Genomic DNA, 57,671 nt, shown 5'->3' with positions numbered 1-57,671 from the left:
GAGGGTAAATAAACGCAATTTCATCAGGTGGGATCGCTATGGAAAGGTGTATCTGTTTTTTTTAGCTAATATAAGAAGAAATCAGTAGCCCGCTAATCTGCATTATTAATTGAATTATTGTAACTTATATACTACTAAATCAACCATTTTTGCATTTTACGGCACTATTTATTGTTATTTTTTAAGAATGCATATTCACAAATAAAGAATGTTTTTATTTGTGAAATAATTAATATCTTTTTGTACTATCAAATGAGTAAATCCTAATAATGGGGACTTATTGATCAAGTTTGTAAAAAGTACGGATCGAATTGTGTACAAATAACACAGGCAGATCGGCTCAGACGTTCCAGCTCACCTAACAGAATCTCTATGTAAAAACTTTCCGAAAAAGACCTTCTTTAAACTGTTGAACCGGCTTCATGGGAATGCCGACGATTGACTTTTCGTATCCGTGCTTAAACGGTTAACCAAGTTCCCGTTACATTTTTTAACCTTAAATTTTAATCTATGAGATTTTCTACTGAATGGATATCTCGTGTCATCTCACGAGGTGTGTTTTCACTTGGTCTGATCCTCGCTACGGTCATTGTCGCCAATGCCCAGAATGCGATCAAGGGTAAGATCAAGGACGAACAAGGACAGCCACTGCCCGGTGTAAGTGTTGTCGTCAAAGGAACGACAGCCGGTACAGTAACCGACAATGAGGGTGTTTACAATGTAAGTGCTGAAAGGAATTCAACCCTTGTTTTTTCATTCATAGGCTACCTGACGCAGGAAATAGCGGTTGGTAGCAAAAACAGCGTTGACGTAACGCTTGCAGTTGACACCAAAGCACTGGAAGAAGTGGTGGTAGTGGGCTATGGTACCGCTAAAAAAGCCACGCTGACTGGCTCGGTGACAGCCGTAAAAGGTACCGAGCTTCAGAAAGCTCCTGCGGCTAACCTTTCCAATACACTTGGTGGACGACTTCCTGGTATTTCTGCTGTACAAAGCAGTGGCGAGCCGGGGTATGATGGTTCAGCCATTCGTATCCGGGGAACTAACTCTCTGGGAAACAGTAATGCGCTGATCGTTGTGGATGGTGTACCAAACCGTAGTGGTGGCTTGGACCGGATCAACCCAGCCGACATTGAAAGTATTTCCGTCTTGAAAGATGCGGCGGCCGCGATTTACGGTTCACGTGCAGGTAACGGAGTAATTCTTATTACTACAAAACGCGGAAAAACAGGCAAACCGCAATTATCGTATGACATGAATTTTGGGGTATCACAGCCGACCCGTACGCCCGAAATGTCGAATGCATCTGAATATGCGACCATCCGTAACGAATTGCAAATCTATGATAACCTTCCGGTTGGCGAGTGGCAAGGTGCTTTGACAGGATTTAACACAACCGGATCTTACAAAAGAGTTGATAACGGAAACGTGATCAATGCTGTTTTCAATCCGGACGATATGAAAAAATTCGCTGACGGTACCGATCCATTTTTACACCCAAACACAGACTGGTATGGTTCTGTTTTAAGAAAATGGGCACCTCAGCAACGTCATAATGTACAGCTTACCGGTGGTAGCGACAACATTAAATACCTTGCTTCACTAGGTCACATCAATCAGGATGGATATTATGTGAACTCGGCTACTGGTTACAAACAGTATGATATGCGTATCAACCTTGATACCAAAATCAACAAATATGTAACTGCAAACCTGGGTCTGACACTTCGTGAAGAGTATCGTCACTTCCCAAGTGGTGGTAACAGTGCCGGCGCAATTTTCCGGATGTTAATGCGCGGTAAACCAACTGAAATGGCAATCTGGCCAGACGGACGTCCGGGACCAGATATTGAAAACGGTCAGAATCCAGCGGTGATCACGACCAACACGACAGGTTATAACGACGACAAAAGAGATTATATCCAAACAAATGGAGGTCTTGAAATTCAGATTCCGGGCGTACCAGGTTTGAAAGTGAATGCAATGGCCGCGCTGGATAAGCAACATCGCCGTCAGAAAAACTTCGAAACACCTTGGACGCTTTTTTTCTGGGATAAAAAGACCTACGAGGCAGATGGAAAAACGCCATTCCTGACTGGAACTGTTCGCTCGACTTTCAAAGACCCGCGTGTGAGAGAAAGTGCTTCACAAGAACTTTCGATCCAGCTGACTGGTCAGGTTTCCTACGAGAAATCGGTAGGCGGACATAATTTCAACGTCATGGCCGGTATTCAGCGTGAGAATGTTGAGGCGGATGGATTCTTCGCATTCCGTCGCTACTTCATTTCCCCGGTAGTCGACCAACTCTTCGCCGGTGGTACTGCCGAGCAGGATATCAACAACTTCGATCTTTACAAAAGAGCACGTTTGAGCTATTTTGGACGTGCCGGCTACAACTTCAAAGAGAAATATCTCGCTGAATTCCTGTGGCGTGTGGATGGTTCGTATATTTTTCCTAAAGACGGACGCTTCGGTTTCTTCCCGGGGGTATCGGCTGGATGGAGGGTTTCAGAGGAAGATTTCTGGAAAAACAATGTTCGTTTCATGAACAATGTGAAAGTTCGCGGATCATGGGGTCAAATGGGTGCTGAACCTTATTTCCTTGGTACTGAAACACTTGCTGAATACCAGTATCTGTCGACAATGGGCTTTGGTAGCTACATCATCAATGATCAGGTTGCCAAAACTTTGCTCGAATCACGCGTTGTAAACAAAGCATTTACCTGGGAGGTTGCAAACAACAGCAACTTCGGTATCGAAGGTACTTTGCTGAATGACAAGATCTCATTTGAATTTGACTACTTCGTAAACAACCGTTCGAACATCCTGATCCCAAAAACAGGTACAACTCCTTCATCTGCTGGTATTGATGGAAAACTTCCACCTCAAAACTTAGGTAAACTGCAGAACAAAGGATGGGAATTCAAAGTGAGCTATGATGGCAACGCGGGCGATTTTATCTATTCTGTAAGTGTAAATGGGGGTTATGCCAAAAACAAGATCAAATATTGGGATGAAGTACCGGGAGCACCTTCTTATCAGCAGTCAACCGGTATGCCGTACCAATCATTCCTTGTTTACTCATTTGACGGAGCATTCAGAGATCAGGCGGAAATCGATGCCAACAAACTTGATTACTCACCGATTACAGGTAACCTGAGACCCGGTGATATGAAGTTCAAGGATATCAATGGTGATGGAAAGATCAGCGCGGATGACCGTATCCGTACGGAAAAAGTACAGCGCCCATGGTTTACGGGTGGTGCAACTGTCAATCTCGGATACAAATCGTTTGACCTGACTGTTTTAATGCAGGGAACATTGGGCGGCTTGCAGGTTGTGGGTCTAACAGAATCGGGTGACATTGGTAACTACCTGAAATATGACTATGACCATCGCTGGACCATTGATAACCCAACCGACAAATATCCACGTTTGACAAACCGTAACAACCGTTACTACACAAACACAGGCCAGGCTGGTATCAACGATTACTTCTTGAAAAGCAACAATTACCTGCGGATCAAAAACATCGAATTGGGATATAATCTGCCTACGGAGATCGGTTCAAAAATCGGTTTGAGCAACCTGCGTATTTACGTAAATGGATTGAACTTGGTGACCTTCGATAAAATCAAGGTTTGGGATCCGGAATCTACCAACACCAGCGGCCAGTATTACCCACAGGCAAGAGTTGTGAGCGCAGGTTTACGTTTAGCATTTTAATGAAAACAAATATGAAATTTAGCTATAAAAGTTTATTTGTAGTTGCGGCGATGATTGCGGGTGGCTTGTCATCATGCGACACGGATTTTTTGGATGTGACGCCACCAACTGAAATCCCTACAGAAGAAGTTTGGAAGGAGGGAGCGCTGGCGGAAGGTTTTGTAACAGGTATTTACGCCGGACTTCAGCAAGGTGGTTTGGGTGAGCAAATGCTTGCTTCATTGTCAGATGAAGCAGTATTCACCCACACTGGCCGGAACATCAATACCATCAATGAAGGTAGTTTAAGTCCTTCCAACCTCGGCTGGGTAGATGATACCTACGGCTGGGGCCCTATGTATACACGGATTCGCGCCGCCAATATCGCGATCGCGAATCTGGGAATAGCTACATTTACCGACGCCGTTTTGAAAGACCGTTTAAAGGGTGAGGCGTATTACATGAGAGCTTATTACTACCAGCAATTGCTACGTTATTACGGCTCTGTTCCATTGATCAAAAAGGTTTATCTGTTGAACGAAGATTATACCGTTCCCCGTAATACATACGATGAATGCGTGAAGTCTATCGTGAGCGATTTGGACAGTGCTGCTTTGCTATTAGATGGAAAGACGCTGGTAAAAGGCAGAGCAACTAAAATAGCTGCCTTGGCACTCAAATCCCGGGTATTGCTTTACGCGGCCAGCGATCTTCATGATATACCTACTGCAAAAGCCAAGTCTTCCGTGATTTCGGGATATGCAAATCCGGAATTTCTCGGATACGTTTCAGGCGATCGCGCTGCCCGGTGGACGGCGGCACAAGCTGCTGCAAAAGCCGCTTTGGACGCCAGCAACAAAGGTTATAAGTTGGATTTAACGGCTCCGGTATCAAAAGAGCAGGGAACGTTGAACTATATCTCTATGGCGATGGCGGGGGCAAGTGCGGATAAGACACTTGACGCGGGCGGTGCAAACGAGATAATTTTTGGAAGGTATTTTACACCGAGTCTCGGTGAAGGTGCGCGTCAGACAGGTTTGAATAACGGACCCAATGGTTACCACAACTGGGCTGGTAACACACCTATCGGAGCGCTGGTGGATGATTACCAGATGATGGACGGAACGCCGTTCGCCTGGACCAATCCAACGCATAAAGCGGCACCTTACGTGAATCGTGACCCGCGTTTCTATGCGACTGTTATGTATGATGGGGCACCCTGGAAACCACGTCCGTCGGATGCAAAAGATCCTGCAAATCAGGTTCAGACCGGAACCTATGACCTGTTGGACGATAAAGGAGCATTAATTAACCGTAAAGGATTGGATATGCGCAGCAGCTCGATCGAAGACTGGAATGGCAGCCGCTCCGGTTACTATATGCGCAAATTTATTGATCCAAACCCTGCATTGTACGACAACACGGATCGTCAGAACATTCCTTGGCCTTTCCTTCGCGTTACCGAATTAGTGTTTAACTACATCGAGGCGAGCATTGAGCTTGGACAAGAAGCAATTGCACTTGATTGGCTGAATAAAATCCGCTTCCGTGCGGGAATGCCTGCGATCAAAGCTACCGGCGCTGCTTTGAAAGAAGCCTATCGCCAGGAAAAGCGCATTGAAATGGCTTACGAAGAACAACGCTACCACGATGCACGTCGCTGGATGATCGCTCCGACTACCCTGGGCCGTCCTTTGCAGTATATCAGCGTAATTGGGGTGTTCAAGCCGGGCAAATCCATGAAAGAACCTTACCATTACGATCCGACGGTTTACGATTACACATACACTCCGGTGGAAGAGAAGTCGCACGAGAACCGTAAATGGGTGGACAAAATGTACTTCCGTCCGTTCAGCCGGGATGAAATCAACAGAAATGCCAAACTGTTACAAAACCCCGGGTACGATAAATAGTTACTCCGTATTTGGCTAATTTTACTGAAACTATGCCTTTCCATAAAGGCATAGTTTCTTTTTTCTATTCCACTAATCTTCGTAGCGTATTATGAAGCGAATGAAAACCTGGAAAACAGGTGGTGTCGTTCTGATGATTTGCCTGATATCTTTTGGCTGCAACAAAACTTCTAAAAATGAGGAGACGAATGTGCCGGATAAAGGACCGCCCCTTTTTACTTTATTGAATCCTGAAAAGACCAAAGTCGATTTTGCCAATACACTCACGGAGGGTTTGAATACCAATGTGCTGATGTATGAATACTTTTATAATGGCGGCGGTGTTGCGGTAGGTGACCTCAATGGCGATGGTCTTGATGACATTTACTTCACAGGTAACATGGTGCCGAACAAACTTTACCTGAATAAGGGGAAAATGGTGTTTGAAGACATTACCAATGTTGCAGCAGTAGGAGGTAGGGAACATCCGTGGAAAACGGGGGTGACCATGGCAGACGTGAATGGAGACGGAAAACTGGATATATATGTATGTTACTCCGGAAATGTATCGCCGGAAAGCCTAAAAGACCAGCTCTTTATAAACAAAGGAAACAATGCAACGGACATTCCTCAGTTTGAAGAATCGGCTGAAAAGTATGGGTTAGGCAGTCCAACCAACAGTACGCAAGCTGCGTTTTTCGATTTTGATAATGACGGTGACCTGGATATGTTTTTATTAAATCATAATCCAAAATCGCTTCCCATTCTGGATGAAGCCAGCACAGCTGACATATTGAGAAAAGACGATCCGGTTATTGGCGTACGCCTTTTCAGGAATGATCAGAAAAATGGCAGCGACCCAAAATTTATTGATATTACTGTAAAAGCGGGCATTCACAGCTCGCCGCTCACTTACGGATTAGGGATCGGGATTGCGGACATTAACCAGGATGGCTGGCAGGATATGTATATTTCAAACGATTATTCCGTCCCGGACTTTTTGTATATCAATAACAAAAACGGCACATTCACCGACGTAACCGACGCAGGCATAGGCCATACTTCCCATTCCTCCATGGGTAACGACATTGCAGATTTCAACAACGACGGCTTACCGGACATTTTCACGCTGGATATGCTGCCCGAAGACAATCGCCGCCAGAAGTTGCTGGCCGGGCTCGATAATTACGAGTTATTTGATTTCAATGTAAAAGTTGGGTTCCGGCATCAGTACATGCGAAATATGCTGCAGCTGAACGAAGGAATCAGAAATGGATCACAAACGCCCGTATTTTCGGAGATCGGGCAACTTTCGGGCGTTTCGAATACAGACTGGAGTTGGGCATCGCTTTTTGCGGATTTCGATAATGATGGCTGGAAAGACCTGTTTATTACAAATGGTAACCTGCGCGATTTTACCAATATGGATTTTGTCAAATTCATGGGCGATCATTTGAAGCGCATAGAAGGTCAGGTTAAACGAGAGGACGTGCTGAACCTGGTATATCAGATGCCTTCTTCAAACATGAAAAATTATCTTTTCCATAATCGCAAAAATCTGACATTCAGTAATGTAGCAGATGCCTGGGGCGTGGGTGAAATTTCAAACAGCGGTGGCGCAGCTTATGCTGATCTTGATAATGACGGAGACCTGGACCTGGTCGTAAACAACATCAACAAACCTGCTTTTATCTATCAAAATGAGGGAGATAAGGTTTTTAAAAACAATTTCCTGAAAGTAAGACTTCATGGTGAGGGAAATAACACGCTGGGAGTAGGGGCGAAGGTGACGATCTACCGGAATGACCAAAAACAATATCTCGAGCAAATGCCGACACGGGGATATCAGTCCAGCGTTTCGCCCGTATTGCATTTTGGATTAGGTAAAGAAACCGCCATTGATTCCCTCGCTATTTCCTGGCTTGACGGGAAAAAGCAGGTGATCGTTTCGCCAAAATCCAATGAACTTTTAGTAATAAATGAAAAGGATGCAAAGTCCGGGAATTCTGTTACAACTACTTTGCAACCTGCATTTACGGCTGTAAAATCGCCTGTAACCTTCAAAAGTCCGGCCATCAGGACAAACGATTTTAAACGGCAACCTTTGTTGATCAACCCGATTTCTTTCTCGGGACCCTGTCTCAAAAAAGGCGATGTTAATGGGGATGGTCTGGAAGATGTCTTTGTTGGCGGAGGCCCGGGCGAAGCTGCGAAATTATACATTCAACAGAAAAACGGCGCATTTACAGAAAAACCGGTTCCCGCATTCGACGCAGATAAGCAATGCGAGGATACGGATGCATTGGTTTTCGATGCGAATGGCGATGGGTTTCCGGATTTGTTTGTAGCAAGCGGCGGTTATTCCAGTTTTATGCCGGAAGATCCGATGCTGCAAAGTCGGCTGTACGTGAATGACGGAAAAGGCAACTTCTCAAAAAGTGCCTCTGGCCTGCCAAGAATGCTAACCAGCGTCAGTTGCGTGCGTGTTGCCGATATCAATGGAGATACGAAACCCGACTTGTTCGTAGGTGGACGCGTCATTCCGGGAAGGTATCCAGAAACGCCACGAAGCTACATTCTGATCAATGATGGTAAGGGAGTTTTTACCGATCAAACGAAGGATTTTAGTCCGGAAATCGAACGGATCGGACTGGTGACCGATGCAGCCTGGACAGACTTGAATGGAGATAAAAAGCCTGATTTGGTAATCGTGGGAGAATGGATGCCGGTCACTATTTTCATCAATGAGAATGGGAAATTAACCAATAAAACAACGGATTATTTTGACAAACCATATCATGGATGGTGGAACAAATTACTGCTGGAAGATTTGAATGGAGACGGAAAAACAGATCTGCTGATCGGTAATATGGGATTGAATACGCAATGTAAAGCTACTGATCAACAGCCTGTTGAAATGATCTATAAAGATTTTGACGATAACGGTTCGATCGATCCGATCATGAGTTTTTACATTCAGGGGAAAAGTTATCCATATGTCACCCGCGACGAAATGCTCGATCAAATGAGTATCATGCGCACTCGCTTTCAGGATTACAAAAGCTACGCGGATGCCACAGTAAAAGAGATTTTTACACCGGAAGAGCTGGAAGGCGCGAAGGAATTGAAAACCACTTTCCTGGAAACTGCTTATTTCGAGCGTACCGATGCCAAATTCAAGTTGAAGGCGTTACCATTGCAGGCTCAGATCTCACCGGTTTACACGATTACATCCCTGGATTACGATCATGACGGCAAGAGGGATCTGCTTCTTTGCGGAAATATCAGTAAAGCCAGACTGCGATTCGGGAAATACGATGCCAATTATGGTGTTTTACTTAAAGGAAATGGGAAAGGAAATTTCACATATGTTCCCCAGGAGAAGTCCGGATTTGCGCTGAAAGGCGATGTGCGGAGCGTTCTTCCGATCGGAAATAAATTGTTATTTGGTATTAATCAGCAAGAAATCAAAGCTTATCAACTTGGCAAAGTTCAGTAACATTCTCCTTTTTGCGATTTTCACCTGCATCGTTTTTGGCTGCAGGAAGAAATCAGAAACTACAAATCTGGCCCCCGAAACCATCGGGCAGGTTACCCTGCAAATGACCGACGTGATGGTTCATGATGTCACCAATCCACCTTTGAGTGCCCGTTTCTTTTCGTATGCATGCCTGGCCGGGTACGAGGTACTGGCCCAAAATGATCCGGCTTATAAAAGCATGCACGGCGTGTTAAATGGTTTTCCGGTCATTACAAAACCGGCAGTGGAAGACTATTCATACCAGCTTGCTTGTGCGCTGGCGATGCTGGAGACCGCAAAAAAAATGCAGCCGTCGGGCGCGCTTTTGCAAAAGTACCAGAACAAGCTGATCGACTCGTGCCGGACGCTTGGCTTTGATGATGCAACGATTGCGGGTTCACAGCAATATGCGTTGGAGATCAGCAAACAGATCCTGAAATACGCGAAAGCAGACCGGTACAACCGGATCAGTAACTTTCCTCGATATGAACCTACCGGCCTCGCAGGTCACTGGTATCCTACACCTCCGGGCTATTTTCCTCCGGTCGAGCCTTTTTTTAAGACAATACGCCCATTTACATTGGATACCGTTTCCCAGTTTCAGTCAAAGCCGCCGATTGCATTTTCTGAAAGTAAGAGTTCGGAGTTTTACAAATTAATGAAACTGAACTACGATGATAAGGAAAATCAGGAGCACAAGGTCATTGCTGCTTTCTGGGATTGTAACCCGTTTGCTTTGGAAAATAAAGGGCATTTGCTGGTAGGGATGAAAAAAATCTCTCCGGGAGCGCATTGGCTTGGGATCACGGACATAGCCTGCCGCCAGTCGAAAGCAGATTTCGGAAAGACCTTATTGGTAACCATGTCCGTATCAATTGGTTTAATGGACAGTTTCATGACCTGCTGGGACGAAAAATACCGAAGCAACCGCATTCGTCCCGAAACAGCGATCCGTAAATTCATTGATCCGACCTGGAAACCCTTTTTACAAACGCCGCCGTTTCCCGAATATCTCAGTGGACATTCGGTGATTTCTGCATCGTCGGCAGTGATCCTGACCCATTATTTCGGCGAAAATTTCGCCTATACCGATACGGTGGAAGAACGCTTCAACCTGAAAGCCCGCAAGTTCAAGTCATTTGAACATGCAAGCCAGGAAGCCGCCATTTCCCGTTTTTACGGCGGCATCCACTTCATGGATGCCATTGATAATGGCGTAGTTCAGGGAAAAGAAGTCGGGAAATGGGTAATTAAGACTTTGGAAGGAGGTTTTAAATAGCATCCAATTCTGTCGCAAGAAACAGGTTCAAACTAATGACCTTCACCCCGTGCGACGCATTGTATGAATCGCACGATGGTGTGATGATAAATTTGTGCAGTGGAGCCAAATCATCTGTGCAGCTTAAGAATCCCTTTGAAACAGTTGGTGAGTTACTCAATTTAATTTCAATGCAGGCGATTGGCGTAATGCCTCTCACCAAGACAAGATCACATTTCGCGCCCGCCTGGGTTCTGTAAAAAAACATGTCCAGCTCGTTGGAAAGGCATTGAGCGATTTGCTCGATCACATATCCTTCCCAGGATTCCCCGACTCCGGGGTGGCCGGGCAGCTCCGCCGGATTCGAAATGTTAAGAAAACGATGTAAAATACCGGTGTCACGAATATATATTTTCGGAGATTTTACTAATCGTTTTTTTCCATTCACGAACCATGGATGGAGCCGTCTGACAAGATAACCTCCTTCCAGAAAATCGGTCTTTCGATCATTCTCAAAAGCACAATTTAACCTAGTAAATCCAAAGTTGAACTTTTGATTTACTAGGTTAAGTATTTAAAAGGCGTCGAAACACCTTCAAGTAATTGGTTAGTAAAACGATAACCCACGTCAAATAGCTGCTTTGCTTTTCTGAAATCAAAAAGGCTGAATTTACTTAGTTCGGGCGGCTCGATTTGCAGGTTACATCTGAGAAGACGTTCGCGGGTTTTGCTATGCATAGCCAGGATCAGGCTTCGGTATATGATTTCGGTCGTGCCTTTTAATGGTTTATCAAGATTAAATGGGTTGCAGTGACTTCCGATCAGGTAATCGACTTCATTTTGAATGGATTCTACCGGAAGGTTATTTAATACGCCGCCATCGACCAGTTCATGTCCCGCAAACTTAATCGGGCTGAAAAGACCCGGGATGCAGCAGGAAGCGAGCAAAGGCAATGCGAGTTCACCGGTTTCGAATAATACTTCTTCGCCCGATACGACGTCTGTGGCATTAATTACCAAAGGAATTTTCAGGGATTCAAATGCATTTTCCGGAATGTATTGGCAGATGATAGTTTCAATTCGGCGGATATGCAGCAAGCCGGTGGAGCCAAAGCCGGGCCGCAGGTACGGAAAGAATTTTGTTTCAATCAGCTTTTCCAGAATTTCATCTGGCGTATAGCCATAAGCGATCATCGCGCCGACAAACGCCCCTGAGCTTGTGGCACTAATCTTGTCAAAGACAATACCATGCCCCTGCAAAGCTTTAATCACGCCAATGTGAGCGATCCCACGCGCACCGCCTCCCGACAAAACCAATCCTGTTTTCATCCGTTAATTTTGAATAAAATCGGATAGCGCGCCGCGCTCCTTAATCCGTATCCCTTTCTCCGTTTGCTCCACCATGGCAGCCTGGTAGATCGGGTCGTGCTCGAAAAACAGGATGTGATTTTCTTTCACCGCATTTTGCAGAACCAGTGTTTTTTCATCCATTGTTTGCAACGGCCGCATATCGTAGCTCATGATCCAGGGAATGGGGACGTGAAAAGACGATGGGATCAGATCGGCGACGTAAATGATCTTTTGACCATTGAAATCCAAAACCGGCAACATCATTTGCTCGGTATGGCCATCCACATACAGAAAATCGACCAATGGAAACGGAGAAGTTCCTTTTGATATAAATTGAAGCTGACCCGATTCCTGTAATGGAAGAATATTTTCTTTCAGAAACGAAGCTTTCTCTCTGGGATTCGGATTCGTGGCCCATTCCCAGTGCGACTCGTTCGACCAATAAGTTGCGTTTGGGAAGGTCGGAAGCAATCTGGAACCATCGGAACTGAACTTCACCGCGCCACCCACATGGTCGAAATGCAAATGGGTTAAAAACACATCCGTCACATCCTGAGGCCGATAACCTTTTTTTTCAATCGACGAAAGCAATGTATCGTCTCCATGCAAATCATAATGCCCAAAAAATTTCGCATCCTGTTTGTCACCCATTCCCGTGTCAATCAGTATCAGTTTGCCGGCATGTTCAATGAGTAAACAGCGCATAGCCCAGCTGCACAGGTTCTTTTCGTCAGCCGGGTTGTGTTTGTTCCAAAGCGATTTAGGTACTACGCCGAACATCGCGCCGCCGTCAAGTTTGAAAAAACCGGTATCAATGACATTTATTTTCATACAAAAACAGACTTTTAACCGCTAAAAAAATGGTAATTCTAACGCAATTCAACATACCATTATTTTCCCGAACTTTAAGGAAACACAATTCATTAATTCTCCTTTCAATCCGTGGGTTATTTAGTATAATGCAATGCAAAAATTGGATATATATCAAAACCTAAAAATGATATATTGAATTTCATTCATTAAGCAATATAAAATTTGCATTGGTTGATCTTCCTGATTAATTTCCGATTGTTCCATTCTTTTCTCACCAACTTCACATGAACCGTAGAAATTTTTTTGAAAAGGCCATTCCTGCAACTTTTGCGTTGGGTGCCGTGGCGACTTCCTGCGTCCCTAAAACTCAGCTGTACTATCCGGATAAGCATTTTCATATCAGTCGGGGATACCATCAGATTCCCAAATTAAGGCTTTCGATGGACCGGATCGTGAAGGAAACTGTGGGGTTGCGTCCATTCCGGGCATCCGGGCCACGACTTGATGTGGAGCAACTCGGCAACAAAACCCTTATACATAATTATGGTCACGGGGGAAGTGGCTGGTCGCTTTCGTGGGGAACGGGTAACATCGCGAGAAACAATGTGCTGAAAACCGGCGAGAAGAAAATTGCATTACTGGGCTGTGGTACCGTGGGCATTGCAACAGCCCGTTTGTTGCAGGAAAGTGGTTGTGAAGTAACCATTTACACAAAAGACGTCCCGCCAAACATTACCAGCAATCTGGCCACAGGCACCTGGTCGCCGGCATCACGGGTTTGTGACAAAAAAGTGGCCAGTCCCGATTTTGAAAAAGTCTGGGAAGAAGCGACGCGGTTTTCATTTCGCCGGTTCCAGTTTTTGCTGGGTATGAGTGACATTGCCTGCTGGGCCGAAGAATATGGTGTTTTTAACGAATCGCCCGTTTACATTCCGGGAGCAGGTGGGGAAGATTTCGAAATCGAGGGATTAATTCCTGAACGCATTAAACTGGAAGCAAAGGAACATCCATTCAAAGCTGGCCACGTAACCAGGAGATCCAACATCATGTTTAATATACCTACTTATCTGAGACATCATTTGCAGGATTTTACGATGTTTGGAGGAAAAGTCAAGATCCAGGAAATTAAAAAACTGGAAGATATTGATGCACTTCCCGAAAAAGTGGTGGTGAACTGCATGGGGCTCGGTGCAAAACCCGTCTTTAATGATCAGGAACTTACGCCGGTTTCGGGCCAGCTTTCCTGTCTTATCCCGCAAAGTGATGTCAATTATAAACTTTACACGCAAGGAGCCAATTTCATCTCACGAAAAGACGGCATTTACATTGGCAGTAATGGCATTGTGGGTAATTGGGATACTACTCCGAGCAGGGAGCAAACGGAGAAAACAGTGGGTATACTGATGAAGCTGATGGAAGATATGAAGGGTTAATCCTGCAAATGGTACCGCCTCCGGATCTCGTTGATCAGGAATTTTTTGTGGCCTGTAAAACTCTCGGGATGCATGGTCAGAAACAAGTCCTGCCATTCCTGAAAACGGGCCAGATCTGCCTTTTTGAATGCATCCGAGTCGATTTTCTTAGCCTTTAAATATTCTTCAAATTCCATTGCAACGATTTTGTGTGCAATATATCGCTTTAAAATTATATGCTGCTTATCGATTGTTTCCGTTATTAGATGGAAAAATAAGAATCAGGCATAAATGAAAATTGATTTACGCAGCGACACGGTTACCCGCCCGACGCTTGAAATGCAACGGGCAATGTGGGCCGCGGAAGTCGGGGACGATGTTTTGGGCGACGATCCCACCGTGAATGCATTGCAGGAAAAGGCAGCCAAACTTTTCGGAATGGAAGATGCGCTGTTTTGCCCGTCGGGGACAATGACCAACCAGCTCGCGATTCGCGTGCATACGCAGCCAGGCAGCGATGTGATTTGCGACAAGTATTCACATATTTATCTGTATGAGGGCGGGGGCATAATGCTCAATGCACTTTCGTCGGTAAAATTACTGGAAGGTGATCGGGGCCGGATTTCTGCAAAACAGGTAGCCGAAGCAATAAGCCCGGAAAACGACATTCATTCGACATTAACACGGTTGGTTTCGCTGGAAAATACCATGAATAAAGGTGGTGGTTGCTACTACGATTTTGCGGAGATCAGGGCGATTCGGAAAGTTTGCGATGAGAAAAACATTCCATTACACCTGGATGGGGCGCGCCTTTTCAATGCGTTGGTTGAAACCCGTGAGAGTACTTTGCAGTATGGTCAAACGTTCGACAGTATTAGTATCTGCCTTTCAAAAGGTTTAGGTTGTCCCGTTGGTTCTCTTTTACTCGGGACAAAGGAGGTGATCAATAAAGCGCGGCGATTCCGTAAGGTAATGGGTGGAGGCTGGCGTCAGGCTGGTTTTCTGGCAGCTGCCGGCATTTATGCGCTCGATCATCATGTGGACCGTTTGAAAGAAGATCACCAGCGCGCGCGGGAGATCGGGGCGATGTTTTTTAGTAAACCCGAAATTGAGGAAGTTTTTCCGGTGGATACCAATATCGTGATCGTTAGGCTTGCCCCCGGATTGTCGGAGGCGGATTATGTGAAAAAACTGGCTGATGCCGGAGTATATGCCGTGGCTTTTGGAAAAGGTCTTGTGCGGTTTGTCACTCACCTCGATTTTACGGATTCACACCTCGAAGAAATGCGGAAAGTAATAGCCAGGTTTTAACCGGGCTATATTTCCGGAATTGTTTCTTCGTACTCATATTCAGAATTAGGTCCCTGATAAATGACCATCATACCAGCCAGATCTGCCACATAGGTATGGATCCCGGCAGCACCTATTTCACGTAGGAAAGTCGGATAATCCGTTACACCTTCCTGGTTCCGCTTGATTGCCGCCTTCACCGCTTCGAGTTCGAATGTTTCGGCACATTCGAATTCCGGCATGTCTCCGCTGATAATCAATTTGTCACCGGTAACGGATGTATAGGTACGTTTGTGGTTCGTTACCTTCACTTCATAATTGTCAACGCCGATTGCTTTGAGGTTTTTTATGAAGTATGGAAACGGTTGCCCCTCTGCACGCTGCTCCGCAGATTGGATAAGTTCATCGGTTAATTCGATCAGTTCCATAGCTCTATTTTTTTGCTTAATAATTAAAATGCCATGCCAGAAGTTACTTAAATGGCATTTCTAAGAAATTCGGATGTTTTTTAAAGCCGGTACCCATTCGTCCCGGTTGCATACCGGGCAGATTGCGCTACCCGTTTTTTTGTCTTCTGTAAAACCACAAAACGAACAAGAATGGTGGCCATCTTTGAAAATAGTCTTGTTCTTTTTGGAGTATAATTCAGGCAAAACCGGCAACCCGTACTTTACCTCATCTTCTTTATAAAAGAAAATACTTACTTCCCCGGAAGGTTCAAGATATGCATTCCGGATCTGCCCCAGGTGCTCAATGCTTTTGACCCTGAGTTCTGAGAAAAACTCATCCTGTGCCAGCGTTTCTTTGGCAAACTCGGTCACCGAGAAACGTCCTTCGTGGATCAGACATACAGTTTTTCCCTCAATCAACTTCTCAAACCATTCACTTTTGCCGGTAAGCCAGGTAACAACCCTGTAAAGAGAAATGATCGTCGCAAAAACGACCAGTGCAGGAACAATGCCCACATCTTCATAAAACATCGGATCGCCCGCTGCCGATCCCAGCGCAATAATGATCACAATCTCAAAGATCGATAATTGCCTGACACCACGTTTGCCTGTTATTCGGAGCGCAATCAACAGAAATGTGAACATGACGGTCGATCGCAGTATAACTTCTACTACAAAAATGGGCGGAAGGTCGTTAAACAACATACGCTCCCATTCCAGGATTTCCTTCATTGAATGTCAGGTAGAATATGAGTGGTGATCCAAATAAAAAGATGTTACTGAACCAGTTGGTTGGTAAGTAACATCTTTAAAGTAGTCATTTTCAGATAACGATGCAGACTAATGTGCGATATCGTCATCTTCCGGATGGTGTACGATCAGCGAGCTCCGGGTGTCCAGCTTACTGATCATTTCGTTGGACATCGCATCGGCATATACGCCATAGCTACTCACCAACGTACCTTTCAGTCCGTCTTTTGATTCAATGGCATATAAAATCGACATATCGGACGGATCCGTCATTCCTTCAAAGCGATAAACCTGTACGATGTCAAAATCCTCCGGCGATAACGTAAGACAAATACCGTCATCTTTATGGATTTCCAGTGAATGGGCCGTTATGTTGAAATCATAGGTAAAACCCTGTTCTTTCAAATCTTCAAGCGTCTCTACCAGCGTATCTGGTTCCGACATATGTTTTTCGCTGGGATTCGGTTTTTTTATCTTATCCTGATCTGTTCCTTGCAAGTCCATAATCAATTGTGTTAAAGGTTATTGATAGATTTTTTTCACACCTCAGAAGGTATGATATATGTTAAATTACCGGAAAGCGATTGCTATTTCAAGCATAGTCTGTCAGAAATCGACAGCATGGTTTATACGTCCCCACGTGAAAAAAGTATGCCTTGATGAATGCACCTTGGAATAGCAGAAAGCGCTAAATCAGGTGCGTGGATTGTGAGGTGCTTTGACCTCAGTTTGTCTTAATATGTAGAACCAAAACTTGTGTCATTTACTGCGGCCGGTAGACGAGCTGACCGGAATTGTAGGCTGCAAAACACCCCAAACCGCCTTTTATGTTGGTAAAAATGAGAGAGGGCTCGATGAATGGATTATCGGAACTCCCGCGCATTTCGAGTGAACGATGGTAACGAAAATAATTTCCGTCCGTGTTATACACTTCCATGGTCACCGATATAATTTTGCTTCTTGGCTGGACCGTAAACTTGTTCCCATTCCCATAATCGAAGGTTACAGGCTGCGGCAATCGCGATCGTCCGATTGGAGATGAGAAAGACGCACCGTCCAGATTACTGTCACTTTGGAAATCGTTTCTCCCGATTGTTTCATCCCAGTTAAAATTAAACCGGTTTCGTACCCTTTTCTCCTTAAAAGTTTCCGCGCTCGTTCCTTCGGGAATGCTGTATTCCAGATCAACCGCGGCATGTACCCGGTAAAAGTTGGTATCTATCTTAATATCGTCCCACGTCATTTTAACTGTCAGAGCGGCATCACCATCCAGTTCTCTTTCGATTGTGGAAGTATCGATTACGTATGATTTGGCAATAACCTGTCTCGCAGGAACTTTGCAGCTTGAACTTACAGATCTCCGACCATCGGTTACGGTCAGGTAATAGGTTTTGGCAGCAACAATTGGAAACAGGGCCTTATCCAGGCTATATAACTGACTGGCGGTGTCATAAGGAACGATCGCTTCTTTTGCGCCGTCAGAAATTTTCACAACCGCATTACGGATCACGCCACCTGTTGCCGAAGTTGATCCGAAAACCGGAACCGATTCAGTTACAACGACATTAATGCGGGCGGATTGGGGGGAAATAAATGACTGGACAACCAGCTTGGATTCAGTAGGTGGTAATTTGGACGGATCGACATCTGTGATCAGCGACTCGCAGGCGGCAAATGTAATCGCAGAAAACAGCAGGAATATGTAGGCAAATTTCGTCATCAGCAGTTTTAAAACTTGAAATTATAACTGAAATAGGGTAGTACCGGGAAAAGAGAATACCTTTTCAAAGTCCGTTTGCTCGTTGAAGTCCCGTTTCCTATTGTTTCGTCAGACAGATCATAGAAAAACGGATTTCGCCGGTTGTACACATTGTAAACGCCGAATTCCCAGGTACGTTCGTGCCTCTTTTTGTTTTTGTGAAATTGAATGGAAAAGTCCATTCGGTGAAAAGGCTCGGCGCGAAAACTGTTTTTCTGACCAAATTCACTTACCGTCGGCCCGTTCCAGCCAATGACCGGTTTGCCGTTCGGATTAATGCGCGTCATCAGGTTGTCACTCACCCCTTTATATGTCGAAACCGGCAGGGTTAGTGCATTTCCGGTACCATAAACCCAGGTCGATGAAACTGTAATCCGTTTGCTGATCTCATAAATACCGACGATGGACAGATCGTGGCGGCGGTCGTAACGAGGAAAAAATGTCTCTCCGAAATTCAGCTCAGGAAACTGCCAGCGCGTCCAGGATAGCGTATACCCGACCCAGCCTGAAAGCCTGCCAGTTTTTTTCTGTACTAAAAACTCTGCACCGTACGACCAGCCTTTGCCCGAAGTCACATTGTCTTCCCAGCTCAGCTCGCTCGCATTTTCTCCATTAATACTTAAAAAAGAAGATCCTTCCTTGTAATTGAGAATGTGGTTCATTTTCTTGTAATAACCCTCCAAAGTCAATGTCAGGGCCGGCCGTTCCAGATCTTTTGCAAAACCTGCGGCTACTTGTTGCGATTGCTGGGGCGCTACGCGGTCGGTTGTCGGCACCCAGAGATCCGTCGGTAATCCAAGTCCGGTATTCGAAAGCAAATGCACATATTGGTTCATTCGCGCATAAGACGCTTTGAAAGAGAAATCCCGGGCTAACCTTAAAGCTGCCGATATCCGGGGTTCTGGCCGCATGTAGGTTTTACTTTCGGTCTGAAATGTACTCAGCCGCATACCTCCATTGATTTTTAATGCGTCCAGAGCCTGCCAGGTATCTTCGATGTAAATGCCGGTTTCCAGCGTATTCACCGGCGTCACCGAGCGCTCGATCGGATTGTCGATGAACGATCCTTCGATCGCCAATGCGGAAGGAACAAATTTGTGTAAGGTAGCCTGTGCACCAAACCGGACTGCATGTTTAGGGGAAGGATAAAAATCGAAATCAGTCTTTAAACCAAAATCGCGGATTTTTGAACTGTATTCGAGACTAAATTCATCGTCAGTCGCTCCATCCCCAAACTCTTTGGAATAACTGGAAACCCCGAAATTGAACTTGCTGAAAATGAATGAGGTATTGACAAAAAGTTTTTGGTTCAACAGGTGGTTCCAGCGCATGGTGGCGGTTGCATTTCCCCAATCCAATCCCGCCCTCGTTTCCGAATCGGAGCTTTTTTCTCTCGCGTGAAATTTGTCCCGGCCAAAATAACCGCTGACATACAGTTTGTCTTTTGGCCCGAGGTCGTAATTCATTTTTGCATTCAGATCATAAAAATAATAACCCGGCTTCACCTGACTATCATCGCCTTTCTGAGATTGCGCGATCAATGGAGAGGCGAGTACATCAATGTAAGTCCTGCGCCCGGATATCAGAAAGGATGATTTGCCTTTTGAAATTGGCCCCTCCAACGTTAGCCGGGAAGATATTAACCCAATTCCACCTTCTCCATGCAGCTTATCTTTACTGCCTTCCTTCATATTCATTTCCAGAACAGAGGAAAGCCGACCACCATAACGTGCCGGAAAACCGCCTTTTGTCAGCTCCACACTTTTTAACGCGTCACTATTAAAAATAGAAAAGAAACCAAAAAGGTGGTTTGCATTATAAACAACGGCATCATCCAGAATGATCAGGTTCTGATCAGGTCCGCCACCCCGAACGTAAAGCCCGGTTTGTCCCTCGGTACCTTTCTGGACACCCGGCATTAATTGCAGAATACGCAATACATCTTTTTCACCGAAGAATGCGGGCACCTTTTTCAATTGAGCAATCGGAATTTCTATCTGGCTCATTTGCACGTTTCTGCTCACGTAATCTTCTTGTCTCCGTGCGGATACGACAACTTCTTCCAGTTGATTGATGGTTTTTAAAAAAATGCTCAGACTGGCATTCTTCTGCAAACTGAGCTTGTGATCGGTTTTTTCATAACCTACAAAAGAAAAGGAGATCGTCGCCGAATCTGAAACCGGTACTGTAAGCGAGTAAAATCCATAAGTATTGGTCACCGCGCCATATGGAGTTCCCGCCAAATACACATTTACGCCTGGTAATTGCTCCTGGCTGCCTTCCTCTTTTACAAATCCGCTAATGGTTATACGTTCCTGAGCTGAGGCGATGATTGAAACGAGAACCAATGCAGCAGTAAAAATGATATGCATAGTCGAAGAGCTGGTTTGCTTTTGTAACGACTTCGTCAGGTATATAGTATGGATCATTACAAAGGGTAAAAGTCAGATAATATCTCAATCCTCACTTCACTCCCTTCACCCGCATCTTCAAACTATAAACCGCTGATTCCGCTGTGATGAAAAGCAGGTCGTTATTTTTTCCTCCGAAACATACATTGCCTGTCCAGCCTTTACTTATGGCGAAATGTGCGATCTGTTCGCCAGTTTTATCAAACACGGTCACGCCTTTTCCCGTAATGTACAAATTGCCTTCCGAGTCGAGAATCATTCCGTCGGAACCTTTCGGAACAAAAAGTTTTCTGTTTGTTAACGTTCCGTCTTTTTGGATGTCGTAAACGTAGGTTTTATTATCTCCAATATCAGCAATGAAGAGTTTCTTGCCATCTTTGGTGCCGATAATGCCATTGGGTTGTTTCAAGTTTGCATCCACCCGGATCAACTTTTTGCCGTTGGGAAGAAGATAGTAAACATGCTGACCGTCCTGCTGCATTTTCGGGTCACGCTTCCAGTAATCACGTTTATACATTGGATCTGTAAGGTAAATGCCACCTTTTGGGTCAATCCAAAGGTCGTTCGGGCCATTGAGCAACTTGCCTTCATAATCTGTTACTAAAACCGTTGGCTTACCATTTTTATCAAAAGACCAAACCTGGTTGTCTTCGTCCGAGCATGCGACGAGGTTTCCTTTTTTGTCAAAATACATGCCATTTGCGCGGCCGGCATTGTCCGAAAAAACACTGAATTCGCCGGTTTCTGCGTCCCAGCGGTGGATTTTATTATTTGGCTGGTCTGTAAAAAACACATTGCCATCCTTATCGGCAACTGGTCCTTCGGTGAATTTGTAACCGTCGCCAAGTTTCTCTACCTGCGCACCGGGAGCTACTATTGATTTTGAATCCATGATTTGTGCTGAAAGTAAGGCTGGGAAGAAGAGTGTTGTCAATCCCGCCAAAAATGAATAAAAGCCTGCTGATTTTTTCATAAATAAAAATAATGCCGTGATTAGGTTGTTCCAGCGTTATCTTAAAAAGTCGGCCAGCATTATTTCCTTACTTATCAAACTCTGGATGGGGCAATGCCGTAAGCCTTTTTGAAGGCGAAAGAAAAGTGTGATAAATCCTCAAAACCGGTTTCCAGATAAACTTCCGAAGGCGCTTTCCCTTTTTCTTTGATCAGATAATGGGCAGCTTCCAGTCTTTTCTGCACCAGCCAGCGACTTGGGGAAATGTGGAAAGTTTTTTCAAAATCGCGTTTGAATGTGGTGAGACTTCTTCCCGTCAGATAAGCAAAACGTTTCAGTTGCACATTGAAATGAAAATTCTGGTTCATAAAACGTTCCAGGTCGATCTTGCCAGGATCGCTGAAATCAAACAGAATATCTTTCATTTCAGGATTTGTTTGTAGCAAAACGAGAATAGCTTCCTTCAATTTCAGCGACATTAGATGCTGATTAGTCGGCGGCTGGAATTCCTGATAAGGCATCAAAGAGTCAATGTAGCTTGTCAGTAGTTTATCGGATTTTAGTTCGATAATGGCCTTTCCGTTTTGATGCGGCCTGGCTTCAATGCTAAATTCAAGACTGAAATTGCGCAGCGTTTGCTGATCCAGATAAATGGATATGGCTTTAAATTCACCGTTTTCAGGCGGCTGCTTGTTGAATTTGACTAAACTATTCCTTTTTGTAAATCTGAAATTGCCCTGCTGAAAAGCATAGTCGCGAGCGCCGTCATTCACCGTAAGTGTGCCTGCAATCTGATAGCTTAAAACATGCTCCGGGGCAAATTGCTCTCCCTCCCGACTTCTTGTAAAGTAGCAGGAATATACGATTTGCGACAATTTGGGTTCTTCGGTCTGACTCATTGTTTTTAGGTTCAATAGATCAAACAGCATTGCAGGTTCATTTTGTTCTGCAATGCCGCTTTGAATTCAATGGGCAAGTCCTGTAAAAGCGACCATCAAATTCCCTTCATCTTCATATATGATTTGCCCGCTTCCGATTCAAAGAAATTTTCGGCCTCATCATGATCGGTTGAAATACTAACCGGCATCCATTTTTCGAATTCAGCCTGCCTGATCGCGTCCGCACGCTGTACTATGCCAACGGCCTCGCTTCCAAGGATCAAATGCAAAGGAGGTTCGGGATGTTCGACAAGTTCAACCATTACTGTCGCAGCTTTATCAGGATCACCAATCGGAACGAAAGCGCCGCTGGAAAAAAATTGGGTAACCCCACCTATGGTAGATTCATAACCTTCAACCTCAGGTGCAAAGCTCATGGAAGAACCCGCCCAATCCGTACGAAATCCTCCGGGTTCAATGCAAGTAACCCTTATTCCAAGCGGTGCAACTTCTTTGGAAAGCGCCTCGCTGAAACCACCCAATCCAAATTTTGCAGCCTGATACATCGTCAAACCTGCCCCGCCAACGCGACCGCCTACGGAACTGATTTGCAGAATGTGTCCGGAACGTTGCTTGCGCATGTGTGGTAACACGGCGCGGGTGACCTCAATGGGTGCATATAGATTGGTGTCCAGTTGGCTGCGCACCTGCTCGTCCGTGAAGGCTTCCGCTGCGCCGGTAATGCCAAAACCCGCATTGTTGACCAGGACATCGATTTTACCAAAATGTTGAATGGCACTTTCGACGGCAACGTAGATCTGTTCCTTGTTAGTTACATCCAGCTGGATCGGGTAAATCTGATCGGGGAATTGCTGAACGAATTCGTCCAATTGTTGTGTATTGCGTGCTGTGGCAGCGACTTTGTCACCATTTTTGAGCACTGATTCTGTAAGGCTTTTTCCCAATCCGCGGGAGCTACCTGTAATAAACCAAACTTTTGTCATCGTGTTTTTATTTTGAATTAACGATAACAAAGGTCGGCGGAAATGAGAGTGTCAACTTTGTTGGAAGGCTCAAAGTTGGTTTGCTGAAAAGCTCATAGATTGCTAAGCCATTCGTCGAGCTTCTCATAATAATCCATCACGTCACGCTCCATGCGACATGCCCTTTTCCCGGTAACCCTCAAACTCCATCGTCTGAATAATTCGTGTATTCTTCGTGAATTCGTGGCAAACCCCATTAAACTCAAACTCAATCCAGCCGGAATCTCAGCAACATAGCGATAAGGTCCTCCGCGCAAGGCTCAAACTTGACACCTGGGATTGTTATGGGATTAAGCGCTGCTGGCTTTTTTCAAGCCCTTCAAGAAATTTTCGGGCACGGGCAGTTTTCTCCGGGAAAAGATCGCGGTCACCGATTTCCTCGGCTATTCGTCGCAGGAACGCCGCCTTTTCTTCTGGGTTCGTCGGTATACTAGTAGGTCGTTTTTCTTTTGCTTCCATATAAATAAAATTACGGTTATTTTCTGAACAATAAAATCGCATCGTATTTGTTACCAAGGAGATAACGTTCGATAGTTATATTGCCATCGGCAGAAGTAATGCCGCCTAAAAACCAGTAAGCGAGGCTGAGGCTGTCAAAATTTTTTTCTACATAATTTCGATATATCGTAATTCGTTGATTGAATTTTTTACATGCCTCTGTGCATCGTTTTAAACATGCTTCCTTACATTTCTCCACGAAATCTGATCTACCATCACTTCCCTGGACAAGCAACATAGCTTCTGGATTATGCTTGAAAAAGTGCGGTACCGTGGAAAGAACTGTTTGAAAGACTTTATAGGCATCGCCATTATTGGATGTCGCTTGATCGACGATTCTATCTTTTTCGAGGTCATAATCGCCAAATCCAAGGTTGTAAACTTTTCGATCTTCGAATACTTGTACATAAGAATATCTAACAGCTTTAAGAATGCTCCTTGGACCTTCACTCTCAAACAGAAATCTATATCCCGTTGCCATATCGATCTCTTGCAGGTCATATGTGTTTGTTAAATTTGCCATTTGGAAGGTTTATCTTAAATGGCAAAATCTATAAAGAGTTTCGAAAGTTTTTCAGGTTGACTTATCTGCTGGCTATTATGTAATGATCCATCGGCTTAAGTCATTTCAACTGTTTCCGTTCATTCCCTAAAAGTCACAATCAAGGGAACGTGGTCACTATACTTAGTCCAGAAATCAAAGTCACCAACTTCCACAGATTCCAACTTTTCAGCCATATCTGCGGATACAAAGCAATAATCAAGATGATAGGGCCGGTTGCGATGTCGATCGGCTTTCCTACGAAAAGCCATGTTGCAGTTCCAGGTGATGAGCCGCATGGGTTAAGCAGCGTGCTGAGTGTTTGCTGTAATTATGTAACCACGCTCAATTTGCTGGCCAAGAAACTCTTCATCTTTTATCATTGCAACGCCGTGCTGAACATTCATATTTTGAATAAAATCCGGCAGCTCCAAATCTGCTTGTTCCAGAACTACAACCCGCGAGATCTGAATAATTTCATCTGCCGATAAGGAATTTTGTATTTTTTTTGCCAAATAACTTTGCGAGTTAGGATAGTCGCGGTATGCCCATTCAGAATATACCACTATATCCCAGCGACCAATGGATTCTTCTCTCAGGAATAAGGCAAATAGTTCATAATCACCTTTTTCTGCGGCACTGTCCCGTTCAATCTCGATAAGTTTTTTAATGATGTTTTTCATAAACTTTGAAGAATAATGCTGGTGAAGGAAAACATGTTTTTCGCCTTGGCTTCACTAACTAATCCGGCAACATGGTAGCGAGATTCTGGCGTCCAGTTGCTAATAAGCGACCATTCATCAAAATAACGGATTTTAAACTCTGATTCAAAACCAGTTAGCGACAATAGTAATTCTAAATCGTGCGTTCTCAGGCTCTTTAATTTTTCAAATTCTTTGGTTGAAGAAGGAAATCCCGCCCAATTCAAGGTTTTACAAATTTTGTATTTAAGGGCGATTTCCACCGAATAGCCGCATAAATAGAAGGAGCTATCGAAGCGCTTCGCAAGCAATAAAGTCTCCGCGTCGGCCAGCCGCTCAAATGCAATGTTTTTCAAATCATCGGCAGGTATCATGAATAGCGTGTTGGGTTAAGGAGGTAACAAAGTTTCCAAAAATAGCTTTTAATCGGAAGCTTGTCGCGAATCGATTGGCTCAATTATCCTTCGGCGATTCGAGTTAGCCTGTGGCTGCTAACCCGAGATTTCAGGATCTGCGTCTCGCCATCTGTTGATCGATTTGTGCGTTTCTTCGATTTCTTTAATCTGATCTTCGGTAAAAACCGGACCATTGAGCAGGAGTTCTGTCAGTGCGAATGCTCTCGCTTTTTTCTCAAACGCTATCCTTGTCTCGCTGCCTGGTTTACCATGATTTTCGGTAAAGTGCTCTTCAGAGGTTTTTATCAATTCTGGCGGAAGCTTTTTGGTTTTCAACACTTTATTCGCCTTCGCCAATTTTTCAGGAAATAGTATCATATTCTCATATCTATCCAAAGACGGATCAATGACGACTTCGCACACTTGACCATGCAATTTGTTGTTTTTCTTTTTGTTCATGATTTTTTCGATCTAATCCTCCCAAATCTCCAACTGCGGACTCTTCCTCAACTCTCCCACGGGTTCAATAATTAACCTGTCATCCTCAAACCGAACCGTAATATGCTCCCCATAATCGAATCCCAAATCTTTCAGCCACTCGCCACACAACTTGATTTCTGGGACGAACTTGGTACGCCATTGGGAAGTTCTTTGGTACTTTGGATAAATTTTTAGTTGACGAGGTTTAGGTTTGTGCAACGGCATGTTGTAAAAATTAAAGTTTGATTTTCGGTAGATATATTTCGAATTTCTAGACAAAGCTACTGATATTCTATCGAAATCACAAAGTTGTATATCGGAATTCTACATACTTCTTCCTGTATTCTAAATTTATATCCTAAAAAACAGGATTATAATGACAGAATTGGGGCTTTATCTAGGAAGAAAATCTATTAACAAGGCAGACATCTCCCGCAAAACTGGGATTAGCGCTTCAAGACTCAGCGAATTAACATTAAAAGAAGGCGCGCATTTAAGGGCGAAAGAGCTTTATCTTATAGCTCTCGCAATGGATGTAGATCCTTGTGATTTACTGAAGGCTGTTTTCAAAAATGTTGAACTTGCATCTTACAAATAAAAGACGAATTTTAGAACTTCATTGTAATAAGCTCAATTCTACAGAAATGTCGTGACGCAGGCTTTAGAATATGTGCATTAAGTCGATACTAGTCAGCATTAATAATCTTGTCAAAAATGTCATCTAGGCCATAGATTTTGCTTGCTACTAGTTGATATAGCTCGCTAAATGATTCAGTTGCTTCCTTAGTTTTAAGTTCTTCCGTCCTATAAGTAACAAAATCCGAGTAACCCACCCAATCTGTATTTCGAGACAACTCATCTACCGACATATCGTCTAGCGGATAGAAATGTAGATAATATTCGTCGGTTTCGTCCTTGGTAATTGACCATTTGTAGTTATTGTCGTATAGAAAAAAGTATTCATTGCCGCTCTTTCTTACGTTAGTAATCTTTGAACCATTGGATATCATTGCATTTATGACTTGTACTATTTTCATGATTAATTTACAGGTTTTGAGTTTACCAGATTATTGAATGAAGAGACATCGATGTTCCGAATACTTTCTTTAAGCTCACTAACCAAACTTCGCTTTTTGGGTTCGGTAAAAATTTTACTATTGGTAATGAAACTGTTGATCTTGTCCAATTGAGCCTTTAATTTTTCTCGTAGTGAAGGATTTCCATTAATCTGTCCCTCAATTTCGTGTAAAATATTGATGATCTCTGCTTTTTGAGCTTGCTCGTTAGCATTAAAATCATTGAGCCTCTCAATTTTAAATTTTAAGTCAGTAAGCGTAAGTTGATTCGAATAATCGAGAATCAAATTTATAGCATGCTTTATTTTATCTCTATTAAAGTAAAAAACGTATATCGCTATACTTGAAGCTATAATTGTTAGCGAGTTTGCGATAATGTTAATCCAAAGGTCAACTTTTTCCATACCGAAGATAAATGTGATCAACTGAGGATCAGACTAGCGTAAATATTTTTCACGTTATAGCATTATATAAAAAGTAAGCTAAGAAGATTATCTCCCCTTCACCACCCCATCAATCTCCCCCAGCAGCGACTTCACCCCAACACTATCCTGCAACAACTGCCAAATCATCACCCCGTTAACCTTCTCCATCGCCAGCTCCGTCTTCTTCCGAATCGTCGACAGACCGTTATAATAAACCATCCCGCCATTCAAATGCATCTGATCCTGATTCACAGAATCCGGATATTGTCGCAGAATGTTTTTGTAAGACATACTTTCCGGTGCGGTGCCGCCGAAGCCGTAACCGTAGAATGGGACGCCGAGTGTAAGTTTTTCTCTGGGGATTTTGCGGGTTTCTAGCCAGTATTGGAGGTCTTCTTCGGACATGGAGTAGGGTGCATGCGGGCCCGGACGGTCGGGACGCCACGGACCGGTGCGGTCGTAGGACATGATGTTGACGAAATCGAACTGCGCCAATGCTTTGTCGGTAAACTGGGTTTTGTAAACTGTGGCGATGGCGGCTGTGATCAGTTTGTTTTTCTGCCGCAATGCGGCTCCGAAATCGATTACAAAACTTTCGTAGTTGGCATCAATCAATGCGCCTTCCAGGTCTACATCAATGCCGTCGAGATTGTTATTAACTGCCAGATTTACAAGATCATTGATCAGTTTGGTTTTCTTTTCTCCAATCAAAAAGGAAGGATAGTATTTAGGAGCGCCGCCACCACCGATGGAAGCCATGATCTTCACATTTTTGGAATGCGCCAGTGCTGCTACTTCTTTTAGAGACTCGGTTCTGGTGAGGTTACCCAGCGAATCAGGATTGATAAAGGCAATGTACAAATGAGTGATCTTGGCAAAATCAATTTGTTTTGCAGAAACTAGTAAATCCGTCCGATTTGGTAAATAGCCGATTACTTTAAAGCGATTGTCAGCATCGACGCTTTTGGAAACGGTCACGCTTTTCTTGGTGCAACTGGTATTGAATGCAAGGATCACCAGAAAAACGGAGATGCATTGCTTTAACAACTTCGGGAATTTCATGGTGATTCTTTGCGGTGTAAATTGCTATTTGCCTGCCAACATAATCTTCGCGCCGCCTTTGCGGATGGATTCGTAAACGGCGTCGACGACGATCATATCCTTCAATCCTTCGGCTCCGGTTACATTTGGTTCGGGCTTGTTGTTAAGGATAATGTCGGCAATTCCGTCCATTTGCAGGGTTTGGTGCGTGATCACCGGTTGGTTCATCGGGCCAAGGTGCGTCCGGCCTTTGATCGGGCCGTAGCTGAATGCGGGGCTGAGTTCCACGAAACCTTTTTCTCCGATCACATACAATCTTTCGTAGTTATTAAAATTATAAGTCGTGCCGCAGCTCGCCACCACGCCGCTTGGAAAGCCAAGCTGGAACATGATCGTTTCGTCCACTTCCTTGAATTTCACCGGATCGGTTTTGGTTTCCTGCGCTGTCACCCAAATCGGCTCTTCCCCTGTCGCATACCGCGCACCGTTCAATGCATAAATGCCCACGTCCATCATCGCGCCGCCGCCGGCCAATGCCTTTTTCAGTCTCCACTGGTTGGGATCGCCGGATTTGAAACCCATATAATTGTTCACGTGCATGATCTTACCCAGCTCGCCAGCCTCGCGCATACGGATCAGCTCGCGGGTATGCGGCTCAAAATGCATGCGGTAACCAATGTAAAACTTCACCCCGGCTTTTTCACAAGCTGCAATCATTTCACGCGTTTGCTTCGCATTGTCGGCAACTGGTTTTTCACAAAGTACATGTTTGCCAGCCGCCGCAATTTGCAGCACATGCTTGTGATGCAGTGAGTTAGGCGTGGTAATGTAAACCAAATCAATATCCTGGTTATCCTTGATCTTGCTGACCGTCTCGTAGTTGTAAGTGTTCTTTTCAGGAATGTTGTATTTCTTTTTCCAACCTTCCAGCTTGGCGGGTGTCCCGGAAACCGCTCCGACGAGTGTAGCCATTTTGCAATCTTTCATTGCTTCGGCAACGCGGGTACCGTAGCTGCCAAGTCCCATAATCGCAACGCGCAGTTGCTTGTCCGCTTTTGGTCCGGAATAGAGATTTCGGGCAGTTGCTGGCAAATCGGAAAGGGCAGTTGCACCAATTCCCAGGGTTAGTTTTTGAAGAAAATCACGACGAGAATCCATAGTAATTGAGTGATTATTTGTTGATAAATATTTTTGCTCCATTATTCTTGATCGATTCATAAACAGCATCTACCACGATCATATCTTTCAATCCTTCTGCGCCAGTCACATTCGGATCAGGCTTGCCATTTAAAATAGCGTCGGCGATCCCGTCCATTTGGTAGGCCTGGTGATTTACGTCCGGCTGTTCAATCGGGCCTTTATGTGTTGTACCACGGATTGGTCCGTAGCCAAATGCAGGATTCAACTCCGTCCAGCCTTTATCGCCCATCACATGCAGCCTTTCAGAATGATTGAAATTGTATGTACAGCCGCAGTTAGCAATGATACCGCTAGGAAAACCCAATTGAAATGTAATCGTTTCGTCCACATCTTTGAATTTCACAGGGTCGGTTTTGGATTCCTGCGCCGTCACCCAAATCGGCTCTTCGCCCGTGCAATAACGCGCTCCGTTCAATGCATACACACCCACATCCATCATCGCGCCTCCGCCAGCCAATGCTTTTTTTAGCCTCCATTGATTCGGATCGCCGGATTTGAAACCCATATAATTATTGACGTGCATAATCTTGCCAAATTCCCCGGCTTCCCGCATCCGGATCAATTCACGTGTATGCGGCTCAAAATGCAGACGATAACCAATGTAAAATTTAACGCCCGCCTTTTCACAAGCTGCAATCATTTCTCTGGCTTGTTTTGCATTATCGGCTACCGGTTTTTCAGAAATCACATGTTTTCCAGCGGCTGCAACTTGCAGTACATGCTTGTGATGCAGCGAGTTAGGAGTAATCACGTACACCAGATCAATGTCTGGATTATCCTTGATCTCGTGAAGATTTTCGTAGTTGTAAATATTCTTATCCTCAATTCCGTACTTCTCCTTCCATTCCGGGATCTTTGAGGGAGTACCCGTTACAATTCCCACTAGTTTCGCTGTTTTGCATTCTTTCATTCCCCGCGCAACAATATTTGCATAACCGCCGAGGCCCATTAATGCGACACGCAGTTGCTTGTCGGCGGGTGTATTTGAATGTACAGGACCAGCTATGGCAGGGGTCAGGTCAGTGAGCGTGGCGGCTCCTATTCCTAGTGAGAGCGTTTGTAGAAAGTCACGGCGGGAATTCATCGTCAGTTGTTAAAGTGTTGGGAACAACTGAAAAAGGGTATTGAAAGGGTTATCTCCTTATTGTAACCAAACTCTGCGCCACAGCCACTTTGCCGCTCCTTACTTTTGAAGAATTCTTTGTTTTCCGCCTCGCGGACTCTTTCTTCGCTTCATTGAATTTCTTCTTAATTTCCACAGGTATTTCCGTGAGAATCAAATTTTCAAGACTTATGTCGAATAACTTATGAATAATTATTAGGTCGCTCAAGGAAAAAGTTCGCACCCCATTCAAAAGCTCGGATGTATACGACTTACTATGTGATAAAATCGCTGAGAGATCGTTCTGATTAAGTGCGTGTTGCTTTAACTTTTGGGTAATTAGCTCTTTCCTTTTTCTAAAAAATGAACCTTCTTTGTCAACCTGCTTTTCTGCCAAAACGCTTTCGCTCATTTGATCGTCTGTAATCAAATTTACGTTAGACCAATGCTTGGATTCGTAGTCGACAATTAAATCGCTCAGTGCCATGATTAACGGTTCGAGCCCAGGTTGGTCATTATTCATTAAGCGTAACAATCTTTTGGCGCGTACTGCCCTTTCCATTTCGAGCTCCGAGGTTAGCTCGCCCGTTTTTATTATTTCCCTGGCATCGTATGCTGTTAAAGCAAATGCTTGTTTCTTAGCCATTTCTCAACACTGTTTTTGTTGTTTTTGAAGGTTTTTTCATACTCTTGGTGACTTCCGGCCCAGACAATTTCAATCTGACCATTCTCGACGGTAACTAGTATCAGCGTCCTATGAACAAGAATGTCTAGAAAATAGAAACCGGCATTGTGCACTTTTTCAGCATCTTTCCGTATAAGTTTAATGTCTGCTGACGAACTGATGTCCGCGTTTTCAAGATCAGCTATCAGTCGATCGATTGCTCTACATAGTTTGACGTTGCCAAGATTTTTCTTTTTCAATTGATAGAGCCACTTTTTTCCTTCTAGTCGCATCGTCGGGTTAAATTTAAATAAAAAGTTCTACTTTAAACAGAACTTTAAGATTTTCACCTCAATCTTTTGACGTAGACTATTGCAGTTGGTAACGGTATCAAGTCAACAAAAAACAAAAAACTCCCGAGGCGTACCCCGGGAGCTTTGCTTGAACCTTAAAAGTGACTATTTCACAGTCAAAACTCTTTCTGTTTTTTGTTCCGAAACCTGGAACGATTTGGTTTGGATCTCGCTTCCGCTGATCACATCCAATTTATATTGACCGGCCTCCATTTGGTCCATGTTCAAAGAGCGACCGAATTTTTGGTTGTCTTTGCTGATTGTTTCGCGGTATACAACGTCTCCGTTTGCGTTTTTCAATAATAGAACGGTGTTGTTATCAGCGTCGGCCTTGTTAACCAGAACATTGATTTTACCACTTTTTGTTGGGTAGATGCCAGTTCCAAATTTGGAAGCTTTAGCTTCTTTGTCTTCTGCGTTGGCAGCGAAAGTAGAGGCGATAAATGCTAATGCGAATGCGAAAGTTTTAATTGAAGTTTTCATGGCTATTTTATTTTTATGGCTGTTGTTTATTTTCTTTTTGTCTCTGAGGACATGACAAAGGTGACAGAAATGCCGGTACTATGTATTACAAAGTACAGGAATGGGAGATTTAAGTAAATGAATGGTTGATATCTTTCATGAGCAATTAAACGGTTTGTGAATTTTGACTCAATGATGAGGTAAACCGGAAGGATGTTGCTTACATAAATGTTAACAAGTGTTAAAAAAAACGGCTCACTGTTTTGCAGGAGCCGTTTTTACAATTAGTATATCTTTAAAAGGAACTATTCTTTCTCCACATAATTCATGTCCTTGGTGAAAGTTTCTTCCAGAAAATAAAGTGCAAGAAGCGCAACCGCACTTGTAGCAACTCCAATTACGAGCCCGCTTTGGATCACGCCCAGGTCTGGTTTAAAATTCACAAACAATGCGGCCAGTGGAATGGTCGCTCCACGTACAAAATTCGGAACAGTGGTGGCGACAGTAGCACGCAGGTTGGTTCCGAAAAGCTCCGCGGCAATTGTGATGAATAATGTCCAGTAACCGTTGCAGAAACCAAGTAATGCACACATTAAGTAGAAGGTAAATAAATCGAGCGTCGGGATCATCAGATAACCGATCATCATGGCCAATGAAAGGATGATAAACAACCCGATCACGCGCTTTCTGCTTTTAAGATACTGACTCAACAATCCACTGAAAATATCACCAAACACTTGTCCGGAGAATGCGAGCATCACCGCCTTACCTGCATTAATTCCCTCAATTCCTTTTGCTGCGCCAAATTCAGGTGAGAACGTGATCAGGATACCGACTACAAACCAGATAGGCAACCCAACCAGAATCGCCATCATGTATTTTCCAAAACGTTTTCCATTCGTCAGGATCATCATGACATTCCCACGGTCGACCGTTCTTTCTTTCACCTGCTTGAACATACCGGATTCGAAAACGTTGAATCTCAAAACCAGCAGTAGCAAGCCCATTCCACCACCAACAAAATAGGAGATTCTCCATGCAAACAGATCGGCTACAAAATAGGCGAGAATTGCACCGAGCACGCCCAATGTCGCCACCAACGTGGTACCGTAGCCACGTATTTCTTTGGGAAGAACCTCGGTTACCAATGTAATTCCGGCACCAAGTTCACCAGCCAGACCAACTCCTGCCACAAACCGAAGCAACGCATATTGATCCAGCGACTGCACGAATCCGTTTCCGATATTGGCAAGGGAATACATAATGATGGAGCCAAAAAGAACAGAGAGCCGTCCTTTTTTATCCGCAATAACCCCCCACAAAACACCACCAATCAGCATTCCTGCCATTTGATAGTTCAGCAGTCGGATTCCTTCAGTCAGTAATTGGTCCTCCGGAACATTCAGCGCTTTTAAACTTGGAACGCGAACAACACTAAACAAAAAGAGGTCGTACATGTCGACCAGATAACCCAATGCAGCTACGATAACGGGTACCTGCATTAATTGTGGGAGTAAGGAAGGGCGGGTAGTAGGGTTTAGGGACATTTCTGTTTGATGCTTTTAGCTATTAGCGGTTAGCCTTTAGCTTCGTTTGACAAAATTTCTAAATCTCGATTAAGCATTTTAAAAAGCTAACAGCTAATCGCTAACGGCCAACAGCTCAATTACAATCTATCAATCAACATCCCGCCATCCACGCCGATCACCTGGCCGGTGGAGTAGGGGAAGTCACCTCTTGTGAGTGATGCTACTGCTTTTCCAACGTCTTCGGGTGTACCCCAGCGAGGTTGTAATGCGATTCCGCTTTGGAAAAGGTTATCGTATTTCTCCTGTACTTTGGAAGTCATATCCGTTGCAATAATACCGGGACGAATCTCGAAAACTGGGATATTGAATTCCGCCATACGTACAGCAAAAAGCAGGTTGGTCATAGCCAGACCTGATTTTGAAATGCAATATTCACCCCGGTTTATGGATGCGACCGTTGCCGAAATGGAGGTGACAAAAATGATGGTGGCCTCGAATGCATGGTTATTTTGCTTTGCATGAGCCATTCTTTTTGCAATGGCCTGCGTCAGGAAAAATGGTCCTTCCAGGTTAGTTTGCATTACTTCCTGAAAATTTTCCGGGGTTGTTTCCAAAATATCCAGCCTTTCCCGGGGAGCAATTCCTGCATTATTGACCAAAATATTGATTTGTCCAAAAACTGAATATGCCTTTTCGACAATTGCTTCTCGATCAGCCGCATTAGCAATGCTGCCCTGACAATAAACGACTTCTGTGCCCAGTTCCCGAAGTTCGTTCAGGGCTTCCGTAGCGCCTTCTTCGTCACGCACTCCGTTGATCGCGAGATTATACCCTTCGTTTGCTAATGCTTTTGCTATTCCAAAACCGATACCGCGGCTTCCGCCTGTAATTAACGCTGTTTTTTTCATAATTCGGATGGACAAAGACTTCCTAAGTCTTTAAGACGGGGGCGCCTAGACCTGGGAAGTCTTTCTGCTATTTACAACTCCTCAATATTAACCCATTGTCTTTTTTCCCAGCTTTCAATTCCTTTTTCAGCCAATTGAACACCTCTTGCACCTGCCTTCAAATCCCATGGAAATGGCTCGTCTTTTACAATGTGTTTCAGGAATAATTCCCACTGCGCTTTGAATGCATTGTCGAAAATCTCCTGCTCAGGTACCTTTGCCCAACCTTCAAAAAATGGAATTGGTTGTGGAATATCCGGGTTCCAGACTGGCTTCGGTGTATTTCCGTAATGCTGCGTGTAGCAATCGCGAAGTCCGGCAACTGCAGAACCATGGGTACCATCCACTTGCAATGTAAGCAAATCATCGCGGCGGACACGAACCGTCCAGGAAGAGTTGAACTGTGCGATCACATCACCTTCCAGCTCAAATGTCGCGTAACAAGCGTCGTCGGCAGTTGCTACATAAGGTTTGCCATTTTCATCGATCCGCTCCGGAATGTGCGTGGCACCCAGGCAGGAAACCGCTTTTACTTTTCCAAACAAATTGTCGAGCACATATCTCCAGTGGCAAAGCATATCCACGATAATACCACCGTCGTCTTCTTTTCTGTAATTCCATGACGGACGCTGCGCTGGAATGCTATGACCTTCAAACACCCAGTAACCAAATTCTCCACGAACAGAAAGGATTTTTCCGAAAAAGCCATTTTCCATTAAACGCTTTAATTTCAGCATTCCCGGCAGCCAGAGTTTGTCTTGAACCACACCGTTCTTCAGTCCGGCAGCAGTGGCCAGTTCATAAAGTTCCAATGCTTCCTCGGTAGTAGTACCCGTTGGTTTTTCACAATAAATGTGTTTTCCGGCGAGGATCGCTTTTTTCACAGCGGCGGCACGGCGACCCGTCACCTGTGCATCAAAATAGATCTGGTAATGCGGGTCCGACATCACAGAGTCCAGGTCGGTTGTATATTTTTCAACACCAGACTGTTTACAAAGCTGTTGCAACTTGCTTTCATTGCGACCTACCAGAATGGGATCAGGCATTATGATTTCGTCGGCCGAAATTTTTACACCGCCTTGCGTGATGATGGCCGCGATGGATCTCAATAAATGCTGGTTCGTTCCCATACGGCCGGTTACGCCGTTCATAATAATACCGATGGTATGTGTTGTCATTGTTTTAGCTGTTAGCTTTTAGCGGTTAGCGGTTAGTTTAATTTTTAAGTAGTTGTCATGAAGCTGCGCTTCTTGACGATTATTCTCAGGCCTCCGGCCGGTTGGTACATTATACGGTCCTCAAAAAAGCCTCTGTAATCTCCCCCAGAAACAAATTCTGATCTTTTGCCCAATGGATATTTGAAAAAATCTCGACTTCACAAAAGCCATTAAAACCCGTCGCTTCGACCCAGCCTCTGATTTTCTTCAAATCAATGCATCCTTCTCCCATTAATCCGCGGTCATTCAGCAGGTCGATGGTATTTACTTTCCAGTCGCAAACATGGTAGGCCAGCAGATTGCTATTCGCCCCGCACCTTGCGATTTCTTTTTCCAGATCACCATCCCACCACAAATGATAAACATCTACCGCCACGCCCACGAATGGAGATTTGAAATGCTCAGCCATATCATTTGCCTGTGCCAGTGTATTAATTGCTGACCTGTCGGCAGCATACATTGGGTGCAAAGGTTCGATCGCGAGCTTTACATTTAATTTTTCGGCCAAAGGAAGAATGGCTGTAATGCCTTCTTTAATCTGTTCCCGGGATTTTTCCATGGATTGATCCGGTGAAGCCCCGCAAACCAGGACGATCATGGGAGCACCCAAAGCTGCGGCTTCTTCGAGTAGCTTCTTGTTATGATCGATCGCCTGCGCCCGGCCGGCACTGCTGGTATGCGGGAAAAAGCCGCCTCGTACGTATGAGACAATTTCAAGCCCGGCAGACCGGATCAGTTCTCCGGCGCGATGAGGGCCGATCTTTTCAGTAGCATTCTGCCAGACACTTATTCCCTTTACACCTGCCGCCGCATAATTCTCCACCGCCTCGGAAAGCTCCCAGGGCTTCGTGGTAATGGTATGAATGCAGCAACGGTCTAATGTTATATTTTCCAATGTCAATTAGATTTTGAGAATGGTCATTTGTGGTCAGTGGTAGTCATTTGTGGTCACTTGTGGTCATTTATAGTCATTAAGTCATTTATAGTATGATCATTATAAACTTCCAGATTCATCTTAAACAACAAATGACTTAATGACTAATAATGACTAATAATGACTTAATGACTTAATGACTAATAATGACTAAAAACACTCATTTCTTCACCGCACCTAAATAGCTATAATAAGGCAATCCCTTATTGATCCGGTGGAGATACAAGGCAACTTCTCTCGCGTGGTAATCACCCCACATACTGGATTCGCCGCACGGAATTTGCTGACCACCAGGCACGTTATCCCAGCCGTTTGGACGGTGATAGATCGAATGCAATATCAATCCCTGGTGCGTTGGGTCAGTTGAGAGATAAGGTTCAGCAAAAAGTGAATCCACTGCGGTTAAGCCGGCCTGCCAGTATTTGTTACCTTCTTCACTCTTGCCATTGTCATTCAAATACTTACCAAGACGTAATAAACCCTGCGCGCCGATTGCAGCTGCGGAGCTGTCGATTGGTTCAAATGCGTTAAAGGGATCCGAAGTTCTGGATTGGTAATCGCCGAGTTTATGGATTTCGGGCGCGCCTGTATCCCAGTAGGGAATTCCGTCGGAGGCAGTATTGTCAATGTAAAAATCGCAGGTAGCTTTTGCGGCTTTCAGGTAAATTTCTTCAATGGCGTTGCGGCCACCGAACGGAGCTAATTCTTCGTCTGAAAAATGGGGTAATGTTTCCAATTGTTCCGCAAAACCCACCATTGCCCAGGCGAGTCCGCGCGTCCAGGTTGTGAAACCTGAGAAACCCTGCTGTGAATTCGGGCAACGGTAATTTCCGTCATTGGTATTAAAAACGCTTTCATGCGCCGTGCGTCCCCATACATCGTAGCTATCGCGACCTTCGCCATAATAGACTGAGTATTTAGCAGTTGCAACCGAATGCAATGTTCCGCGTTCGAGCAGGCTTGTTTTTACATCGTTTTCGCCCATTAAACCATGTCCCATCAAATGCGAAACCATTAATGCACGAACCGAGCGGATCGTATCCACAAAAAGAGAATGCGGGCCATTAAATGAATGGATAAAACCCTGACCATCTTTGGCGTTCGTCCAGCGTTTCGCCTGAACTGCTCCGGATATTTTTAATGCGATTTCATAAAAGTTGCGTTCCCATTCGTTTTCAGCAATGCGACCTTCATTCATCAATCGGAGCAAATTCCCGTAGGTACTCACGTTATTGAAACCATGGTCATGCACACCAAAATGGCCCACATGTGAAGCCATGTAATTGACGGTATTTTTTCTCGCACTTTCCAGAAATGCTTCTTCACCGGTGGCGTCGAATTGTAAAACTTCGGCACCATATTGGAAACCTTGCGTCCATTCAGTCCAGCCACGAAGCGTGTATTTTCCATTTACGGTAAAAACCGGCGTACCTTTTGAATTGTCGTATTCTCTGGAAATCAGGTCAATTTTTTCGGCTGAAACTTGCCAGAGCCGGTCAATTTTAGACTGTAATGATTCGGCGGTTAAGTCGTTGCGAATTTGCATAACGAATAAGATAGTATTATTTAGCCATTTAAATTTTGGATAATACAAAGATATTCCCGCACACCAACCTGATCAAGGTACATTTTGGTCATTAAATGGCACTTTTCCGAACTTGATCGCGGTATTCATTGGGGGTAAGTCCGGTTTTCTTTTTAAAAATCCGGGAGAAGTACGAGGGATCGTCCATGTGAATATGATATGCCACTTCCTTGCTGGTGAGATTTGTGAAAACCAAAAGTCTTTTGGCTTCCAGTAACAACTTGTCGAGAATATATTCCTGCGCGGAAGTTCCCAGATGTTTTTTTATGATCTTGCTCAAATAGTCCGGAGAGACAGAAAGGGCCTGCGCATATTGCTGCACGCCATGCATAACCAGAAAGTTCTTTTCTACAAGCTCCTGAAAACGACCAATCAGTTCCGGTACTCCTGTTGAGGCAAACTCATTGGATTCGATATTTTTTTGAGATAATAATGCGCATTTCTGTAACAATAATCCCAGGTAAGCTCCAATCAAATTCTGATCCGTTCCCGTGTTGAGATGGTCCTCGACCATGTTTTCGAGGATGTTATGAAAATAATGTTTTTCGTTGCCGGAAAGTGTAATAATGGGTTGTCTCCGGGCTGGCTGGAAAAAAGGTAACTGCGAGAGTGGCTGATTGACAGGGTTATAGAACGTGTAAAAATCCTCCGAAAAGGCAACAATATACCCTTGAAAAGATGTCGAAAATGTAAGTAAATGGACCTGCCCGGGTGTCAGAAAATGTAGCCCCGGTCCTTGAACTGCATATGAATGAAAGTCGATTTCGTGAAAACCCTGGCCTTCTTCAACAAACAGGATCTCATAATATGTGTGCCGGTGCGGGGTGTCTGTCGGTAACGGTGTAATCGGAAGAGAAACAGGGTCTTCGATATTAATTCCAATGCTGTTTTTGAAGCGGAATATCTTTAAAGCCGGAACCTTGCTCGGTGTTTTGGGCAGGGAATGTATGGGAATTGCATCAGGTACGGAAATCATGAACTACTCTTTTTCCTTTTCACTACTCTTTTTAAAAAGCCAGAAAACCGCGAAACCTACCAGTTTTTTTAATCCGGCTGTGACATTTATTAAATTTACATTGTTGGTGATGAAAGCAGTCCCAAAAATAATTCAGTTAAATCTCAGCAAGTGAATCAAGAGACCAAGAGCGGCCAGATTTTCGATCTCCCCACACTCAGACGTTTATATGCATTCGTTAAACCGTATCAGAGTCAGTTTTTTCTGCTGATCGCGATCATCATGCTAAATGCGTTACTAGCCCCGCTGACGCCACTTTTGATCAAATATACCATTGATACACCCATTGCGAACGGTGACTTCGGGCAATTGACGATTATGCTGGTAGTGATGATTGTGGTCACTATTTTTCAGGGAGTTGCGCAGTTCTGGAATACCTATATGTCTGGCTGGCTTGGACAGTATATCATTCGCGATATACGGGTTGCACTTTATGAAAAAATCATTGGGTTGAGGCTGAAATTCTTTGACAATACACCAATCGGACGCTTGGTAACCCGTACTATTTCAGATGTGGAAACGCTATCCAACGTGTTCAGTGACGGTATGGCGGCAATTGCGGGGGACATTCTGCAACTGATCCTGATCATCGCGGTGATGTTTTATACCGATTGGAAACTCTCGCTCATTAGCTTGTCGATGATCCCGTTCATGCTTTTTTGTACTTATATTTTTAAGGAAAAAATCAAAGATTCATTTAACGAGGTACGGGCTGCTGTTTCAAACCTGAATTCCTTTGTTCAGGAGCATTTGACCGGGATGGGTATTGTTCAGATTTTTAGTAGTGAAGATATTGAATATGAGAAATTTAAAGAAATCAATAAAGTCCACCGGAATGCAAATATTCGTTCCATTCTTTACTATTCGATCTACTACCCCGTGGCGGATGTAATTGCGGCAGCAGGAACAGGATTAGTGGTCTGGTATGGTTCGAAACAAATATTGAATGCGGATGTGACATTTGGTACCGTTACTGCATTTGTGATGTTTATCAACTTATTTTTCAGGCCGATCCGTCAGCTCGCCGACCGTTTCAATACGCTGCAGATGGGTATCGTAAGTACCGACCGGATTTTGAAATTGCTGGACAGCGACGAGTATACATCCAATGAAGGCACATTTGCCCCCGAAACGATTAAAGGTAATGTCGAATTCAAGCATGTTTGGTTCGCATACAATGAGGAAGAGTACGTGTTGCGCGACATTAATTTCAGTGTGAAAGAGGGTGAGACGATTGCATTCGTAGGTGCCACCGGAGCTGGTAAATCGTCCATTATCAATTTGTTGACACGGTTTTACGACATCAATAAAGGTAATATCTATGTAGATGGCGTAGAGGTACATGATTACGAACTGAATGCATTGCGGAAACACATTGGTGTTGTTTTACAGGATGTTTTTCTGTTTTCCGATACCATTGAAAATAACATCCGGCTCGGTGATTTTTCTATCACACATGAAAAAATAGTGGAAGCGGCGAAACTTGTGGGTGTACATGATTTTATCGAAAGGCTGCCAGGTGGATACAGTTACAATGTAATGGAGCGCGGCGCCACGCTTTCGGTTGGGCAAAGACAACTAATATCGTTTGTGCGGGCTATGGTTCACGAACCAAAGATTATCGTGCTGGATGAGGCAACCTCGTCGGTTGACAGTGAAACGGAAGAACTGATCCAACACGCCATCGAAACCTTAATGAAGGGGCGGACAGCTATAGTCATTGCGCACCGCCTTTCAACAATTCAGGAGGCCGACAAGATTATTGTCGTTGATAAAGGACAGATCGTGGAGGAAGGAAACCACGAGAAATTGCTGGAAAAAGAAGGAGTTTATGCGAACCTGTATCGCATGCAGTATAAGGAAGTTTTGAAGATTGGTTTGTAAAGGCTTACCACGTCTGGGCGACCCCGTTTTCGAACGGAGACTTACCAGGTTTTTAAAACCTGGTAAGTCTTTATCAATTCCGTCTGCCGGTATCCAGCGGGATCGGTGGCGGGCCGATTAAGAAGTCATCTTCCGCATTTCCTTTTACAGGTGTACTATCACCATCAATCCCCAGCGAATCGCTTGAACTTGGGGCATATAATGTCGGGCAATTGTATGTTTTCGAGATTTTGAAGCTTGCTTTTGGAAAAGGTCCGGGCTCGTAGCCAATCGCTTTATCTCTATAAACCTTCTCCAGAAAGCTGCCGACAATCGGCAATGCGGTTTTGGCGCCTTCGCCCAGGTTGGTTGTCCGGAAGTGGATACTGCGGTCGTCGCCACCTACCCAAGCTCCCACTACGAGGTCACGCGTGATGCACATAAACCAGCCGTCGGAGTTATTGGATGTGGTACCTGTTTTACCGCCGAGCTCATTTCCGTTTCGGGTAACGTCAAACTTCCAGCGAATGCTGCCGGATGTTCCCCCAGGTTCTTCCACTCCGGCTTTAAGCATTTGCACCATTAAGAAGGCCGATTCTGGACGAATTGCCTGTCTGTGCTCCGGTTGGAATTCTTCAATGACCTTCGAGTTACTGTCTTCGATCCTCGTCACGAGTATGGGCTGAGTATAAGTGCCATTGTTTACGAAAACGCTGTATGCTGCAACCATGTCATAAAGAGATACGTCGAATGGTCCTAATCCAATGGAAGGCAAGCCTTTGAGTGGTGTGGTAATGCCCATTTTCTTGGCATAACGAGCTACATTATCCGCACCCACGCGGTCGGTAAGTTCAGCCGTAACCGAGTTGATAGACTGCGCCAACGCCCGGCGCAGCGTCATGCTTGCATAAGAAAACGTACCGGTTGCATTTCGCGGTCGCCATTCTTTCTGCTCGCCGTCTTCCATGTATATTTTTTCAAAAGGCTTGTCTACAACCTCGTCGCACGGAGTCATATTGAACGTGGAATCGTCAATGGCAGTCGTGTAAACGAAGGATTTAAATGTGGATCCAGGCTGTCTTTTACCTTGTTTTACTGCATCGTATTTGAAGTAGTTATAGTCCAAACCACCCACCCAGGCTTTAATCTGGCCGGTTTGCGGGTTCATCGCCATCATACCCGCTCTCAGGATTCTTTTGTAATAATCCAGCGAATCCATTGAACTCCAGTACTTCGTCATTTCCCCGCTATTCTTCCAGTCGTAGACGGTCATCGAATCCTTCTTGTTCAGGTAATAGTTGATACTATCGGGATTGTTTGGGAATTTGTTGGCCAGTGCTCTGTATTTGCTGGTTCGTTTTACGACCGTCGGCAGGAAGTCCGTTATTTCTTTTCCCTGCTCATCTACCCAGGGATTCTGATTACGCCAGTGATCTTCAAACACACGTTGTAATTGTTTCATCTTCTGGGTCATAGCTTCTTCCGCTTTTTCCTGCATCCGCGAATCAATGGTCGTATATATTTTCAAACCATCAGTATACAGGTCATAACCGTTTTCATCGCCCCATTTTTTTACAAAATCAACCACTGCATTTTTAAAGTAGTTGGCATTGCCATCGTATGGTGTTTCGAATTTTGTTTTCAATTCAATCGGCAGGGCGCTGATCGAATCCGCTTGTTTCGCGGACAAGTACCCGTATTTCTGCATTTGCCCGATAACCACATTCCGCCGTTCCGTTGAACGCTTTATGTTGCGGATCGGATTATAGGTTGTAGTTGCTTTTTGCAAACCCACGAGTACGGCGGATTCCTGAAGATTCAGACTGTCAGGCGATTTGCTGAAATAAGATTGCGCCGCTGTATTGATCCCATACGTATTATTACCATAATCAACAGTGTTGAAGTACATGGTAAGGATTTCCTCCTTCGTGAAGTTCCTTTCCAGTTTGATGGCGGTCAGCCATTCTTTGGTTTTATAGATTAGAATACTGAACCCGGGAATATAGCTCAGCAAGCCGCGCGCACCCGATTTTCTGGTTTTAAAAAGCTTTTTAGCCAACTGTTGCGTAATCGTACTGCCACCTCCACGATCGGTTGCGCCGGTAGCAATACCTATTGCTACGCTAGCCATGGCCTTGTAATCAATCCCAGAATGTTTATAGAAACGAACATCTTCGGTCGCAATCAATGCTTTTACAAGGTTCGGGGAGATCATTTTATAAGTAACCGGCGTACGGTTTTCTGTATAAAATTTCCCGATCATGACGCCGTCTGAGGTATAGATTTCAGACGATTGCGCAACTTTCGGATTTTGAAGATCTTCTACGCTCGGCATGCTGCCCATTAACCATAGAAAATTGGTTTCAACACTAAAAATATACAGGGCGATCGCCAGAAAACCATAGATTGCTGTTTTCCAGAGAATGATGATAGGTCGGTAAAATCTGGAATTGACGTCGATTTTTTCTTCCCACCACTCACGAAGTGATTTTTTGTTATTTCGGTAGGATTGGAACAGATGATCGGCCCGTTTTTTTCCGGTAAATAAGGAAGTTAGCGTGTAAGCAATGCGGTTGATGAATGTTGACAGCTGTCTCCCAATGAATTGGAAAAAGGCTTTTATTTTAGTAAAAAACGATCGGATAACTTCCATCAAACGTCAAGGTTCGTAAGAATTCAAAGATAAGAAAAGCCGGACAAATCTGTTGATGTCCGGCTTTTCGGTAATGTGTTACTAGGCTTTATCGAATTTCAATGCAGCGCCGTTCATGCAATATCTCAGCCCGGTCGGCTTCGGGCCGTCGTTGAAAACGTGACCAAGGTGTCCGCCGCAGGTCCTGCAAACGACTTCGGTTCGCGTCATTCCGTGGCTTTTGTCCGTTATTTCTTCCACATTCCCGGAGCTGATCGGCTGAAAGAAGCTGGGCCATCCGGAGCCTGACTCGTATTTTGTTTCCGAGCTGAACAGGGGAGTTCCGCAGGCTGCGCACACGTAAGTTCCCTCTTCTTTATTGTCATTATATGGATGAGAAAATGGCCGCTCCGTTCCCTTTTCGAAAAGGACAAAGCATTGTTGGCCTGTCAGTTCCTGTTGCCATTCTTCTTTGGATTTTTGTACCTCTCTCATTTTAATATGTTTTTTAATTTATGGACACAAACAGAAAAACTGTACCATAATATGAACACCGGAGAATGCATTATCGTTTGGTAAAAATTCGTCTCAGCCATGAATCTTCCGGCGGCCAGCATTTGTTTTGCGACTCCGGCGGGCGACGGAATAAACCGCCCGAAACTCCGAAGTACAGGTTGAACGCTTTGGGGTTGCCTATATTCAAAAGACCGGTTAAATGGTCTGTACCTAACCAAAGTGGCCCGATGCGTCCCGCGATACCGATGGCAGGCGAGCGATAACGGTTCATTAATGAAATCGGGACAGAAATTTCGTACCATTTATGCTCATACCTCGGCGTAACTGCCACATATGACTCGGCTTTCATCCCAAATGCATTTTGCGAAATAAGGTTCTGAACCCACAATGCACTCACGTACACATTTGGTTTGACCTGATAATCCCCGCTGGCCTGAAATGCCATGGGTAAAACAGATTTGAAATTTGGCGCGATCGGGGCACCGCCGTCCAGCGAAGTATTGATCGCATTGAAAAGTCCTTCGGAACCTTCTAATTTCTGGAACGAATCATAACGGAATTCCTTGTCAACCGTATGCGTTTCCTGCTGCATTAAATAGCCGGGATTTTTGAAATGTACCCTGCCAATGTCCGTCAGCGAAACTGCAATGCGGTAAAGGTATTTGTTTTTTGAAGCATCGCGTTTGCGCTCACCGACTTCGGTATAGGTGTATTTGTTGATGTCAGGACGATATTCATACACGGCGCCAATGTCCAATCCCCAGCCGCCACCCGGAGGTGCGGCTCCGATCAGCCAGGCCGGAGTAGGTTTTATGTTTTGAAAACCCTCGTCGTGTGTAATGCCGTAACGGACGTTTATCTCATTTACATGAATGTATTGACGCCGGTTGTCGTAGGTAGCATCAGGCTGGATATCGTAAGAAGAGTTGTCAATAATCGCATGCGCATTATATAAGCCGATCAGTCTTTTGGCAGTTACACCAACTTTTAGATAATCGGCTTCGTTGTCGATAACCGTCCCGCCCACTGTAAATGCGATTTCACCCAGCGCATTGAAATGTAATTTTCCCGACTGATTTTCAAAAACCGTGTTGTGCAATTCTTTCAACTGAGTCGTTTTGGAAATTAACCTTGCAAGATCCTCGGTCACTTGCGACGTGTTGATGATGTATCGTAGCCGTGTGGAAATCCCAACCCCAATCTTGCCTTTGAACATGTTGAACATTACTGACGGGAGACGCGTATCGCCGCCAGCATTGAGGTATTTGAAATTCCCGTTGAGTTTTTCGCGAAGATATGATCGCGGGAAAAGCAATGCGCCGCGCTCATTGCGGTATTCGTCCGAAACGGTATTGGTAATGAGGCTTAGAAACGAGTAAGGTGCTTCGTACTTGACGTGATTGTTGGCGGTATAAAACTGCGTTCCCACCAGGTTGACATAGACGCTATAACGGCTGTCTGCGACGAATGCGGGATTATGGTAAAGCGCATTGGTCCCTGCAAAATTACTCATGGAAACTCCCGGCATATGCTGCGATTCAGCTTTCAGCACAAGTCCAAGAATCAATAGTATAACGAGGAAGTAGTTTTTGCGCATATGACTGTAACGCTTGATATAGTTTTTTTATATCAGGTCACAAAGAAAAGCGGAAGTAGGTGTACTTGCAACGAATGTTTACGGAATGGGTAAATAATTAAGGGGCGATTATCGGCATGATTTTAATAGCTGGTTTTTTTAACGTTTGGTAAAATGCCCGTTTATCGTTTCTGGGTCAACTGTTTAAAGTGTCGGGTTGAAATCCGCGAATGGGTAATAAGCTAGTTTTTTATAATTCAAAGAACATAATGTCAGGTATGTGGGATGGTTGATTGTTTTGTTAATTAAAACATTGACCATATATTGTTCTGAGAATTATAGATATAGACTTATTCAAATTTTGTATTGTATGAATTTTTCATTTTCAGATTATCAAAGCGAAAATTTCTTCGACGAGATGTTCTCTCCGGATGGGCAAATACGACCAGGTTACGAGCATTTAAAGAATAAATTTGAAAACCTGACTCATGAAGATCTTACGAACCGGCAGCTTGCAACGGAACGTGCGTTGCTATCTATGGGGATAACCTTCAACGTTTACTCAGAAGGCGAGGGTACGGAACGCATTATGCCGATTGATATTATCCCGAGAGTACTGTCCAATGCAGAATGGGAATGGCTGGAAAAAGGGTTGAAGCAACGCATTAAAGCATTAAATATGTTCATTGACGACGTGTACAATGAACAAAATATCCTGAACGACGGCGTAGTTCCCCGGGACCTGATCGAATCCAGTAAATGTTTTTTGAAACCATGTCTGGGCTTAAAACCTCCGAAAGGAATCTGGTGCCATATTACCGGTACGGATTTGATTAAAGGTGACGATGGCACGTTTATGGTTTTGGAAGATAACCTGCGTTGTCCGTCGGGGGTGTCGTATATGCTTGAAAACAGGGAGTTATCGAAACAAATTTTCCCTGACGTTCTGGCCCGGACGGGCGTGCGGCCGGTTTCCGATTATCCGACTCGGTTATTGCAAATGCTGCAGCATCTGGCAGACCGTCCCAATCCAACCGTAGCTGTTTTGACCCCTGGAATTTACAATTCAGCCTATTTTGAGCATTCTTACCTCGCTCAGCAAATGGGTGTGGAACTGGTTGATACGCGGGACCTTGTCGTTTCAGATGGGTATGTTAAAATGCGCACGACGAATGGGCTGCAAATTGTGGATGTGATTTATCGTCGTATCGATGATACGTTTATGGATCCCGATGCATTTAATCCCGATTCTCTGATTGGCATCCCGGGAATATTCGAAGTGTATAAGAAAGGTCGCGTTGCTCTGGCAAATGCTCCCGGCACCGGCGTTGCGGACGATAAGGTAGTATATGCGTACGTGCCACGGATGATCAAGTATTATTTAAATGAAGAAGCCATTATTCCAAATGTACAGACTTACATCTGCGGCGAGGAGGATGATTTTAATTATGTGATTGAAAATATTGCGCAACTGGTTGTAAAAGAGGCCAATGAGGCGGGAGGTTACGGAATGCTGATCGGCCCGAAAGCGACAGAAGAGGAGCATGAGCTTTTCAGAGAAAAAATTCGTGCGAATCCAAGGAACTACATTGCCCAACCTACCATTTCCCTATCAAGAGTTCCATGTATGGTGGAAGGTCATGCAGAAGGAAGGCATGTGGATTTACGGCCCTACATTCTATACGGAGATGATATCAGTGTTATCCCGGGTGGGTTGACGCGGGTTGCATTGCGTAAAGGTTCACTGGTCGTAAACTCGTCACAAGGTGGCGGGGGTAAAGATACCTGGGTTCTCTATTAATTATCATTTACAGTAACTGGCAGGCTGTTTATGATAACGGTTTTCAATTTGTTTTGATACCCAATCTAAGATGCCTGAATATAAATATATCCAGTAACTAAAATGATAGCAAAATGCAACGTGAAGTAACCGGTTGGTATAGCCCGGCGCTAAATGAGCACATGAATGTTGCGGTTTACGGACATTATGGATTTGCTCTTTTGTTGATTCCGACAGCAGCTTCTGATTACCTCGAATATGAACAGAATGGGCTGATTGAAAGTATCAGCCCATATATTGATGCGGGGAAAGTCAAAGTTTATTGTGTTAACAGCATTAACTCGGAAAGCTGGCTTAATCCTTATATGCATGGCTATGACAAGGCGTTGCGCCACCAGCTGTTCAACGATTACATCATTAAGGAAGTAATTCCTTTCATCAAGGATACAACGAGCCAAAACAACGAGATTATCGCGGGCGGGGCTTCATTCGGGGCCATGCATGCGGCTAATCTTTTTTTTAAACATCCGGACTACATCAATGGTGTTATTGCCATGAGCGGGTGTTATGACCTGAGCGTTTATACCGACGGGTATTACGATGATAATGTCTATTTCAACTCGCCGTTGCATTATTTGCCGCAATTAAAGGCAGAATGGCATCTCTCCATGTACCGCGACAGCCGGCATATCCATTTCATTTCCGGCTCGGGAGCTTATGAGGTACCCGATTATTCCCGGCAGATTTCAGCAATACTTACCTCCAAAAATGTCCCGCACGAGCTGGACATCTGGGGGACTGATATGCCACACGAATGGTGGGTTTGGAAACGAATGTTACCTTATTATCTGGAAACGAGATTTTAAATTAGGCTCCTTCAAACTGACGTAAAAAACGGACATCGTTCTCCGTGAAGAGCCGGAGATCGTTGATCCCATAACGGAGCATAGTGATACGCTCGATACCCATTCCAAATGCGAACCCCGTGTATTCCTCGCTGTCAATCCCACAGTTGGTGAGTACATTGGGATCAACCATACCTGAGCCTGCAATCTCTACCCAGCCGGTATATTTGCATACGTTGCAACCTTTTTGCTTGCAGATAAAGCATGAAACGTCGATTTCTGCGCTTGGTTCGGTAAAAGGAAAGTACGATGGACGAAGCCGGATGGTCGAATCCTTGCCGAACATTTCTTTCGCGAAATGATATAATGTGTCTTTCAAATCTTTAAAGCTCACATTCTTATCCACATACAAGCCTTCCACTTGATGAAAAACGCAATGCGCGCGCGCCGATATGGCTTCATTCCTAAAAACCCGGCCCGGCATGATCGAGCGTATTGGCGGTTTTTGTCTTTCCATTAAACGCACCTGAACATTTGACGTATGTGTTCTGAGCAGGACATCGTCTTTTACATCACCTTCACTTTTGGAAATAAAAAATGTATCCTGCATTTCCCGGGCAGGATGGTTATCGGCAAAATTGAGCGCGCTGAAATTGTACCAATCTTTTTCGATTTCCGGGCCATACGAAACGTTGAAGCCCATTCTTTCGAATATCTCGATAATTCGCCGACGGATGATGGTGAGCGGATGGAGACTTCCCTGAAGATTGGGAACAACGGGAAGGGTAAGATCAACGAGCACCTCCGGATTTGCATCTTCAGAATTTTCCAATGCGGCCGAAAACTCCTGGAATTTATCTTGCGCAAGATTTTTTAGTGCATTCAATTCTTGCCCGACCGCTCGGCGATCTTCTTGAGGAATGTTTTTCAGGCTGTCAAACAGTTCGGTAACAACACCTTTCTTGCTTATATATTTTAATCTGAATGACTCTAGCTGCTCTTTATTTGCAACCGTAATGTGATCAATTTCATAGATTAACTCTTTTACCCGCTCGGTAATCATAAAGCTGTATTTATTATTTGTGACAGGCAGGCTTCCCGCATTTTAGGCGCGAAAAGGCATTAAAATGGCTGCAAAGATAATTAAAACTGGCTGCTCAATTGTTCTCAAACTCGCTGAGAAACTTTTTTCTGCCGTATAGTCTTAAAAAAAGGCACTTTTCGGAGTACGTAAAATTACGCATTCTACTAAGTTCAGTTACGTCATTTTCCTCCACTAAAATATATAAGTATCTGTAAAGCAAGGTATTAACTTTTGATGCGTAGTTCTACGTATTTTATTTGAGGGGCGCTATATGCTATTTTTGACATAACAAATCACAACATATTAGCTATAGTTAAACCATGAAAAATTTTGCAAGCTTTACCCGCCCGAACCTGTCTGAAAGACCACTTAGCGACAGCCGTTCTACCATCTCCGTTCAGTCCATGGGCAGGACTATCTTTTTGACTCCCGATGTCATTACCTTTTTAGAAGGTGAAGGAAATTATACATTTATATATACCAATACCGGTAAGAAATACCTCGTATCCAGAACGTTGAAATCGTTAGCTGAGCAGCTGAACCCGAATTTCATGCGCGTTCACAAGTCATATCTTGTCAATTCAGCTTATATCGTGGCACGTTTAGAAGATGATCGCATGCTGAAACTATCCTGCGGAAAAGAGGTAGCGGTGTCACGCAGAAAGATCAAAGAAATTACTGGTCTTTTGGATCACACAAATCTGCGTATCAGCGCATAAAATTTTTTGGTGAATTAAATTAGTGGGTTATTCATAAAAACAGCAGCCATCGCTCGATCGAAGGCTGCTTGTTTTGTTTCTGGGCAGTAAAGTTGCGTTATTTTGAACGGGTGTTTGATAATTTTACCATCGACCATTGACGATCGTCGGTGGTCAATCGTCAATTAGAACAACTTCAATCCTAGCGTAACCTGCCAGGAGCTTATTTTTTGTTTTAATGAGGCATCTCCGCCGACCGGCTGTCCATTTGTTTGAAACGAGGCAACATTCGTGAAGGAACCTTCTTTTCTCACATCAAGACTAAAACTCCCGAGATCAAGTCCTGCACCTAACTGATAACCAAAAGTTGCTTCGGACATCGCATTGTTAAGATCCGAAGTATAATGTTCAAAAGCATCTCTTAAACGCTGATTGTCACCAATGCGAAAAGAGGTAACCGGCCCGGCAAGTATACGGAATGGCCCGCCTTTTAAACCAATCAATAATGGAACATCGATGTTACTATATTTGATGTTAACCGTTTTAGTAACGGGTTGTTCTCTGTCCGTTTGAATGATTTCAAAAGCTCCCCCTTTGGTTGAAACAAGAACCTCAGGTTGTATGAACAGCGTCCGCCCAAATCTTGCCCATATTCCGCCGACTGCTCCTGTTCTAGTATTAAAGCTTTGTTTTAAATTATCTCTGACTTCCTTTCCATCGTAACCCAGATAAGGATTTCCCGCGTCATCGTAACGTGTTGTAAAAACATCTCCCATGGTCAGGCGTGAAAGATTCACACCGCCCTTCAAACCAAACGCAAAACCTTTTTTCTGTGCCTGTGCCGAAGTCAATGCAAAAATGCATATCATGCAAATACAGGCTACTTTTGTCAGGATGTTCATGGATAATATCATTATTTAAGTAAAACCGGATAATAACGTCAGAAAATAAAAAACTATACCTATCCTATATTTTTTTTGATTTTGTGGCTGAAACGTACGAATATTTGAATAAATAGGAGTGCGAACTTGTTTACTTTAAGTCACATACAAATTAGATTTTTCTTCTTATGGCCAAAGCCAAAACAGCATATTTTTGTCAGGAATGCGGGTATAATTCGCCAAAATGGGTGGGTAGGTGTCCGTCTTGCGGAGAGTGGAATACATTTGTTCAGGAAGTTATTGAAAAGGAAGATAATAAAACAGCCGTAACCTGGAAATCGGTTAATCTGGCGAGCCGGCCACGAGCGATTGCTGAAATTGAGTATCAGAATGAACCGCGGATCAAGACATTCGATGAGGAACTTAATAGGGTTTTGGGTGGTGGAATTGTGCAGGGATCATTGATTTTGATAGGTGGAGAACCTGGAATCGGGAAATCCACACTGATGCTGCAGATCGCGCTCACACTTTCTAATAAAAAGGTTTTATACATTTCGGGAGAAGAATCCGATCAGCAAATTAAGATGCGAGCTGAACGGATGTCGTCAAAAAGTGAGAAGTGTTACATCCTCACCGAGACACATACCCAAAACATTTTCAGGCAGATAGAAGACTTTAAGCCCGAAATACTGATTGTGGATTCCATTCAAACGATGCAATCTGCATATATCGAATCCGGTGCTGGCAGCGTATCGCAAGTGAGAGAATGCACGGCGGAATTTATGAAATATGCCAAAGAAGTGGGTGTTCCTGTCTTTCTGATCGGACATATCACCAAGGATGGCTCACTTGCCGGCCCCAAAGTTCTCGAACATATGGTGGATACGGTGTTACAGTTTGAGGGCGACAGACATAATACTTATCGGATTTTGCGGACGATTAAGAACCGTTTTGGAAGTACCTCGGAGTTGGGCATTTATGAAATGCTGGGATCGGGTCTGCGGCAGGTTAGTAACCCTTCCGAAATACTAATTTCTCAGCGCGATGAGCCCGTCAGCGGTATTGCTATCGGTTCAATGATGGAAGGTAACAGACCATTACTTATTGAAATACAGTCTCTTGTCAGTGTTGCTAACTATGGAACACCGCAGAGGAGCAGCACAGGTTTTGACGCAAAACGGCTGCAAATGTTGCTAGCTGTGTTAGAAAAAAGGGGAGGTTTCAGGCTGGGTACTCAGGATGTCTTTTTAAATGTAGCTGGCGGGCTAAAAGTCGAAGATCCAGCCATCGACCTTTCTGTAGTGGCGTCCATTGTTTCTTCTTATGAGGATAAATATATTCCACCATCTGTTTGCTTCGCCGCGGAAGTTGGACTTGGGGGCGAGGTGCGGGCGGTAAGCCGGATCGACAGCCGCATTTCGGAAGCGGAAAAACTCGGATTTAAGAAAATCTATATTTCGAAATATAACAGCAAAGGCATCGATTCAAACCGGACAAAAATAGAGGTAATCCCGGTTGCACACTTGGATCAGTTATTTATGTCGCTATTCGCAAATCAATAATAGGCTGACTGCTGAAAGCCGAAGTCATCTCAGTATTTCGCATAAAAATTTTGCAATTTGTTTGTCAACCGCTCGTAAATGGGTTTGCTGAATTCAATAAAAAGCTGCTGAGGGTCAGGAGGTAATAGCTCCTGACTTTTGCATTTACGCAATTGAGACGGGGTGAGCGCACGTTCATCTCCATTGAATGTGGCCCATTCGCACATCCAATTGTATTCGCCATCGAATTTTTCCCGATTCACAACTTGTCTCGACTTGAAATCAGTGATCCTCATATCCAGCAAACCTCCTGACCGGACCGTTTTCCGGATTTGTGTAAGTTTGGCGCTGACTTTCCCGTAAATCGGAATTTTAGATCTGCCCACGAGCTTCTCACTCACTTTTACAGTATCCTTGCTGGTTACCGTCTCCGTATTTTTTTCGATCAGTGTTTGTCCCACTACAAAATCGTCGAATTGCAATGTGATGACGTGATCTGGCTGTAATTTTATTTCGGCAGCTTCCTCCGGCATGTAAAATCGGACAAATTTGTTTAACCGTTTATTTGTCTGTAAATACTCGTTCACCCGATCCTGAAAATACTCATTACTAAGCTGATATCGCTTTGAAGTCACAAGAACCTGCTCAACGACGACTTTGAAAGAAGCCAGCTCGTAGGCCAGTTCCATCTTCTTTTTTACATCTTCAAAGTCGGGAATAAGTGAATTTGCCTTTTCGAAACACTCGTACGATTTTCTTGCATTCTCGCGGTCACCTATCGCCAGTAGTTTGCCAGCTTCTTTGTATCGTACATTCGCTGCATTCAATCTCGCCATGTTCTCCTCTTTATCAAAGCCTTGTGGCGTTACAATCGTAGAACAGGTGTTGCATTGAGAAATTGCAGCGGCAAGTTTATTGAGTTGCATGTAGGTGTCAAGCTGCGGCTCCCATTTGAACAGTTCGTCGGAAGCCCGCGCAGTTTTGATGTCAGCAAGATGCTGTGCCAGTGCGAGCGGATAAGCCTGCCTGAGCGCTTGAATGGAGGATGTGTGACCAGAATTGCTTTTTAGTTTCTCAGCTGCTCGCAAAACGGAATTGTCATAATCACCCTTTTTAAGCGATTTTTCGGCCGATTTACAACCGGCAAAATATGAGAAGATGAATGCAAGGAGGGGTAAGAAAAGCAATTTTTTTTTCATAATTCGGCAAACAACTGATAGGGAACTTGCCGTCAAATTTCCAAAAAAATTACCTCATTTTAGAGTGTTTAACTAAATACGACATCAGTATCGGATCGAATCCCTGGGCGATATCAGCCTCTATGAAGTCAATCTTATATTGACCACATTTCAACTTGAGTTTTTGATAAAAATCACTGACGAACTCTTTGTATGAATCTCTTACCTGATCGGGCTGGACTTTAATTTTCTCGCCGGTTTCCAGATCGATAAATTCGTAGGGGCGGTTTTCAAATGCAAAATCCTCTTCAGTTTTGCGATCGGTGACGTGAAACAAAAGCACTTCATGCAGGTTGTGCCGAAGGTGTTGTAATGCTGAGAAGATTTTGTCCGCGTTCTCCAGATTGTCAAACATATCACTGAAAATGACGACCAGTGAACGCTTATGGATTTTTTCTGCAATCTGATGAAGTACTTCTGAAACGGAAGTTTTCAAAAGTGGCCGGCTGCTTTGAAGCTGGTTTTCCAGTTCGAGCATGATCTTATGAACATGCGATGGAGTCGATTTTACTGCGGTCTGGATTTCAATGCCTTCTGAAAATGTACAAAGACTGACTGCGTCTTTCTGGCGTTGAAGCAGGTATGTGATACTGGCGGCGGCCATGACACTAAAAGTCATTTTGCCAAAGTTTTCTTCCGGGTAATACATGGAAGAAGATGTATCGAGCAAGATATGGCAGCGGAGATTGGTTTCCTCCTCATACCGTTTTACATACAAACGATCGGTCTTGGCATAAACCTTCCAGTCGATATTTCTGGTGGATTCTCCTGTATTGTAAAGCTGATGTTCGGCGAATTCGACTGAAAACCCGTGAAATGGGGACTTATGTAAACCTGTTATAAACCCTTCAACAAGTTGCTTGGCCAGAAATTCGAGGTTCCCGAACTCCCTAACTTTAGCTAAATCAAGTTGCCGGTTACTCATTAACTCATTTATTATGGGGTCCGCATCGATATTACTTTGCCGGATTTCTGATCTATTTCTTCATTGGATTCCAGCAGCACCATTCCTTCCATGCCTACGACTCTAACTGTAACGTTAGCGACACCTTTCGCTACAATTCCCAGCAATCTCGCGGCTTCTTTACTAAGATCAACAATACGGTTCTTGGAAAATGGGCCTCTGTCGTTAACTCTAACAACTACTTTTTCATCATTGTCAACATTCGTGATTTCCAGCATTGTGTTCAGTGGATAACTCCGATGGGCTGCAAGCAATTCGGTACTTTTATGGATTTCTCCGAAAGAAGTTTTTTTACCATTGAAGTGCGACGCGTAATAAGATGCGTTACCTTTTTCGGTTTTTCCTAACTTGACCTGGGCGAATGCATTTTGCCCGAAGGTGAAAGTTAACACAATGAGAATCAGAATCCGATGATAAGTCATATCTCTGGATTTAGGTGAAACATATTAGGGAAAAGAAGCCCTAATTCACATGCTATAACGTCGGGATTCGTGAGAAATTGAAAACCCGTGAGTTTCAAAAGTAATACAAAAAACTTAAAAACGAATAAAAATCGGATTTTCAGTCGTGATGGAAAACGAAAATGAGGAAGTCGCGAACAACAACAATGCTAATATGTTATGGATTTTTTGTTAGCAGCAATAAACTTTATATTTTAGCGTTTGAAAACCTATTTAAAACTAAACATAGTGGAAGACAGAGAGCAAATCTACTCCAAAAGGGTCAGGGCAGGAAAACGGACTTACTTCTTCGATGTTCGATCTACGCGGTCCAACGATTATTATCTAACCATTACAGAGAGCCGTCGTCATCCACAAGGTGATGGGTTTACGTACGAAAAACACAAAATGTTTTTGTATAAAGAGGACTTCGATAAATTCGTAGATGCATTGAAGGAAGCCGTAGATCACGTGAAGACGGAATTGATGCCGGAAGTCGACTTTTCTCAATTTGAAGTAAAAGCCGATGAAGTGGATGTAGTTGGGGAGTCGGATCTTAAGTGGGACTAAAAATTCAGATTTTATAACAAAGCCTTCGTAATCATTACGAAGGCTTTTGGTTTTTGTAGCCGCTAAATGGTAATTTTGCAAAAATTATTATTTAGCAGAAGGAGTTCTTTGCTTTTCTATTGAGAAGAATGCCCTGCTGTTCACTGCATACTTCTAAAATATGAGTCTTCAATGTGGGATCGTTGGATTACCGAACGTCGGAAAATCCACTCTCTTTAATGCCATCTCTACCGGTAAAGCCGAAGCTGCCAATTATCCTTTTTGCACAATTGAACCAAATGTAGGTGTCGTGACCGTTCCTGATGAGCGTCTTGATGTACTTACTGGTCTTGTAAAACCGCAGAAGGTTATTCCTACCATTATAGAATTTGTCGATATCGCAGGTCTGGTAAAAGGTGCGAGCCAGGGAGCTGGGCTTGGTAACAAGTTTTTAGCCAATATTCGGGAAGTGGATGCCATCGTTCATGTCGTGCGCTGCTTTCAGGATGAAAACGTGGTACACGTGGAAGGCCGGGTTGACCCGGTTTTTGACAAGGAAATTATCGACGCGGAACTTCAGTTGAAAGATCTGGAATCCGTCGAGAAAAAAATCCAGAAGACCGAAAAAGGGGCCAGGGCCGGAGATGCGAAAGCAAAAGCGGAGCTGGAATGGCTGAAAAAATACAAATCGACTCTGGAGGCTGGAAAAAATGCAAGAAGTGTTGAAATCGACGAAGAGACAAAAGAGGCTGTAATTGGCGATCTGCAGTTGCTGACTGCGAAACCTGTATTATATGTTGCCAACGTCGATGAAGAGTCGATGCTTACCGGCAATGAATATTCTGAAAAGCTGAGAGAAACCGTGAGACTTGAAGGAGCTGAGGTTATTGTTCTCTGTGCAGCAATTGAATCACAGATTTCAGAGATAGAAGATCCGGAAGAACATGAAATGTTCCTTGGCGAATATGGTCTGAAAGAGTCAGGTCTGAGTAAGTTAATCAAAGCATCCTACTCACTTTTGAACCTGATCACCTATTTCACCGCGGGCGTGAAAGAAGTACGTGCCTGGACAATCGTGAAAGGCTGGAAAGCCCCCCAGGCTGCAGGCGTGATTCACAGTGATTTTGAAAAAGGGTTTATCCGCGCAGAGGTAATCAAGATCGCGGATTACGAACAATATAAAACGGAGGCCGGCGTAAAAGAAGTTGGGAAAATGGCAGTGGAAGGCAAAGAATATGTGGTTTCGGACGGAGATATTATGCATTTCAGGTTTAATGTATAATACTGAAATTAAAGGGGGGACTATCGCATTAACTGTGTAAACTTTTCAATCGGGGTCGGGCAAAGCTTAAAGCCTGACTCTGTTTTCAAAAATAGTCAAAAATTGATTCAGGATCATGCCCCAGTTTCGGATCGG

At 44.1% G+C, this 57,671-nt stretch carries 55 protein-coding genes (1 of these 55 running past the window's edge); 14 read left to right on the top strand and 41 right to left on the bottom strand.

Going from position 1 to position 57,671, the window contains the following annotated elements; genetic code table 11:
* On the bottom strand, positions 1 to 24 hold the beginning of the coding sequence (locus LZG72_RS17000; RefSeq protein ID WP_233875237.1) for a vanadium-dependent haloperoxidase. Its footprint begins 1,326 nt before the window's first position; the window shows 24 of its 1,350 coding nt (coding positions 1-24); its start codon is at positions 22 to 24; its stop codon lies beyond the left edge, outside the window.
* Between the two features lie 486 nt (positions 25 to 510).
* Between LZG72_RS17000 and LZG72_RS16995 the strand changes: the two genes are divergently transcribed.
* From LZG72_RS16995 to LZG72_RS16980, 4 genes are all read left to right on the top strand, one after another.
* Positions 511 to 3,726, top strand: coding sequence for a TonB-dependent receptor (locus LZG72_RS16995; protein ID WP_233875236.1), 3,216 nt, complete (start codon positions 511 to 513; stop codon positions 3,724 to 3,726).
* An 11-nt stretch (positions 3,727 to 3,737) separates the two neighbouring features.
* A complete protein-coding gene (locus LZG72_RS16990; protein ID WP_233875235.1) occupies positions 3,738 to 5,618 on the top strand; it encodes a RagB/SusD family nutrient uptake outer membrane protein in 1,881 nt (626 codons plus the stop codon).
* A 100-nt stretch (positions 5,619 to 5,718) separates the two neighbouring features.
* Positions 5,719 to 9,096: a VCBS repeat-containing protein gene (locus LZG72_RS16985; protein WP_409017717.1), complete on the top strand. Its 3,378-nt coding sequence runs from the start codon at positions 5,719 to 5,721 to the stop codon at positions 9,094 to 9,096.
* Positions 9,080 to 10,396, top strand: coding sequence for a vanadium-dependent haloperoxidase (locus LZG72_RS16980; RefSeq protein ID WP_233875233.1), 1,317 nt, complete (start codon positions 9,080 to 9,082; stop codon positions 10,394 to 10,396). Before LZG72_RS16985 ends, LZG72_RS16980 begins: the two co-directional genes overlap by 17 nt.
* On the opposite strand, the gene LZG72_RS16975 is transcribed toward LZG72_RS16980, so the two are convergent.
* The 3 genes from LZG72_RS16975 to LZG72_RS16965 all read right to left on the bottom strand — a co-directional run bounded on the left by LZG72_RS16975 (position 10,389) and on the right by LZG72_RS16965 (position 12,556).
* Complete coding sequence (locus LZG72_RS16975; RefSeq protein ID WP_255701053.1) at positions 10,389 to 10,865, bottom strand: DUF4143 domain-containing protein; 477 nt, start codon at positions 10,863 to 10,865, stop codon at positions 10,389 to 10,391. The two genes, LZG72_RS16980 and LZG72_RS16975, sit on opposite strands and share 8 nt — an antisense overlap.
* Before the next feature lie 71 nt (positions 10,866 to 10,936).
* Positions 10,937 to 11,704, bottom strand: coding sequence for a patatin-like phospholipase family protein (locus tag LZG72_RS16970; protein ID WP_233875230.1), 768 nt, complete (start codon positions 11,702 to 11,704; stop codon positions 10,937 to 10,939).
* A gap of 3 nt (positions 11,705 to 11,707) precedes the next feature.
* Complete coding sequence (locus LZG72_RS16965; protein WP_233875228.1) at positions 11,708 to 12,556, bottom strand: MBL fold metallo-hydrolase; 849 nt, start codon at positions 12,554 to 12,556, stop codon at positions 11,708 to 11,710.
* 266 nt (positions 12,557 to 12,822) lie between these two features.
* Between LZG72_RS16965 and LZG72_RS16960 the strand changes: the two genes are divergently transcribed.
* Complete coding sequence (locus LZG72_RS16960; RefSeq protein WP_233875226.1) at positions 12,823 to 13,971, top strand: FAD-dependent oxidoreductase; 1,149 nt, start codon at positions 12,823 to 12,825, stop codon at positions 13,969 to 13,971.
* On the opposite strand, the gene LZG72_RS16955 is transcribed toward LZG72_RS16960, so the two are convergent.
* Entirely contained in the window at positions 13,968 to 14,147 is a 180-nt protein-coding gene (locus LZG72_RS16955; protein WP_233875225.1) for a hypothetical protein, read from the bottom strand. The genes LZG72_RS16960 and LZG72_RS16955 overlap by 4 nt on opposite strands.
* 94 nt (positions 14,148 to 14,241) lie before the next feature.
* Between LZG72_RS16955 and LZG72_RS16950 the strand changes: the two genes are divergently transcribed.
* Positions 14,242 to 15,261 (top strand): low specificity L-threonine aldolase, encoded by a 1,020-nt coding sequence (locus LZG72_RS16950; RefSeq protein WP_233875223.1) that lies wholly within the window; start codon positions 14,242 to 14,244, stop codon positions 15,259 to 15,261.
* 5 nt (positions 15,262 to 15,266) lie between these two features.
* Here LZG72_RS16950 and LZG72_RS16945 read toward each other — a convergent pair whose 3' ends face one another.
* The 14 genes from LZG72_RS16945 to LZG72_RS29470 all read right to left on the bottom strand — a co-directional run bounded on the left by LZG72_RS16945 (position 15,267) and on the right by LZG72_RS29470 (position 26,322).
* The gene (locus LZG72_RS16945; protein WP_233875219.1) at positions 15,267 to 15,668 is read right to left on the bottom strand and encodes a DUF1398 domain-containing protein; all 402 of its coding nucleotides are present in this window, start codon (positions 15,666 to 15,668) and stop codon (positions 15,267 to 15,269) included.
* Positions 15,669 to 15,728: 60 nt separating this feature from the next.
* Complete coding sequence (locus LZG72_RS16940; RefSeq protein WP_233875216.1) at positions 15,729 to 16,421, bottom strand: DUF421 domain-containing protein; 693 nt, start codon at positions 16,419 to 16,421, stop codon at positions 15,729 to 15,731.
* 108 nt (positions 16,422 to 16,529) lie between these two features.
* Positions 16,530 to 16,943 carry a hypothetical protein gene (locus LZG72_RS16935; RefSeq protein ID WP_233875214.1) on the bottom strand — a complete coding sequence of 138 codons (414 nt, stop codon included), beginning with the start codon at positions 16,941 to 16,943 and terminating at the stop codon, positions 16,530 to 16,532.
* Positions 16,944 to 17,202: 259 nt separating this feature from the next.
* The gene (locus LZG72_RS16930; RefSeq protein ID WP_233875211.1) at positions 17,203 to 18,159 is read right to left on the bottom strand and encodes a DUF4249 domain-containing protein; all 957 of its coding nucleotides are present in this window, start codon (positions 18,157 to 18,159) and stop codon (positions 17,203 to 17,205) included.
* Between the two features lie 8 nt (positions 18,160 to 18,167).
* On the bottom strand, positions 18,168 to 20,570 hold the full coding sequence (locus LZG72_RS16925; protein ID WP_233875569.1) for a TonB-dependent receptor: 2,403 nt from the start codon (positions 20,568 to 20,570) through the stop codon (positions 18,168 to 18,170).
* 91 nt (positions 20,571 to 20,661) lie between these two features.
* The gene (locus LZG72_RS16920) at positions 20,662 to 21,501 is read right to left on the bottom strand and encodes an SMP-30/gluconolactonase/LRE family protein (protein ID WP_233875209.1); all 840 of its coding nucleotides are present in this window, start codon (positions 21,499 to 21,501) and stop codon (positions 20,662 to 20,664) included.
* A gap of 155 nt (positions 21,502 to 21,656) precedes the next feature.
* Positions 21,657 to 22,460: an AraC family transcriptional regulator gene (locus tag LZG72_RS16915; protein ID WP_233875206.1), complete on the bottom strand. Its 804-nt coding sequence runs from the start codon at positions 22,458 to 22,460 to the stop codon at positions 21,657 to 21,659.
* 95 nt (positions 22,461 to 22,555) lie between these two features.
* Positions 22,556 to 23,443, bottom strand: coding sequence for an oxidoreductase (locus LZG72_RS16910; protein WP_233875204.1), 888 nt, complete (start codon positions 23,441 to 23,443; stop codon positions 22,556 to 22,558).
* Between the two features lie 321 nt (positions 23,444 to 23,764).
* The gene (locus LZG72_RS16905) at positions 23,765 to 23,941 is read right to left on the bottom strand and encodes a hypothetical protein (RefSeq protein ID WP_233875203.1); all 177 of its coding nucleotides are present in this window, start codon (positions 23,939 to 23,941) and stop codon (positions 23,765 to 23,767) included.
* Between the two features lie 16 nt (positions 23,942 to 23,957).
* Positions 23,958 to 24,503: a DUF6934 family protein gene (locus tag LZG72_RS16900; RefSeq protein ID WP_233875200.1), complete on the bottom strand. Its 546-nt coding sequence runs from the start codon at positions 24,501 to 24,503 to the stop codon at positions 23,958 to 23,960.
* A gap of 320 nt (positions 24,504 to 24,823) precedes the next feature.
* The gene (locus tag LZG72_RS16895) at positions 24,824 to 25,204 is read right to left on the bottom strand and encodes a hypothetical protein (protein ID WP_233875198.1); all 381 of its coding nucleotides are present in this window, start codon (positions 25,202 to 25,204) and stop codon (positions 24,824 to 24,826) included.
* On the bottom strand, positions 25,201 to 25,596 hold the full coding sequence (locus tag LZG72_RS16890) for a HEPN domain-containing protein (RefSeq protein ID WP_233875196.1): 396 nt from the start codon (positions 25,594 to 25,596) through the stop codon (positions 25,201 to 25,203). The genes LZG72_RS16895 and LZG72_RS16890 overlap by 4 nt, the downstream gene beginning before the upstream one ends.
* 117 nt (positions 25,597 to 25,713) lie before the next feature.
* Positions 25,714 to 26,076 (bottom strand): hypothetical protein, encoded by a 363-nt coding sequence (locus LZG72_RS16885; protein ID WP_233875194.1) that lies wholly within the window; start codon positions 26,074 to 26,076, stop codon positions 25,714 to 25,716.
* 12 nt (positions 26,077 to 26,088) lie between these two features.
* On the bottom strand, positions 26,089 to 26,322 hold the full coding sequence (locus LZG72_RS29470) for a SymE family type I addiction module toxin (protein WP_409017712.1): 234 nt from the start codon (positions 26,320 to 26,322) through the stop codon (positions 26,089 to 26,091).
* Positions 26,323 to 26,473: 151 nt separating this feature from the next.
* On the opposite strand from LZG72_RS29470, the gene LZG72_RS16880 reads away from it, so the two are divergent.
* The gene (locus LZG72_RS16880) at positions 26,474 to 26,695 is read left to right on the top strand and encodes a helix-turn-helix transcriptional regulator (RefSeq protein ID WP_233875191.1); all 222 of its coding nucleotides are present in this window, start codon (positions 26,474 to 26,476) and stop codon (positions 26,693 to 26,695) included.
* Positions 26,696 to 26,783: 88 nt separating this feature from the next.
* Here LZG72_RS16880 and LZG72_RS16875 read toward each other — a convergent pair whose 3' ends face one another.
* The 14 genes from LZG72_RS16875 to LZG72_RS16810 all read right to left on the bottom strand — a co-directional run bounded on the left by LZG72_RS16875 (position 26,784) and on the right by LZG72_RS16810 (position 39,608).
* Positions 26,784 to 27,134, bottom strand: coding sequence for a hypothetical protein (locus tag LZG72_RS16875; protein ID WP_233875189.1), 351 nt, complete (start codon positions 27,132 to 27,134; stop codon positions 26,784 to 26,786).
* 2 nt (positions 27,135 to 27,136) lie between these two features.
* Complete coding sequence (locus LZG72_RS16870; RefSeq protein ID WP_233875186.1) at positions 27,137 to 27,577, bottom strand: hypothetical protein; 441 nt, start codon at positions 27,575 to 27,577, stop codon at positions 27,137 to 27,139.
* 87 nt (positions 27,578 to 27,664) lie between these two features.
* A complete protein-coding gene (locus LZG72_RS16865; protein ID WP_233875184.1) occupies positions 27,665 to 28,660 on the bottom strand; it encodes a glycosyl hydrolase family 18 protein in 996 nt (331 codons plus the stop codon).
* A gap of 24 nt (positions 28,661 to 28,684) precedes the next feature.
* Positions 28,685 to 29,797 carry a Gfo/Idh/MocA family protein gene (locus LZG72_RS16860; RefSeq protein ID WP_233875183.1) on the bottom strand — a complete coding sequence of 371 codons (1,113 nt, stop codon included), beginning with the start codon at positions 29,795 to 29,797 and terminating at the stop codon, positions 28,685 to 28,687.
* 13 nt (positions 29,798 to 29,810) lie between these two features.
* The gene (locus LZG72_RS16855; protein WP_233875179.1) at positions 29,811 to 30,923 is read right to left on the bottom strand and encodes a Gfo/Idh/MocA family protein; all 1,113 of its coding nucleotides are present in this window, start codon (positions 30,921 to 30,923) and stop codon (positions 29,811 to 29,813) included.
* Between the two features lie 49 nt (positions 30,924 to 30,972).
* Positions 30,973 to 31,587, bottom strand: coding sequence for a helix-turn-helix transcriptional regulator (locus tag LZG72_RS16850; protein ID WP_233875176.1), 615 nt, complete (start codon positions 31,585 to 31,587; stop codon positions 30,973 to 30,975).
* Positions 31,560 to 31,898, bottom strand: a complete 339-nt coding sequence (locus LZG72_RS16845) for a type II toxin-antitoxin system HigB family toxin (RefSeq protein ID WP_233875170.1) — start codon at positions 31,896 to 31,898, stop codon at positions 31,560 to 31,562. Before LZG72_RS16845 ends, LZG72_RS16850 begins: the two co-directional genes overlap by 28 nt.
* 165 nt (positions 31,899 to 32,063) lie before the next feature.
* Positions 32,064 to 32,441, bottom strand: a complete 378-nt coding sequence (locus tag LZG72_RS16840) for a hypothetical protein (protein ID WP_233875167.1) — start codon at positions 32,439 to 32,441, stop codon at positions 32,064 to 32,066.
* Between the two features lie 284 nt (positions 32,442 to 32,725).
* Positions 32,726 to 33,967, bottom strand: a complete 1,242-nt coding sequence (locus LZG72_RS16835) for an MFS transporter (protein WP_233875163.1) — start codon at positions 33,965 to 33,967, stop codon at positions 32,726 to 32,728.
* Between the two features lie 119 nt (positions 33,968 to 34,086).
* Positions 34,087 to 34,857, bottom strand: a complete 771-nt coding sequence (locus LZG72_RS16830; RefSeq protein WP_233875160.1) for a 3-ketoacyl-ACP reductase — start codon at positions 34,855 to 34,857, stop codon at positions 34,087 to 34,089.
* A gap of 71 nt (positions 34,858 to 34,928) precedes the next feature.
* Positions 34,929 to 36,074, bottom strand: coding sequence for a Gfo/Idh/MocA family protein (locus LZG72_RS16825; RefSeq protein ID WP_233875156.1), 1,146 nt, complete (start codon positions 36,072 to 36,074; stop codon positions 34,929 to 34,931).
* Between the two features lie 109 nt (positions 36,075 to 36,183).
* Complete coding sequence (locus LZG72_RS16820) at positions 36,184 to 37,008, bottom strand: sugar phosphate isomerase/epimerase (protein WP_233875153.1); 825 nt, start codon at positions 37,006 to 37,008, stop codon at positions 36,184 to 36,186.
* A gap of 199 nt (positions 37,009 to 37,207) precedes the next feature.
* Positions 37,208 to 38,593: a glycosyl hydrolase gene (locus LZG72_RS16815; RefSeq protein ID WP_233875151.1), complete on the bottom strand. Its 1,386-nt coding sequence runs from the start codon at positions 38,591 to 38,593 to the stop codon at positions 37,208 to 37,210.
* 91 nt (positions 38,594 to 38,684) lie between these two features.
* Entirely contained in the window at positions 38,685 to 39,608 is a 924-nt protein-coding gene (locus tag LZG72_RS16810) for an AraC family transcriptional regulator (RefSeq protein WP_233875150.1), read from the bottom strand.
* 150 nt (positions 39,609 to 39,758) lie between these two features.
* On the opposite strand from LZG72_RS16810, the gene LZG72_RS16805 reads away from it, so the two are divergent.
* Entirely contained in the window at positions 39,759 to 41,531 is a 1,773-nt protein-coding gene (locus LZG72_RS16805; RefSeq protein WP_233875148.1) for an ABC transporter ATP-binding protein, read from the top strand.
* Between the two features lie 73 nt (positions 41,532 to 41,604).
* On the opposite strand, the gene LZG72_RS16800 is transcribed toward LZG72_RS16805, so the two are convergent.
* The 3 genes from LZG72_RS16800 to LZG72_RS16790 all read right to left on the bottom strand — a co-directional run bounded on the left by LZG72_RS16800 (position 41,605) and on the right by LZG72_RS16790 (position 46,255).
* Positions 41,605 to 44,163 carry a penicillin-binding protein 1A gene (locus tag LZG72_RS16800; RefSeq protein ID WP_233875143.1) on the bottom strand — a complete coding sequence of 853 codons (2,559 nt, stop codon included), beginning with the start codon at positions 44,161 to 44,163 and terminating at the stop codon, positions 41,605 to 41,607.
* Between the two features lie 81 nt (positions 44,164 to 44,244).
* Positions 44,245 to 44,637: a peptide-methionine (R)-S-oxide reductase MsrB gene (msrB, locus tag LZG72_RS16795; protein WP_255701048.1), complete on the bottom strand. Its 393-nt coding sequence runs from the start codon at positions 44,635 to 44,637 to the stop codon at positions 44,245 to 44,247.
* Between the two features lie 70 nt (positions 44,638 to 44,707).
* On the bottom strand, positions 44,708 to 46,255 hold the full coding sequence (locus LZG72_RS16790; protein WP_233875138.1) for a DUF5723 family protein: 1,548 nt from the start codon (positions 46,253 to 46,255) through the stop codon (positions 44,708 to 44,710).
* 349 nt (positions 46,256 to 46,604) lie between these two features.
* Here LZG72_RS16790 and LZG72_RS16785 point away from each other — a divergent pair, with 349 nt between their 5' ends.
* Both LZG72_RS16785 and LZG72_RS16780 read left to right on the top strand, forming a co-directional pair.
* On the top strand, positions 46,605 to 48,035 hold the full coding sequence (locus tag LZG72_RS16785) for a circularly permuted type 2 ATP-grasp protein (RefSeq protein ID WP_233875136.1): 1,431 nt from the start codon (positions 46,605 to 46,607) through the stop codon (positions 48,033 to 48,035).
* 113 nt (positions 48,036 to 48,148) lie between these two features.
* Positions 48,149 to 48,880, top strand: a complete 732-nt coding sequence (locus LZG72_RS16780; protein ID WP_233875132.1) for an esterase family protein — start codon at positions 48,149 to 48,151, stop codon at positions 48,878 to 48,880.
* 1 nt (position 48,881) lies between these two features.
* Here the strand turns inward: LZG72_RS16780 and pheS are convergent, their stop codons facing one another.
* Entirely contained in the window at positions 48,882 to 49,922 is a 1,041-nt protein-coding gene (gene pheS / locus LZG72_RS16775; protein ID WP_233875129.1) for a phenylalanine--tRNA ligase subunit alpha, read from the bottom strand.
* A 341-nt stretch (positions 49,923 to 50,263) separates the two neighbouring features.
* Between pheS and LZG72_RS16770 the strand changes: the two genes are divergently transcribed.
* Positions 50,264 to 50,662 (top strand): LytTR family DNA-binding domain-containing protein, encoded by a 399-nt coding sequence (locus LZG72_RS16770; RefSeq protein WP_233875125.1) that lies wholly within the window; start codon positions 50,264 to 50,266, stop codon positions 50,660 to 50,662.
* A gap of 164 nt (positions 50,663 to 50,826) precedes the next feature.
* On the opposite strand, the gene LZG72_RS16765 is transcribed toward LZG72_RS16770, so the two are convergent.
* Complete coding sequence (locus LZG72_RS16765) at positions 50,827 to 51,543, bottom strand: porin family protein (protein ID WP_233875118.1); 717 nt, start codon at positions 51,541 to 51,543, stop codon at positions 50,827 to 50,829.
* A gap of 167 nt (positions 51,544 to 51,710) precedes the next feature.
* Between LZG72_RS16765 and radA the strand changes: the two genes are divergently transcribed.
* Positions 51,711 to 53,084, top strand: coding sequence for a DNA repair protein RadA (gene radA / locus LZG72_RS16760; protein ID WP_233875115.1), 1,374 nt, complete (start codon positions 51,711 to 51,713; stop codon positions 53,082 to 53,084).
* 29 nt (positions 53,085 to 53,113) lie between these two features.
* Here the strand turns inward: radA and LZG72_RS16755 are convergent, their stop codons facing one another.
* From LZG72_RS16755 to LZG72_RS16745, 3 genes are read right to left on the bottom strand one after another with little or no spacing between them, the layout of a single operon-like run.
* Positions 53,114 to 54,262 (bottom strand): hypothetical protein, encoded by a 1,149-nt coding sequence (locus tag LZG72_RS16755; RefSeq protein ID WP_233875113.1) that lies wholly within the window; start codon positions 54,260 to 54,262, stop codon positions 53,114 to 53,116.
* A 49-nt stretch (positions 54,263 to 54,311) separates the two neighbouring features.
* The gene (locus tag LZG72_RS16750) at positions 54,312 to 55,226 is read right to left on the bottom strand and encodes a DUF58 domain-containing protein (RefSeq protein WP_233875112.1); all 915 of its coding nucleotides are present in this window, start codon (positions 55,224 to 55,226) and stop codon (positions 54,312 to 54,314) included.
* Positions 55,227 to 55,237: 11 nt separating this feature from the next.
* On the bottom strand, positions 55,238 to 55,687 hold the full coding sequence (locus LZG72_RS16745; RefSeq protein WP_233875111.1) for a septal ring lytic transglycosylase RlpA family protein: 450 nt from the start codon (positions 55,685 to 55,687) through the stop codon (positions 55,238 to 55,240).
* A gap of 240 nt (positions 55,688 to 55,927) precedes the next feature.
* Between LZG72_RS16745 and LZG72_RS16740 the strand changes: the two genes are divergently transcribed.
* Together LZG72_RS16740 and ychF are read left to right on the top strand one after the other, a co-directional pair.
* Complete coding sequence (locus LZG72_RS16740; RefSeq protein ID WP_255701047.1) at positions 55,928 to 56,275, top strand: DUF3276 family protein; 348 nt, start codon at positions 55,928 to 55,930, stop codon at positions 56,273 to 56,275.
* 160 nt (positions 56,276 to 56,435) lie between these two features.
* A complete protein-coding gene (ychF, locus tag LZG72_RS16735) occupies positions 56,436 to 57,536 on the top strand; it encodes a redox-regulated ATPase YchF (protein ID WP_233875104.1) in 1,101 nt (366 codons plus the stop codon).
* The last annotated feature ends 135 nt before the right edge of the window (positions 57,537 to 57,671 follow it).

Source organism: Dyadobacter sp. CY323 (genome assembly GCF_021390245.1).
GTDB lineage: Bacteria > Bacteroidota > Bacteroidia > Cytophagales > Spirosomataceae > Dyadobacter.
This window is presented reverse-complemented; position numbering and strand designations above follow the sequence as displayed.

What these genes read in the sequence shown, in the direction of transcription:
- LZG72_RS16995 (WP_233875236.1), top strand. Translation starts at nt 511, where the DNA reads ATGAGATTTTCTACTGAATGGATATCTCGTGTCATCTCACGAGGTGTG.
- LZG72_RS16990 (WP_233875235.1), top strand. Translation starts at nt 3,738, where the DNA reads ATGAAATTTAGCTATAAAAGTTTATTTGTAGTTGCGGCGATGATTGCG.
- LZG72_RS16985 (WP_409017717.1), top strand. Translation starts at nt 5,719, where the DNA reads ATGAAAACCTGGAAAACAGGTGGTGTCGTTCTGATGATTTGCCTGATA.
- LZG72_RS16970 (WP_233875230.1), bottom strand. Translation starts at nt 11,704, where the DNA reads ATGAAAACAGGATTGGTTTTGTCGGGAGGCGGTGCGCGTGGGATCGCT.
- LZG72_RS16965 (WP_233875228.1), bottom strand. Translation starts at nt 12,556, where the DNA reads ATGAAAATAAATGTCATTGATACCGGTTTTTTCAAACTTGACGGCGGC.
- LZG72_RS16960 (WP_233875226.1), top strand. Translation starts at nt 12,823, where the DNA reads ATGAACCGTAGAAATTTTTTTGAAAAGGCCATTCCTGCAACTTTTGCG.
- LZG72_RS16955 (WP_233875225.1), bottom strand. Translation starts at nt 14,147, where the DNA reads ATGGAATTTGAAGAATATTTAAAGGCTAAGAAAATCGACTCGGATGCA.
- LZG72_RS16950 (WP_233875223.1), top strand. Translation starts at nt 14,242, where the DNA reads ATGAAAATTGATTTACGCAGCGACACGGTTACCCGCCCGACGCTTGAA.
- LZG72_RS16945 (WP_233875219.1), bottom strand. Translation starts at nt 15,668, where the DNA reads ATGGAACTGATCGAATTAACCGATGAACTTATCCAATCTGCGGAGCAG.
- LZG72_RS16940 (WP_233875216.1), bottom strand. Translation starts at nt 16,421, where the DNA reads ATGAAGGAAATCCTGGAATGGGAGCGTATGTTGTTTAACGACCTTCCG.
- LZG72_RS16935 (WP_233875214.1), bottom strand. Translation starts at nt 16,943, where the DNA reads ATGGACTTGCAAGGAACAGATCAGGATAAGATAAAAAAACCGAATCCC.
- LZG72_RS16930 (WP_233875211.1), bottom strand. Translation starts at nt 18,159, where the DNA reads ATGACGAAATTTGCCTACATATTCCTGCTGTTTTCTGCGATTACATTT.
- LZG72_RS16925 (WP_233875569.1), bottom strand. Translation starts at nt 20,570, where the DNA reads ATGCATATCATTTTTACTGCTGCATTGGTTCTCGTTTCAATCATCGCC.
- LZG72_RS16920 (WP_233875209.1), bottom strand. Translation starts at nt 21,501, where the DNA reads ATGGATTCAAAATCAATAGTAGCTCCCGGTGCGCAGGTAGAGAAACTT.
- LZG72_RS16915 (WP_233875206.1), bottom strand. Translation starts at nt 22,460, where the DNA reads ATGAGTCAGACCGAAGAACCCAAATTGTCGCAAATCGTATATTCCTGC.
- LZG72_RS16910 (WP_233875204.1), bottom strand. Translation starts at nt 23,443, where the DNA reads ATGACAAAAGTTTGGTTTATTACAGGTAGCTCCCGCGGATTGGGAAAA.
- LZG72_RS16905 (WP_233875203.1), bottom strand. Translation starts at nt 23,941, where the DNA reads ATGGAAGCAAAAGAAAAACGACCTACTAGTATACCGACGAACCCAGAA.
- LZG72_RS16900 (WP_233875200.1), bottom strand. Translation starts at nt 24,503, where the DNA reads ATGGCAAATTTAACAAACACATATGACCTGCAAGAGATCGATATGGCA.
- LZG72_RS16895 (WP_233875198.1), bottom strand. Translation starts at nt 25,204, where the DNA reads ATGAAAAACATCATTAAAAAACTTATCGAGATTGAACGGGACAGTGCC.
- LZG72_RS16890 (WP_233875196.1), bottom strand. Translation starts at nt 25,596, where the DNA reads ATGATACCTGCCGATGATTTGAAAAACATTGCATTTGAGCGGCTGGCC.
- LZG72_RS16885 (WP_233875194.1), bottom strand. Translation starts at nt 26,076, where the DNA reads ATGAACAAAAAGAAAAACAACAAATTGCATGGTCAAGTGTGCGAAGTC.
- LZG72_RS29470 (WP_409017712.1), bottom strand. Translation starts at nt 26,322, where the DNA reads ATGCCGTTGCACAAACCTAAACCTCGTCAACTAAAAATTTATCCAAAG.
- LZG72_RS16880 (WP_233875191.1), top strand. Translation starts at nt 26,474, where the DNA reads ATGACAGAATTGGGGCTTTATCTAGGAAGAAAATCTATTAACAAGGCA.
- LZG72_RS16875 (WP_233875189.1), bottom strand. Translation starts at nt 27,134, where the DNA reads ATGAAAATAGTACAAGTCATAAATGCAATGATATCCAATGGTTCAAAG.
- LZG72_RS16870 (WP_233875186.1), bottom strand. Translation starts at nt 27,577, where the DNA reads ATGGAAAAAGTTGACCTTTGGATTAACATTATCGCAAACTCGCTAACA.
- LZG72_RS16865 (WP_233875184.1), bottom strand. Translation starts at nt 28,660, where the DNA reads ATGAAATTCCCGAAGTTGTTAAAGCAATGCATCTCCGTTTTTCTGGTG.
- LZG72_RS16860 (WP_233875183.1), bottom strand. Translation starts at nt 29,797, where the DNA reads ATGGATTCTCGTCGTGATTTTCTTCAAAAACTAACCCTGGGAATTGGT.
- LZG72_RS16855 (WP_233875179.1), bottom strand. Translation starts at nt 30,923, where the DNA reads ATGAATTCCCGCCGTGACTTTCTACAAACGCTCTCACTAGGAATAGGA.
- LZG72_RS16850 (WP_233875176.1), bottom strand. Translation starts at nt 31,587, where the DNA reads ATGGCTAAGAAACAAGCATTTGCTTTAACAGCATACGATGCCAGGGAA.
- LZG72_RS16845 (WP_233875170.1), bottom strand. Translation starts at nt 31,898, where the DNA reads ATGCGACTAGAAGGAAAAAAGTGGCTCTATCAATTGAAAAAGAAAAAT.
- LZG72_RS16840 (WP_233875167.1), bottom strand. Translation starts at nt 32,441, where the DNA reads ATGAAAACTTCAATTAAAACTTTCGCATTCGCATTAGCATTTATCGCC.
- LZG72_RS16835 (WP_233875163.1), bottom strand. Translation starts at nt 33,967, where the DNA reads ATGTCCCTAAACCCTACTACCCGCCCTTCCTTACTCCCACAATTAATG.
- LZG72_RS16830 (WP_233875160.1), bottom strand. Translation starts at nt 34,857, where the DNA reads ATGAAAAAAACAGCGTTAATTACAGGCGGAAGCCGCGGTATCGGTTTT.
- LZG72_RS16825 (WP_233875156.1), bottom strand. Translation starts at nt 36,074, where the DNA reads ATGACAACACATACCATCGGTATTATTATGAACGGCGTAACCGGCCGT.
- LZG72_RS16815 (WP_233875151.1), bottom strand. Translation starts at nt 38,593, where the DNA reads ATGCAAATTCGCAACGACTTAACCGCCGAATCATTACAGTCTAAAATT.
- LZG72_RS16810 (WP_233875150.1), bottom strand. Translation starts at nt 39,608, where the DNA reads ATGATTTCCGTACCTGATGCAATTCCCATACATTCCCTGCCCAAAACA.
- LZG72_RS16800 (WP_233875143.1), bottom strand. Translation starts at nt 44,163, where the DNA reads ATGGAAGTTATCCGATCGTTTTTTACTAAAATAAAAGCCTTTTTCCAA.
- msrB (WP_255701048.1), bottom strand. Translation starts at nt 44,637, where the DNA reads ATGAGAGAGGTACAAAAATCCAAAGAAGAATGGCAACAGGAACTGACA.
- LZG72_RS16790 (WP_233875138.1), bottom strand. Translation starts at nt 46,255, where the DNA reads ATGCGCAAAAACTACTTCCTCGTTATACTATTGATTCTTGGACTTGTG.
- LZG72_RS16785 (WP_233875136.1), top strand. Translation starts at nt 46,605, where the DNA reads ATGAATTTTTCATTTTCAGATTATCAAAGCGAAAATTTCTTCGACGAG.
- LZG72_RS16780 (WP_233875132.1), top strand. Translation starts at nt 48,149, where the DNA reads ATGCAACGTGAAGTAACCGGTTGGTATAGCCCGGCGCTAAATGAGCAC.
- pheS (WP_233875129.1), bottom strand. Translation starts at nt 49,922, where the DNA reads ATGATTACCGAGCGGGTAAAAGAGTTAATCTATGAAATTGATCACATT.
- LZG72_RS16770 (WP_233875125.1), top strand. Translation starts at nt 50,264, where the DNA reads ATGAAAAATTTTGCAAGCTTTACCCGCCCGAACCTGTCTGAAAGACCA.
- LZG72_RS16765 (WP_233875118.1), bottom strand. Translation starts at nt 51,543, where the DNA reads ATGAACATCCTGACAAAAGTAGCCTGTATTTGCATGATATGCATTTTT.
- radA (WP_233875115.1), top strand. Translation starts at nt 51,711, where the DNA reads ATGGCCAAAGCCAAAACAGCATATTTTTGTCAGGAATGCGGGTATAAT.
- LZG72_RS16755 (WP_233875113.1), bottom strand. Translation starts at nt 54,262, where the DNA reads ATGAAAAAAAAATTGCTTTTCTTACCCCTCCTTGCATTCATCTTCTCA.
- LZG72_RS16750 (WP_233875112.1), bottom strand. Translation starts at nt 55,226, where the DNA reads ATGAGTAACCGGCAACTTGATTTAGCTAAAGTTAGGGAGTTCGGGAAC.
- LZG72_RS16745 (WP_233875111.1), bottom strand. Translation starts at nt 55,687, where the DNA reads ATGACTTATCATCGGATTCTGATTCTCATTGTGTTAACTTTCACCTTC.
- ychF (WP_233875104.1), top strand. Translation starts at nt 56,436, where the DNA reads ATGAGTCTTCAATGTGGGATCGTTGGATTACCGAACGTCGGAAAATCC.